The sequence below is a fragment of the Nocardia sp. NPDC057440 genome, from assembly GCF_042802915.1.
Lineage (GTDB): Bacteria > Actinomycetota > Actinomycetes > Mycobacteriales > Mycobacteriaceae > Nocardia.
This window is the reverse complement of record NZ_JBHVDF010000001.1, coordinates 127,451-182,530: the sequence shown is the minus strand read 5'-3', so window position 1 is coordinate 182,530 and position 55,080 is coordinate 127,451. Positions and strand designations below refer to the sequence as shown.

Annotated in this window: 55 protein-coding genes (2 of these 55 only partly in view); 25 read left to right on the top strand and 30 right to left on the bottom strand. The window is 67.2% G+C overall.

Annotated features, from left to right (window positions below; genetic code table 11):
- A protein-coding gene (locus ACFU4Z_RS00875) for a TetR/AcrR family transcriptional regulator (protein WP_379058435.1) crosses the window boundary here: on the bottom strand, positions 1 to 24 show its beginning. Its footprint begins 606 nt before the window's first position; only the first 24 of its 630 coding nucleotides appear in the window; its start codon is at positions 22 to 24; its stop codon lies off the left edge, out of view.
- A 143-nt stretch (positions 25 to 167) separates the two neighbouring features.
- Between ACFU4Z_RS00875 and ACFU4Z_RS00870 the strand changes: the two genes are divergently transcribed.
- From ACFU4Z_RS00870 to yhjD, 3 genes are read left to right on the top strand one after another with little or no spacing between them, the layout of a single operon-like run.
- Complete coding sequence (locus tag ACFU4Z_RS00870) at positions 168 to 1,100, top strand: oxygenase MpaB family protein (protein ID WP_379058432.1); 933 nt, start codon at positions 168 to 170, stop codon at positions 1,098 to 1,100.
- A gap of 21 nt (positions 1,101 to 1,121) precedes the next feature.
- Positions 1,122 to 2,156 carry a tryptophan--tRNA ligase gene (gene trpS / locus ACFU4Z_RS00865; protein ID WP_379058429.1) on the top strand — a complete coding sequence of 345 codons (1,035 nt, stop codon included), beginning with the start codon at positions 1,122 to 1,124 and terminating at the stop codon, positions 2,154 to 2,156.
- A 45-nt stretch (positions 2,157 to 2,201) separates the two neighbouring features.
- Positions 2,202 to 3,236 carry an inner membrane protein YhjD gene (yhjD, locus tag ACFU4Z_RS00860; protein ID WP_379058426.1) on the top strand — a complete coding sequence of 345 codons (1,035 nt, stop codon included), beginning with the start codon at positions 2,202 to 2,204 and terminating at the stop codon, positions 3,234 to 3,236.
- Between the two features lie 135 nt (positions 3,237 to 3,371).
- On the opposite strand, the gene ACFU4Z_RS00855 is transcribed toward yhjD, so the two are convergent.
- Positions 3,372 to 4,670 (bottom strand): D-alanyl-D-alanine carboxypeptidase family protein, encoded by a 1,299-nt coding sequence (locus ACFU4Z_RS00855; RefSeq protein WP_379058423.1) that lies wholly within the window; start codon positions 4,668 to 4,670, stop codon positions 3,372 to 3,374.
- 153 nt (positions 4,671 to 4,823) lie between these two features.
- Here ACFU4Z_RS00855 and ACFU4Z_RS00850 point away from each other — a divergent pair, with 153 nt between their 5' ends.
- Positions 4,824 to 6,365 carry an MFS transporter gene (locus ACFU4Z_RS00850; protein WP_379058420.1) on the top strand — a complete coding sequence of 514 codons (1,542 nt, stop codon included), beginning with the start codon at positions 4,824 to 4,826 and terminating at the stop codon, positions 6,363 to 6,365.
- Positions 6,355 to 6,978, top strand: coding sequence for a TetR family transcriptional regulator (locus tag ACFU4Z_RS00845; protein ID WP_379058417.1), 624 nt, complete (start codon positions 6,355 to 6,357; stop codon positions 6,976 to 6,978). The genes ACFU4Z_RS00850 and ACFU4Z_RS00845 overlap by 11 nt, the downstream gene beginning before the upstream one ends.
- A 1-nt stretch (position 6,979) precedes the next feature.
- Here the strand turns inward: ACFU4Z_RS00845 and ACFU4Z_RS00840 are convergent, their stop codons facing one another.
- Together ACFU4Z_RS00840 and ACFU4Z_RS00835 are read right to left on the bottom strand one after the other, a co-directional pair.
- Entirely contained in the window at positions 6,980 to 7,657 is a 678-nt protein-coding gene (locus ACFU4Z_RS00840) for an ester cyclase (RefSeq protein ID WP_379058413.1), read from the bottom strand.
- 229 nt (positions 7,658 to 7,886) lie between these two features.
- Positions 7,887 to 8,774, bottom strand: coding sequence for a phenylalanine 4-monooxygenase (locus ACFU4Z_RS00835; RefSeq protein ID WP_379058408.1), 888 nt, complete (start codon positions 8,772 to 8,774; stop codon positions 7,887 to 7,889).
- Positions 8,775 to 9,035: 261 nt separating this feature from the next.
- Between ACFU4Z_RS00835 and ACFU4Z_RS00830 the strand changes: the two genes are divergently transcribed.
- The 3 genes from ACFU4Z_RS00830 (at position 9,036) to trpB (ending at position 11,492) form a co-directional block, all read left to right on the top strand.
- Entirely contained in the window at positions 9,036 to 9,242 is a 207-nt protein-coding gene (locus ACFU4Z_RS00830; protein WP_328409574.1) for a type II toxin-antitoxin system VapB family antitoxin, read from the top strand.
- Between the two features lie 184 nt (positions 9,243 to 9,426).
- Positions 9,427 to 10,104, top strand: a complete 678-nt coding sequence (locus ACFU4Z_RS00825) for a RadC family protein (protein ID WP_379058404.1) — start codon at positions 9,427 to 9,429, stop codon at positions 10,102 to 10,104.
- Between the two features lie 143 nt (positions 10,105 to 10,247).
- Complete coding sequence (trpB, locus tag ACFU4Z_RS00820) at positions 10,248 to 11,492, top strand: tryptophan synthase subunit beta (protein ID WP_379058401.1); 1,245 nt, start codon at positions 10,248 to 10,250, stop codon at positions 11,490 to 11,492.
- Positions 11,493 to 11,808: 316 nt separating this feature from the next.
- Here trpB and ACFU4Z_RS00815 read toward each other — a convergent pair whose 3' ends face one another.
- Positions 11,809 to 12,594 (bottom strand): MFS transporter, encoded by a 786-nt coding sequence (locus ACFU4Z_RS00815; protein ID WP_379058398.1) that lies wholly within the window; start codon positions 12,592 to 12,594, stop codon positions 11,809 to 11,811.
- A 30-nt stretch (positions 12,595 to 12,624) separates the two neighbouring features.
- Here ACFU4Z_RS00815 and ACFU4Z_RS00810 point away from each other — a divergent pair, with 30 nt between their 5' ends.
- Entirely contained in the window at positions 12,625 to 13,209 is a 585-nt protein-coding gene (locus ACFU4Z_RS00810) for a TetR/AcrR family transcriptional regulator (protein WP_379058396.1), read from the top strand.
- A gap of 174 nt (positions 13,210 to 13,383) precedes the next feature.
- Here the strand turns inward: ACFU4Z_RS00810 and ACFU4Z_RS00805 are convergent, their stop codons facing one another.
- On the bottom strand, positions 13,384 to 14,385 hold the full coding sequence (locus ACFU4Z_RS00805) for a sigma-70 family RNA polymerase sigma factor (protein WP_379058393.1): 1,002 nt from the start codon (positions 14,383 to 14,385) through the stop codon (positions 13,384 to 13,386).
- 163 nt (positions 14,386 to 14,548) lie between these two features.
- On the opposite strand from ACFU4Z_RS00805, the gene ACFU4Z_RS00800 reads away from it, so the two are divergent.
- Genes ACFU4Z_RS00800 through ACFU4Z_RS00790 form a run of 3 tightly spaced genes read left to right on the top strand, consistent with a single transcriptional unit; the run spans position 14,549 to position 16,489 of the window.
- Entirely contained in the window at positions 14,549 to 15,271 is a 723-nt protein-coding gene (locus tag ACFU4Z_RS00800; protein ID WP_379058390.1) for an SDR family NAD(P)-dependent oxidoreductase, read from the top strand.
- A 35-nt stretch (positions 15,272 to 15,306) separates the two neighbouring features.
- The gene (locus ACFU4Z_RS00795) at positions 15,307 to 15,750 is read left to right on the top strand and encodes an SRPBCC domain-containing protein (protein ID WP_379058388.1); all 444 of its coding nucleotides are present in this window, start codon (positions 15,307 to 15,309) and stop codon (positions 15,748 to 15,750) included.
- Positions 15,743 to 16,489 (top strand): SDR family NAD(P)-dependent oxidoreductase, encoded by a 747-nt coding sequence (locus tag ACFU4Z_RS00790; RefSeq protein WP_379058386.1) that lies wholly within the window; start codon positions 15,743 to 15,745, stop codon positions 16,487 to 16,489. Before ACFU4Z_RS00795 ends, ACFU4Z_RS00790 begins: the two co-directional genes overlap by 8 nt.
- Positions 16,490 to 16,639: 150 nt before the next feature.
- Here the strand turns inward: ACFU4Z_RS00790 and ACFU4Z_RS00785 are convergent, their stop codons facing one another.
- From ACFU4Z_RS00785 to sdhC, 4 genes are all read right to left on the bottom strand, one after another.
- Positions 16,640 to 17,413 carry a succinate dehydrogenase iron-sulfur subunit gene (locus ACFU4Z_RS00785; RefSeq protein WP_379058383.1) on the bottom strand — a complete coding sequence of 258 codons (774 nt, stop codon included), beginning with the start codon at positions 17,411 to 17,413 and terminating at the stop codon, positions 16,640 to 16,642.
- Complete coding sequence (sdhA, locus tag ACFU4Z_RS00780) at positions 17,413 to 19,179, bottom strand: succinate dehydrogenase flavoprotein subunit (protein ID WP_379058380.1); 1,767 nt, start codon at positions 19,177 to 19,179, stop codon at positions 17,413 to 17,415. Before sdhA ends, ACFU4Z_RS00785 begins: the two co-directional genes overlap by 1 nt.
- Positions 19,180 to 19,272: 93 nt before the next feature.
- Entirely contained in the window at positions 19,273 to 19,704 is a 432-nt protein-coding gene (locus tag ACFU4Z_RS00775) for a succinate dehydrogenase hydrophobic membrane anchor subunit (protein WP_379058378.1), read from the bottom strand.
- A gap of 5 nt (positions 19,705 to 19,709) precedes the next feature.
- Complete coding sequence (sdhC, locus tag ACFU4Z_RS00770) at positions 19,710 to 20,108, bottom strand: succinate dehydrogenase, cytochrome b556 subunit (RefSeq protein ID WP_379058376.1); 399 nt, start codon at positions 20,106 to 20,108, stop codon at positions 19,710 to 19,712.
- Positions 20,109 to 20,410: 302 nt separating this feature from the next.
- Between sdhC and ACFU4Z_RS00765 the strand changes: the two genes are divergently transcribed.
- The 3 genes from ACFU4Z_RS00765 (at position 20,411) to ACFU4Z_RS00755 (ending at position 23,741) form a co-directional block, all read left to right on the top strand.
- Positions 20,411 to 20,812 carry a cytidine deaminase gene (locus tag ACFU4Z_RS00765; protein WP_379058374.1) on the top strand — a complete coding sequence of 134 codons (402 nt, stop codon included), beginning with the start codon at positions 20,411 to 20,413 and terminating at the stop codon, positions 20,810 to 20,812.
- Positions 20,813 to 20,911: 99 nt separating this feature from the next.
- On the top strand, positions 20,912 to 22,201 hold the full coding sequence (locus ACFU4Z_RS00760; protein WP_379058372.1) for a thymidine phosphorylase: 1,290 nt from the start codon (positions 20,912 to 20,914) through the stop codon (positions 22,199 to 22,201).
- A 442-nt stretch (positions 22,202 to 22,643) separates the two neighbouring features.
- Positions 22,644 to 23,741: an adenosine deaminase gene (locus ACFU4Z_RS00755; protein ID WP_379058370.1), complete on the top strand. Its 1,098-nt coding sequence runs from the start codon at positions 22,644 to 22,646 to the stop codon at positions 23,739 to 23,741.
- Between the two features lie 57 nt (positions 23,742 to 23,798).
- Here the strand turns inward: ACFU4Z_RS00755 and ACFU4Z_RS00750 are convergent, their stop codons facing one another.
- The 6 genes from ACFU4Z_RS00750 to ACFU4Z_RS00725 form a co-directional block, all read right to left on the bottom strand.
- Positions 23,799 to 24,461 (bottom strand): hypothetical protein, encoded by a 663-nt coding sequence (locus ACFU4Z_RS00750; protein ID WP_379058368.1) that lies wholly within the window; start codon positions 24,459 to 24,461, stop codon positions 23,799 to 23,801.
- The gene (locus tag ACFU4Z_RS00745) at positions 24,458 to 25,726 is read right to left on the bottom strand and encodes a primosomal protein (RefSeq protein WP_379058366.1); all 1,269 of its coding nucleotides are present in this window, start codon (positions 25,724 to 25,726) and stop codon (positions 24,458 to 24,460) included. The genes ACFU4Z_RS00750 and ACFU4Z_RS00745 overlap by 4 nt, the downstream gene beginning before the upstream one ends.
- 26 nt (positions 25,727 to 25,752) lie before the next feature.
- Positions 25,753 to 26,100: a YbaB/EbfC family DNA-binding protein gene (locus ACFU4Z_RS00740; RefSeq protein WP_379058364.1), complete on the bottom strand. Its 348-nt coding sequence runs from the start codon at positions 26,098 to 26,100 to the stop codon at positions 25,753 to 25,755.
- 67 nt (positions 26,101 to 26,167) lie between these two features.
- Entirely contained in the window at positions 26,168 to 26,518 is a 351-nt protein-coding gene (locus tag ACFU4Z_RS00735; RefSeq protein ID WP_379058362.1) for a hypothetical protein, read from the bottom strand.
- Entirely contained in the window at positions 26,515 to 27,663 is a 1,149-nt protein-coding gene (locus tag ACFU4Z_RS00730) for an NlpC/P60 family protein (protein ID WP_379058359.1), read from the bottom strand. The genes ACFU4Z_RS00735 and ACFU4Z_RS00730 overlap by 4 nt, the downstream gene beginning before the upstream one ends.
- A gap of 4 nt (positions 27,664 to 27,667) precedes the next feature.
- Positions 27,668 to 27,982, bottom strand: a complete 315-nt coding sequence (locus ACFU4Z_RS00725; RefSeq protein ID WP_379058357.1) for a hypothetical protein — start codon at positions 27,980 to 27,982, stop codon at positions 27,668 to 27,670.
- Between the two features lie 158 nt (positions 27,983 to 28,140).
- Between ACFU4Z_RS00725 and upp the strand changes: the two genes are divergently transcribed.
- A complete protein-coding gene (upp, locus tag ACFU4Z_RS00720; protein WP_379058355.1) occupies positions 28,141 to 28,764 on the top strand; it encodes a uracil phosphoribosyltransferase in 624 nt (207 codons plus the stop codon).
- A gap of 544 nt (positions 28,765 to 29,308) precedes the next feature.
- Here the strand turns inward: upp and ACFU4Z_RS00715 are convergent.
- Together ACFU4Z_RS00715 and ACFU4Z_RS00710 are read right to left on the bottom strand one after the other, a co-directional pair.
- The gene (locus ACFU4Z_RS00715) at positions 29,309 to 30,811 is read right to left on the bottom strand and encodes a phospho-sugar mutase (protein WP_379058352.1); all 1,503 of its coding nucleotides are present in this window, start codon (positions 30,809 to 30,811) and stop codon (positions 29,309 to 29,311) included.
- Positions 30,812 to 31,591, bottom strand: a complete 780-nt coding sequence (locus ACFU4Z_RS00710; protein WP_379058349.1) for a purine-nucleoside phosphorylase — start codon at positions 31,589 to 31,591, stop codon at positions 30,812 to 30,814.
- A gap of 544 nt (positions 31,592 to 32,135) precedes the next feature.
- Between ACFU4Z_RS00710 and ACFU4Z_RS00705 the strand changes: the two genes are divergently transcribed.
- The 3 genes from ACFU4Z_RS00705 to ACFU4Z_RS00695 all read left to right on the top strand — a co-directional run bounded on the left by ACFU4Z_RS00705 (position 32,136) and on the right by ACFU4Z_RS00695 (position 35,415).
- Positions 32,136 to 32,840: an enoyl-CoA hydratase-related protein gene (locus ACFU4Z_RS00705; protein ID WP_379058346.1), complete on the top strand. Its 705-nt coding sequence runs from the start codon at positions 32,136 to 32,138 to the stop codon at positions 32,838 to 32,840.
- A gap of 137 nt (positions 32,841 to 32,977) precedes the next feature.
- Positions 32,978 to 34,159: a M20 family metallopeptidase gene (locus tag ACFU4Z_RS00700; RefSeq protein ID WP_379059278.1), complete on the top strand. Its 1,182-nt coding sequence runs from the start codon at positions 32,978 to 32,980 to the stop codon at positions 34,157 to 34,159.
- A 95-nt stretch (positions 34,160 to 34,254) separates the two neighbouring features.
- On the top strand, positions 34,255 to 35,415 hold the full coding sequence (locus ACFU4Z_RS00695; RefSeq protein ID WP_379059277.1) for a M20 family metallopeptidase: 1,161 nt from the start codon (positions 34,255 to 34,257) through the stop codon (positions 35,413 to 35,415).
- 78 nt (positions 35,416 to 35,493) lie between these two features.
- Here the strand turns inward: ACFU4Z_RS00695 and ACFU4Z_RS00690 are convergent, their stop codons facing one another.
- On the bottom strand, positions 35,494 to 35,970 hold the full coding sequence (locus tag ACFU4Z_RS00690; RefSeq protein ID WP_328409628.1) for a gamma-glutamylcyclotransferase: 477 nt from the start codon (positions 35,968 to 35,970) through the stop codon (positions 35,494 to 35,496).
- A gap of 169 nt (positions 35,971 to 36,139) precedes the next feature.
- Here ACFU4Z_RS00690 and ACFU4Z_RS00685 point away from each other — a divergent pair, with 169 nt between their 5' ends.
- From ACFU4Z_RS00685 to ACFU4Z_RS00665, 5 genes are all read left to right on the top strand, one after another.
- Positions 36,140 to 37,540, top strand: coding sequence for an NAD(P)H-quinone dehydrogenase (locus tag ACFU4Z_RS00685; protein WP_378687517.1), 1,401 nt, complete (start codon positions 36,140 to 36,142; stop codon positions 37,538 to 37,540).
- A gap of 323 nt (positions 37,541 to 37,863) precedes the next feature.
- A complete protein-coding gene (locus tag ACFU4Z_RS00680) occupies positions 37,864 to 38,856 on the top strand; it encodes a hypothetical protein (RefSeq protein ID WP_379058342.1) in 993 nt (330 codons plus the stop codon).
- Positions 38,857 to 38,929: 73 nt separating this feature from the next.
- Positions 38,930 to 40,015 (top strand): hypothetical protein, encoded by a 1,086-nt coding sequence (locus ACFU4Z_RS00675; RefSeq protein WP_379058339.1) that lies wholly within the window; start codon positions 38,930 to 38,932, stop codon positions 40,013 to 40,015.
- Positions 40,016 to 40,105: 90 nt separating this feature from the next.
- Positions 40,106 to 41,287: a PLP-dependent aminotransferase family protein gene (locus ACFU4Z_RS00670; RefSeq protein WP_379059276.1), complete on the top strand. Its 1,182-nt coding sequence runs from the start codon at positions 40,106 to 40,108 to the stop codon at positions 41,285 to 41,287.
- Between the two features lie 103 nt (positions 41,288 to 41,390).
- Entirely contained in the window at positions 41,391 to 41,570 is a 180-nt protein-coding gene (locus tag ACFU4Z_RS00665) for a hypothetical protein (RefSeq protein ID WP_379058336.1), read from the top strand.
- A gap of 147 nt (positions 41,571 to 41,717) precedes the next feature.
- On the opposite strand, the gene glpK is transcribed toward ACFU4Z_RS00665, so the two are convergent.
- Positions 41,718 to 43,217 (bottom strand): glycerol kinase GlpK, encoded by a 1,500-nt coding sequence (glpK, locus tag ACFU4Z_RS00660; RefSeq protein WP_379058331.1) that lies wholly within the window; start codon positions 43,215 to 43,217, stop codon positions 41,718 to 41,720.
- 277 nt (positions 43,218 to 43,494) lie between these two features.
- Between glpK and ACFU4Z_RS00655 the strand changes: the two genes are divergently transcribed.
- Positions 43,495 to 45,222, top strand: coding sequence for a glycerol-3-phosphate dehydrogenase/oxidase (locus ACFU4Z_RS00655; RefSeq protein ID WP_379058327.1), 1,728 nt, complete (start codon positions 43,495 to 43,497; stop codon positions 45,220 to 45,222).
- Between the two features lie 4 nt (positions 45,223 to 45,226).
- Here the strand turns inward: ACFU4Z_RS00655 and ACFU4Z_RS00650 are convergent, their stop codons facing one another.
- The 10 genes from ACFU4Z_RS00650 to ACFU4Z_RS00605 all read right to left on the bottom strand — a co-directional run.
- Positions 45,227 to 46,537 carry a sensor histidine kinase gene (locus tag ACFU4Z_RS00650; protein ID WP_379058324.1) on the bottom strand — a complete coding sequence of 437 codons (1,311 nt, stop codon included), beginning with the start codon at positions 46,535 to 46,537 and terminating at the stop codon, positions 45,227 to 45,229.
- Positions 46,534 to 47,208, bottom strand: coding sequence for a winged helix-turn-helix domain-containing protein (locus tag ACFU4Z_RS00645; protein WP_379058320.1), 675 nt, complete (start codon positions 47,206 to 47,208; stop codon positions 46,534 to 46,536). Before ACFU4Z_RS00645 ends, ACFU4Z_RS00650 begins: the two co-directional genes overlap by 4 nt.
- 96 nt (positions 47,209 to 47,304) lie before the next feature.
- Complete coding sequence (locus ACFU4Z_RS00640) at positions 47,305 to 47,505, bottom strand: hypothetical protein (RefSeq protein WP_379058317.1); 201 nt, start codon at positions 47,503 to 47,505, stop codon at positions 47,305 to 47,307.
- Positions 47,506 to 47,602: 97 nt separating this feature from the next.
- The gene (locus ACFU4Z_RS00635) at positions 47,603 to 48,265 is read right to left on the bottom strand and encodes a TetR/AcrR family transcriptional regulator (protein WP_379058314.1); all 663 of its coding nucleotides are present in this window, start codon (positions 48,263 to 48,265) and stop codon (positions 47,603 to 47,605) included.
- Positions 48,262 to 49,623, bottom strand: coding sequence for a hydroxysqualene dehydroxylase HpnE (gene hpnE, locus ACFU4Z_RS00630; protein WP_379058311.1), 1,362 nt, complete (start codon positions 49,621 to 49,623; stop codon positions 48,262 to 48,264). The genes ACFU4Z_RS00635 and hpnE overlap by 4 nt, the downstream gene beginning before the upstream one ends.
- 70 nt (positions 49,624 to 49,693) lie before the next feature.
- Positions 49,694 to 50,527, bottom strand: a complete 834-nt coding sequence (locus ACFU4Z_RS00625) for an MBL fold metallo-hydrolase (RefSeq protein WP_379058309.1) — start codon at positions 50,525 to 50,527, stop codon at positions 49,694 to 49,696.
- The gene (locus ACFU4Z_RS00620; RefSeq protein WP_379058306.1) at positions 50,527 to 51,093 is read right to left on the bottom strand and encodes a TetR/AcrR family transcriptional regulator; all 567 of its coding nucleotides are present in this window, start codon (positions 51,091 to 51,093) and stop codon (positions 50,527 to 50,529) included. The genes ACFU4Z_RS00625 and ACFU4Z_RS00620 overlap by 1 nt, the downstream gene beginning before the upstream one ends.
- A gap of 41 nt (positions 51,094 to 51,134) precedes the next feature.
- Positions 51,135 to 51,329, bottom strand: a complete 195-nt coding sequence (locus tag ACFU4Z_RS00615; protein ID WP_379058303.1) for a hypothetical protein — start codon at positions 51,327 to 51,329, stop codon at positions 51,135 to 51,137.
- A 138-nt stretch (positions 51,330 to 51,467) separates the two neighbouring features.
- Positions 51,468 to 52,244: a DNA-formamidopyrimidine glycosylase family protein gene (locus ACFU4Z_RS00610; RefSeq protein WP_379058301.1), complete on the bottom strand. Its 777-nt coding sequence runs from the start codon at positions 52,242 to 52,244 to the stop codon at positions 51,468 to 51,470.
- 84 nt (positions 52,245 to 52,328) lie between these two features.
- A protein-coding gene (locus ACFU4Z_RS00605) for an ATP-dependent helicase (RefSeq protein ID WP_379058299.1) crosses the window boundary here: on the bottom strand, positions 52,329 to 55,080 show its 3' portion. Its footprint extends 2,078 nt past the window's final position; the window shows 2,752 of its 4,830 coding nt (coding positions 2,079-4,830); its start codon lies off the right edge, out of view; the stop codon is at positions 52,329 to 52,331.

Genomic DNA, 55,080 nt, shown 5'->3' with positions numbered 1-55,080 from the left:
TCCGCCGTAGGTCCGCTGTGCCACTGCTCGATTCTGACAGTGCCGGATCGGCCGCGCTGCAACGCGGCGGTATGGGATTGGTGTGGTCACAATTCTGGCATGAGCCATTGCCAGAATTGGGATTCTGATGGATGCTATTGCCAGATGTGCTCGACGAGGAGGCAGCAATGTCCGCACCCGGTTATTTCGCCGACAATTCCATGGCACGTCGGGTCATGAGCAAGCGAGCGGTCGGGCTCACCTACGGGCAGCGCGCCCTGGTGATCGGGGCTGTGCACCCGCTGCTCTATGTCGGGACCGCTGAGAACACCGAGCATCGGATGACGCCCTACACCCGGCTCGCACTCACCGGCAAGCTGTTCGAGGCGGTGTTCCTCGGTAGCAAGGACGAGGCCGACCGGGCGCTGGCGTACACCCGTAAGAAGCACGGCAAGGTGCGCGGGGCGCTGCCCGAGGACGCGGGTTCGCACCACCCGGCGGGCACCGGTTACTCCGCCGCCGATCCACACCTGATGTTCATGACCATGGCGTTCGCCTTCGATTCCGCCGAGGTCATGTATGACCTGCTGGTCCGGCCACTGACCGAGGGCGAACGCGAAGCGCTGTACCAGGACTACGTGCGCTGGGCCGAACTGTTCGGTATGCCGCGTGAGGCGGCGCCGGGCAGCTACCCGCTGTTCCGCAGGTTTTTCGACGCCTACCTCGGCTCCGACGAGCTGTTTCTCACCGACGAGGCCGGACTGGTCGGCTCCTACCTGGCCGGACAGCGGGTGCCCTATCCGCAGCGAATGCCGTTGCAGCAGGTCACCTCCGCGTTCTTCCTGCTGGTGCAGGGCAGCCTGCCGGCGCGCATCCGCGATATGTACGGCATGCGGTGGGGGATCGCCGAGCAGCTCGCCTACCGCGCGCTCGCCACGGCCGTCCGCACCGCGCACGTCGCTCCGCCGTTGGTGCCGCCGGTGTTGCGCGGCACATTGGCCGGTCCGAGCGCGCCGGTATACCGGCTGGTGTCCCGGCGGGAACACGAACTGGCGCGCACCGGACGCCCGAGTATGCCCGGCGTCGACCCGCGCAACTGGGCGGCGCGAAATTCCGCTTGAGCGCCGTGCGAAGATCGAAGCATGTCCAGTCCTGCTCAGACGACCCCGGCCGCTGAACGCAAACAGCGGGTGCTGTCCGGGATCCAGCCGACCAGCGCGTCCTTCCATCTCGGCAACTACCTTGGGGCGCTGCAGTACTGGGTGACCATGCAGGACGACTACGACGCGCTGTACTTCATCCCCGATCTGCACGCCATCACCGTGCCGCAGGATCCCAAGGAACTGCGCGCACGGATACGGGGCGCGGCGGCGCAACTGCTCGCACTCGGCATCGACCCCAAGCGCTCCACCCTGTTCGTGCAGAGCCAGGTGCCCGAGCACGTCGAGCTGGCCTGGGTGCTCAGCTGCATCACCGGCTTCGGTGAGGCCAGCCGGATGACCCAGTTCAAGGACAAGTCGGTCAAGCAGGGCGCGGAGAACGCGACCGTCGGGCTGTTCACCTACCCGGTGCTGATGGCCTCGGACATCCTGCTCTACCGCGCGCATCAGGTGCCGGTCGGCGAGGATCAGCGCCAGCATCTGGAGCTGACCCGAAACCTGGCCCAGCGCTTCAACACTCGGTTCAAGAAGACCTTCGTGGTGCCGGAGGCGCATATCACCAAGGGCACGGCCAAGATCTACGACCTGCAGGACCCGACCGCGAAGATGAGCAAGTCGGCCTCCTCCGACGCCGGCCTGATCAATCTGCTCGACGACCCGAAGATCACCGCCAAGAAGATCCGTTCCGCGGTGACCGACACCGAACGCGAGATCCGCTACGACCCGGAGCAGAAGCCGGGCGTCAGCAACCTGCTGGTGATCCTCAGCTCGCTGAGCGGCACGCCGATCGTCACGCTGGAACAGGATTACGCCGGTAAGGGTTACGGCGATCTGAAGTCCGACGTCGCCGACGCGCTTGTCGAATTTGTCACGCCGCTGCGGACGAAGGTGGAAGAGTACCTGTCGGATCAGGGCGAACTCGACCGCATCCTCGCCGCCGGCGCCGAGCGGGCGCGTGAGATCGCAGGCAACACCCTCGCACAGGTTTACGACCGGGTGGGCTTCTTGCCCCGCTGAGCCCCGGCGGCACCTGCTGCGGGGTCTCTGTGAAGGGGCTGACAGGTGCAGGTGATCGACAACATCAAGGCGTGGCTCGAGCGAAGGATCCAACGGCGCCCATGGCTGGACCATCTGGTCCGAGCCGGCGGCCGGTACCAGCGGCAGCGGGGTGACTACTACGCGGCGGGCATCACGTATTTCACGGTGCTGTCGCTGTTTCCGCTGTTGATGGTCGCCTTCGCGGTCGCGGGGTTCGTGTTGTCCAGCCACCAGGAGTTGCTCACCGAACTGCAGGACAAGATCGTGGAGAACATGCCGGGCTCGCTCGGCACCCAGCTCAACGATCTGATCGATCAGGCGGTCCGGTCCAGGGGGACCGTCGGCACGCTCGGGCTGCTCGCCGGTGTCTACACCGGGCTCGGCTGGATGGCCAATCTACGGGCGGCGCTGACCGAGCAATGGGATCAGCAGAGCCCGGAAGGCAATTGGTTCCTGACCAAGCTGTCGGACCTGGGTGCACTCGTCGGGCTCGGTCTCGCCTTCGTGGCGTCGATCGGCCTTTCCGCACTCGGCTCCAGCACGCTCGGTGCGCGATTGCTGATCAGCGTCGGTCTTTCCCACCTGCCCGGTGCTCGCATATTGCTGATTCTGGGGTCGATCCTGCTCGGATTCCTGGCGTCCTGGGCGGTTTTCGCCTGGATCATCGCGCGGCTGCCACGAGAACCGGTCACGCTGAAGAGCGCGGCCGAGGCGGCGGCGCTGGCGGCCGTGGTGTTCGAGATCTTCAAGTATGTGGCATCCATCTACCTGCACACCGTGCTGAGCAGCCCAGCGGGCGCCGCCTTCGGTTCGATCATCGGTCTGATGGTCTTCAGTTACGTCACCTATCGGATCATCCTGTTCGCCACGGCATGGGCCGCGACGGCGTCGGACAATCTGCGCGCTGTGGAGATCGTCCCGCCCGCGCCCGCGGTGATCGCGCCCCGGATGCAGGCCGCCGGCTCGTCGATGGGCGCGGTCGCCGCCTCCTTCGGCGCGGGCGCCCTCGCCGCGCTCGCCCTTTTCGCACTACGCAAGGTTCCCGGTCGCCGGCGCTGACGCGCCTCGCGAGAGCGCCGCGACATTGATGGAACCAAGATCGACGTTCGCGCGTCGAAACATTCGAACAAGAAAACCGGCGATCGATACCGCCGCTACTGGTGCCCAGAGGGGTGGCACCAGTAGCGGCGACGGTCAGTATCGCGATTTGTTCCTGCGGCGGGCGCCGAGGAGCAGGGCGAGTACGAGCACGATGCCGCCGACCACGAGCACTGTTCTGATGCCCGCACGATCGTTGTCCTCGGCACTGGCATGTGCCTGCTGATCGGTGTCCTTCGGGGGTGGGGACGCCAGTACCGCGCCGGTCTCCGACGGCTTGGCGCCGCTGTCGGGGAGTTGCCCGACGTCGGCTCCCCTGGGGAGGGCGAAGCCGTAGTCGAGGAGGTGGGCGGCCTGTAGGAAGGGACGCAGCGGCCGGACATCGGCCTTCAGCAGCGTCACCGCGAGCCTGCGGCCGTCGCGTTCGGCGGCGGCGACGAAGGTCTGCCTGGCGTCGTCGGTGAAGCCGGTCTTGCCGCCGATCGCGCCCTCGTATTCGTAGAGCAGGTGGTTGTCGTTGCCGACGGGGAAGCCTGGGTGGTCCTGATCGTCGGGGTTTTCCGGGTTCTTGGGGTAGCCGGGGAAGTCGATCTGCTCGGTGTGGATGAGCTCGGCGAACAGCGGGATCGACATGGCCTCACGGAACAGCACCGTCAGGTCGTAGGCGGAGGTGCTCATCCCCGGGCCGTCGAGGCCGGACGGGCTCGCGGCGCGGGTGTCCAAGGCGTGCAACGACTTTGCCAGCTCGTTCATGTGCGCCACCGCGCCCTCGTCCCCACCGAGCTGAGCCGCGATCGCGTGCGCGGCGTCATTGCCGGAGGCCATGACCAGCGCCTGCATCAGCTGCCGGTTGGTGTAGCGGCCGCCGGGGCCGATGCCGACCTTGGTGCCGTCGACATTGGCGTCTTCCTGAGTGCCGGTGACCACCTTGTTCAGATCGAGTTTGCGCAGCGCCACCGTCGCGAGCAGCACCTTGATGGTGCTGGCCGGGCGGTAGCGCCCGTGTGGATCCTTGGCCGCGAGCACCTCGCCGGTGTCCAGATCCGAGACCAGCCAGGCCGTCGCCGAAATATCCTGCGGCACCGGCGGCGCGCCCTTGGGGATCACCACACCGCATTCGCCCATCCGCGCGCCGCCGAGCGGAGGGGAGGGCACGGGCAGGGCCGTCGGCGTCGGCTGGCCGGGCGCGGGCACCTCGGACTCGTCGATCGGCGCGGGCGGTCTGATCTTCTGCGGGCAGCCGTCGGTGTTCGGGGTGCTGAACGGCGCGGTCGTCGTGGTGCTCGGCGGTGTCGCGGTCGCCGGAGCCGCGGTCGCGCCCGCGGTCACGGCCGCAATGGTCAGTGCGGCGCCGAGGCGCAGCGCGGCGCGGAGGCGAAAGTCCCGGATGTTCATCGGCAGAGAGCCTAATGGGCGCAGGCGGATTCGGTCCGTCTATGACGCGCCGGACCGAGCGGAGTGTGTCGGCGGGTCGCACCCGGTATTGACAGACACTAGTAAATGAGAGCTACTATCAAAAAGATGTAACTACCATTTATTGGAGCGCTTATGAATACGGACTCGACCCGCCGCTGGCTGGCGCTCGGCGCGCTGGCGGTCGCCATGCTGACCATCGGCCTCGACATCACGGTGCTGACCGTCGCGTTACCCACCCTGGCTGTGGACCTGAACGCGAATAACGGTGCGCTGCAATGGTTCAGCACCTCCTACACGCTGGCGCTCGCCGCGCTGATGCTGCCCGCAGGCGCGCTCGGTGATCGGTACGGCCGCAAGAAGATCCTGCTCGGGGCGCTGGTCCTGTTCGGTGCGGCCTCGCTGGCCTGCACGTTCGCCGCGACCGCCGGTCAGCTCATCGCGGCACGGGTGGTGCTCGGCGTCGCCGCGGCGGCCATGATGCCGCTGTCGTTGGCCGTACTGCCGGTGCTGTTCCCGAGCCCGGCCGAGCGGGCGCGGGCCATGAATATCTGGATCACTTCGACGGCATTGGGCTTGCCGCTCGGTCCGATCCTGGGCGGCTGGCTGATCGACAACTTCTGGTGGGGCTCGGTCTTCCTGATCAATGTCCCGATGGTCGTGCTCGGCGCGGTCGCGGTCGCGGGCCTGGTTCCGGAGTCGCGCAATCCCGACCGGCGTCCACTGGATCTGCCGGGCGCGGTGTTGTCCGTGGCCGGAATGCTCGGTGTGACATACGGATTCATTCGCCTCGGGGACGAGGGCTGGGGTAACGGGCTCGGCTGGGGCACGCTGATCGCCGGTGCGATTGTGCTCGCGCTGTTCATCGGATGGCAGCGCCGGACGGCCTTCCCGCTGATCGATCTCGGCCTGTTCGGCAGCCGTGGCTTCCGCTGGGGCGCGGTGTTCGCTGTGCTCATCACCTTCGGGATGTTCGGCCTGTTCTTCACCGTGCCGCAGTACTACCAGGCCGTGCTCGGCACCGACGCGCTCGGCAGCGGCCTGCGATTGCTCCCCATGATCGGCGGCCTGCTGGTCGGATCGCGGCTCAGTGACCGGCTGCTGCCGCAGCTCGGTGCGCGACTGATGGTGGCGGCGGGCCTGGTGGTGCTCGCGCTCGGCCTCGGTCTCGGCGCGCTGACCTCGGTCGGTACCGCGTACTGGTTCACCGCCGTCTGGATCGGCCTGGTCGGTGCGGGCATGGGGCTCGGTCTGCCGGTGAGCATGGCGGTCGCGATGGACGACCTCGAGGTGGCCCGCGCCGGCATGGGCTCGGCACTGTTGCAGGCGCTGCGGCAAGCGGCGGGCACGATCGCGGTGGCGCTGCTGGGCACGGTGCTGGCCACCGTCTACCGCGGCGAACTCGGCGACCTGAACGTCGACCCGATCAGCGACAGCGTGAATTCCGGTGTCGCCGTGGCAAAGTCGACAGGCCAGGCGGGCATGCTCGAACACGTGCAGTCGGCATTCGTCAGTGGAATGGGAGCGATGCTGTGGGTGTGCGCGGCCATCAGTGCCGCCGCGGTCCTGCTGGCGCTCTGGGCGCTGCCGCGTCGATCGGCGGCGGTCCAAGCCGCCGAGGCGGTGCCTGGGGCGTCCGCCGACGTCGATGCGACAGAATCGACACATGTCGGTTGAACTACCCGGTGACGGGCCCGCTGTGCCTGGCCTGCGGGAGCGGAAGAAGGAACGGACCCGCCGGACGATTCGTGTCGAAGCGTTCCGGCTGTTCCGTGCTCAGGGCTACGGCGAGACCACGATCGAGCAGATCGCCGCGGCGGCCGAGGTCTCGCCGAGCACCTTCTTCCGCTATTTCCCGACCAAGGACCAGCTGGTGCTCGCCGACGACCTCGATCCACTGATGATCGAGGCGCTGCGAGCGCAACCGCTGGACGTTGCGCCGCTGACCGCCTTCCGTAATGCGGCCGTCGAGGTCTTCGCGAATCTGCCCGCGGCCGAGGTGGCATTCGAGCAAGAACGGCAAGCACTGCTCTATCACGTGCCCGAATTGCGTTCGGCCATCGGCGCCGAGTTCGAGCGCAGTATCGAGTTGATGGCGGGCATGCTGGCCGAGCGCATGGGCAGGGACCCGATGGACTTCGAGGTGCGGGTGGCGACGGGTGCGATCGCGGGCGCCGCATTGGCGATCGGGACCACATCCCCCCTCAACGCCGAGAACCTCACTCGCGCACTGGATTTCCTCGAGGCAGGGCTGCCGCTCGGCAAGGATCAGCCGACCGAGCGGCCCTGAACTAGGAGGACTTCGTCACCGGGCAGCCGTGGGCCAGCGGGCCGAGCAGCTTGTTGTTGTCGTAGAAGTGCTCCAGCTCGAGGATGCGCAGATCGTCGGAGACCCTGGCGATGGTCACACCGAACATCTCGATCTGTTCGCCGGTCGGCTGGTGGTCTTTGTAGGCGCCGTCGTACTTGCCCCAGTGGCGCCAGCGGAAGGTGACGGCGGGCGGTCCCGCCAGTACTTCGAGGACCTCCCAGAAGAAGCCGTTCGGGAAGGCGGTGTGGAACGTGTGGTGTGAGGACTCGAAAGTCTCGGCATCCACCTCGTAGTACGGGTTGTCGCCGATGAGGATGTTGTAGCTGCCGATCCTGGCGAACTCCTCGGCGTTCTGCCATGGGCCGCCGTTCACCCGGCCACGGTAGTGCGCTGCCACCAGCGAAACCCATGTCGCCGGATCCTTCTTATGCGAGACCTCCATCTCGAACACCCGCACCAGGTCCTCGACGATGGCCTCCAGCGAGCCCGCCTCGTGGTTGGTGGTGCGCTCGCGTGGCACGATCTGGTTGGTCAGGTGGTAGTCCGGCGGCGCGCCGCGCCAGTCTTCTGCGGGCGTTGCCGCGACCACGGCATCGCGGCCTTGGAGCCACAGTGGTGTATCTGCCTGTGGTGTGGAATCTGTTGTATCAACGGACATTTCGGCTTCGCGCCCCTTTCGCGTGCGATCAACGCGTCGAAGGTAACAGCCGCTCGGTCGGTTGTCTCGGCATGTTTCGGGGCGTGCGACGGCAATGGGCCCTGGTGTGCAGCGGTGGCCAGGGGTGATGTCACAACTTGTGGAATGTCACAGTTTCATCGGTGGAAAGCGTTGGGGGTGAATGCTTTCCAGGCGTCGGCGGGTTGGGGACCGAAATGGACCCGCTGATTCAACGGGAATGAGCCGCGGCTCGCAACGGAGTGTCGTCGTCCATGGTGGCGAAGAAGCCGCCGATGACATCCTCGATCTCGGACACCGATTCGGCGCAGTACAGGACGGGCTGATAGTGGGTGATGTCGTAGGTCGCGGTGCCCATCGCGACCACGTCGAGCGGGCGCAGATCGGCATGGCGGAACTCCTCGATCTCGCCATAGGACGACAGCAGTCCGGCTCCGTAGCAACGGACTTCGCCGTGCTCGCGTACCACGCCGAACTCCATCGAGAACCAGAAGACATCGGCGAGGAACTTCAACGCGGTGTCGGTGCCGAGCCGGGCGACGGCCGCGCCGACCGTCTCGTAGATCGCGGCGAAACGGGGGCTGGCGATCTGGTTGGCGTGACCGATGACCTCATGGATGGTGTCCGGCTCCGGGGTGTACAGCGGAGCCGAGTGGTGCCGAATGTACTGGGTGGAGTGGAAGATGCGATCGGCGAAGGAACCGAAGAACTCGCGCAGCGGCACCAGCCCCGCGGCCGGGACGTAGCGGAAACCGGTCAGCGGAGTCAGCGCGGCGGAGACCTCGTCGAGTTGGGGGATGTGGTCCTGCGGGAGCCCGAGTCGAGCCGAGGCCTCCAGGACTTCCGTGCAGGCGTACTTCTGGTGCTTGCGGGCCAGTTCGGCCGAGACGATGCGCCACACTTCCTGTTCTTCTGCGGTGTACTCGACCCGCGGCACCGGCTTGCCGGGCGCGTAGTCCAGTGCCTGCGCGGCGATCGCATTCCGGCGCGCCCGGTAGTCCGGGTCGTGCACGCCGGGGTGCTCGTCGCTCAAGTGCACCGTCACATCGCCCGCGCCGCTGCGGGTCACGGGCGAGTACAGCTGAGCCTCAGTGAACATGCCTCCAGGCAAGCACTGCCGGGGCCCGTCGACAACAAAAGCCGCTCCAGGTGCGCAAATTGCCTAGCTAAAAGGGCCTTTGGACGCCCTTCCTGGCATTGATGGCGGCATCGAGGGGTCTTTCTGATCAGTTGTGATCGGAGCCGCGCTCGCTCGTGCACGCACCCGCGCTGGGGGCTGCCGCCGCGGATGACTATGTGCGATTCGCAGGACATGGTCATCCTTAATGACGCAAGATGGCGAATGTACGAAGGAGGACGCATGAGAACCGTGCGGATCGATCTCGACCAGAAGTTGTTGGCCGCGGCCGCCTCGATCATGGGCACCTCATCCAGCAATGCCACCATCAATGAGGCCCTGCGCCGAATTGTGGTGCACGAGCGACAGCTTCATCACCTGGAGCGGCTGGCCGCGGGTGTGTTGTCCGCTCTGCCGGGACCGGAAGTCATCACTGTGGCCGACGGCTAGCCAGGCCGCGCGCGGCCGTTCGGTCGCCGCCAAGGAAGTAGACGTCCGGCCGGTGTGGTGGGGCGGTACCGGATCGATGAGGGAGTGGCTGTCCTCCCCGAATCCCGGCAGGTATCGGCAGTGGGCGACATGTCGGTGCGCACTGGCATGATCCGGGGATCGCACCGCATTCGAGGGGGATCTGATGCCGGTACCCATTGCCGACCTGCCATACGGTCAACGACCACGCGAGCGGCTGCTCGCGCTCGGTCCGCAGGCGCTCAGCGACGGCGAACTGCTCGCGTTGTTGCTTCGCCAGGGTCGGCGCGGTGAGAGTGCGCTGGAAATGGCCATCGATCTGCTCGCCGAATACGGCGGGCTGACCGGCCTGGCCGGGGCGCGCCCAGAGGAACTGTCCCGCCGCACCGGAGTGGGCGTGGCAAAGGCCGCTGCGGTGATCGCCGCTTTCCATCTCGGCTCGCGCGCGCGGAACAGCCCTGAGGTCGCATGCCGTCTGGACGGCGCCGCGGATGTCGTCCGGGTCGCGGGGCCGCTGTTCGCGGGCGCCCGCGTCGAACGGCTCCTCGTGCTCGTCTGCGATGTTCAGAATCGATTGCGGCAGAAGGTATTCGTCGCGGAGGGCGCCATCGACCAGGTGGCGGTCCCGGTCCGCGAAATCCTCAATACCGTGTTGCGTCACGACGGTCGCGCTTTCGCCCTCGTGCACAATCACCCCTCCGGCGACCCGGCGCCGAGCTTCGACGACCGGCGTGCCACGACGTTGCTCACCGAAGCCGCCGCGACTGTCGGTTTGCGATTTCTGGCGCACGTGGTGATCGCGGGCGAGCGGTGGGCGAGCGTTCCGGCGCTCACTCGCAGCTGAAGGCTTCCCAGCCACGGTAAACCGGTCGGTTGCTCAGCTGGCGGATCAGGGCTAGACCGAATGTTTACCAGGCCGTTGCCGACCGCTCGTCTCAGTAGCACAGACTCGGTGCCGGATCCTCGACAGCGAAAGCGTTGGTGCTGATGACTATTGACCACTTCACGGCACGAAACGACTATCGGCACGGCGTATTTCCGGACGAGCATGGCCGGTTCGGCGAATTCGGCGGCAGGTACGTTCCGGAAGGTCTGATGGCCGCGCTGCTGGAGTTGGACGAGGCATACAGTCTTGCCCGCATCGATCCCGGCTTCGTCGACGAGCTCGCGGCCTTGCTGCGCGACCGGGTCGGCCGCCCGACGCTGTTTCACCAGGTGCCGCGATTCGCCGAATCGCTTGCGGTACCTGGGCTGCGGGTCTATCTGAAACGTGAGGATATGGCGCACACCGGCGCGCACAAGATCAACAATGCGCTGGGGCAGGTACTGCTGGCCAAACGGATGGGCAAGAGCCGGATCATCGCCGAGACCGGCGCGGGCCAGCACGGTGTCGCGGTCGCGACGGTGTGCTCGATGCTCGGCCTGACCTGCGTGATCTACATGGGCGCCGACGATATGAGACGACAGGCATCGAATGTGGTGCGGATGAACATGCTCGGCGCCGAGGTGCGCGCGGTGCACGCCGGCGGCCGCAGGCTCAAAGAGGCGATCAGCGAATCGGTCCGCGACTGGGTGTCGAACGTGCAGACCACCTACTACCTGTTCGGTACGGCGGCGGGTCCGGCACCGTACCCGAAGATCGTGCGCGATCTCCAAACGGTGATCGGCATCGAGGCCAGGGCTCAGATTCTGAAATCGGAAGGGCGGCTGCCCGACTACGTCATGGCCTGCGTCGGCGGCGGCAGCAACGCCATCGGTCTGTTCCACTCGTTCGCCGACGATCCGCAGGTCCGGTTGATCGGCGTCGAAGCCGCAGGCCGAGGCATCGAGACCGGCGACCACGCGGCCAGCCTCAGCGCGGGCAGCCCCGGCGAAATGGACGGCGCCTACAGCTATCTCCTCCAGGACGAAGACGGTCAGATCAGCCGCACCCACAGCATCGCGGCGGGCCTCGACTACCCGGGCGTCGGCCCCGAACTCAGCTACCTCAAGGACACCGGCCGCGTCACCTGCCGAGCCGCGAACGACGAAGCCGCGCTACGGGGCATGCGGGCACTCAGCCGCAGCGAAGGCATCATCGCCGCCCTCGAATCCGCCCATGCCGTCGGGTATTTGATGGAAATGGCCGAGGATGGCGAGCTGCCTGCGGATTCGGTGATCGTGCTCGGCCTGTCCGGTCGTGGTGACAAGGATCTGGCGATCGCGGCACAGCGATTGGGCGTCGGAGCCTGACGGCGGTGTGTGCCGCCTGCCGTTGTGGGCCTGGACTGTCGCGGCATTTTCGGTGCGAGCCATCCTCTGGCCGAGTGCGATCGCAGTTACCGCGAATGGCGACTCGGCGCCACAGTTCGGGGCCCGCCCCAGCACGACGAACGCGGTATCGGCTGGCGCCGGTACCGCGTTGGTCGATTCGATTTCGCCCGAAAGGGCTTGTTGGTCTGCGATTTCTCCGTGTCCGTGCGGTACGAGAACTACCATGAGAGCGGCTTCCGACACCCCCGATCCGACCCGACCTGCCATGTTTCTCGGGCCTGTGATGGCGCGGAGATCAGTCCGCCGGGCGCGGATCGCGGAAGGTCAGGGTGACAAGGAAGGTCAGCACGGCAATGCCGACTGCCGTGCCGAAGGCGGCAGTGATACCGCTGACCAAAGCGTGTTGTGCCGAGCCGCCCGCGTTGTGCGACGCAGTGCCGAAGATCGTGACCAGGATGGCAAGGCCGAGGGAGGCGCCGGTCTGCTGGAGGGTCTGCAATGTGCCGCCCGCCGCACCGGCTTCCCGGGGCGACACGCTGGACATGATGATGACGTTCAGCGGCGAAAATGCGAGACCGATACCACATCCCATCAGCAGCATCGCTACGAACAATAGTGGGAAGTAGCCGCTGTCGACCGTCAGTCGGGTCAGCAGAACCAGCCCCGCCGCCATCGATACAGTGCCGGCCATCGTCACGGGTTTCGGGCCGAAACGCGGCAGCAGGCGGGGGATCAGACGGATCATGGTGAACATCAGCAGCGCGGTCGGCAGGAAGGCGAAACCGGTTGCCAGCGCGCTCAATCCACGCACTTCCTGAAGGTACTGGGTGAGGAAGAAGAACATCGACATGCCTGCCATCGGGCCGAGGAACATATTGGCGTAAGCCGCGGCGCGATTGCGATCGGCGAACAGTCGCAACGGCAGCAGGGGCTGCGCGGTCCGAGACTCGATGGCCAGGAAGGTGGCGAGCAATACTGCACCGACCGCCAGCCAAATATCGGTCGTCGCGTTGCCCCAGCCGTTCGACGCGGCGCTGATGAAGCCGTAGACCAGGGCTGCGACACCGGTGGTCGCGGTCACCGCGCCGGGCAGGTCGAGGCGGGCGGGTTCATGGAGGCACCGTCGACCGGGCGGCCGATGCGCGCTGACGCGCGACGCAACTATGAGCGGATCGTGGCGTCCGCCCAGGAGGCGTTCGCCGAGCATGGCCCCGACGCGCCACTGGAAGAGATCGCCCGCCGCACCGGCGTCGGCATCGGCACCCTCTACCGCCACTTCCCGAGTCGTGACGTCCTGATCGAAGCCGTCTACCGCTCCAGCATCGAACGTCTCAGTCAACGTGCCCACGAGCTACTCGAAACCCATTCGCCCGCTGAGGCTTTCGAGCAGTGGCTGCGCGAACAGGTGAAATGGGTGATGGCCAACCGCAGCCTCGCGACCACACTGAAGGCCGGGATGGACCACGGCTCACCGACGTTCACCCTGTGTAAAGAGCTGGTCATCGACGCGGCATCCGCACTCTTGGTCGCGGCGCAGGACGCGGGCGACATCCGTCCCGACATCGAACCGCGTGACCTGCTCAGGTTCGGTCACGGAATCGGCGTCGCGTGCGAAACCACCCCCGAGGCCGCCGAACGCCTGCTCGCCGTGACCTTCGACGGCCTGCGCACTCCCGGGACCGGCGTCCGGAGCTGACCCGCCGGAAGTAGTCGCGGTTATGTGGGCGTTGTCGAGTGGTCCCCATCGCTGGGATCTTTTCCGTCGATCGCGGGATCGACGAGGAAACCAGATGCGGCCCAGGGGGATTCGCGCTTCAACGGCAGGCAACGAGCGGTCGGTGGCGAGCACAGCCTCGGTGACTGCCGACCATCAGTCGGGGAGCGATCGCGGCAGCCCGAACCGCGGGAGCACGCTGTTATCGAATCGGGTGATGGCGCAGATCCGGTCGCCGGTGAGGGTGAGGACGATGATGCCGGTCGCGTGGCGGATGCCGTCGGGAGCACGGAGATAGGCCCCGAACGCAGGCTGACCATTCGCCCGCGTCGGCACGAAGTCGTAGGTCCGGCCCTGGCCGATGATGCTGGCGTAGAAGCGGGCAACGACGTCGCGACCGTGGTATTCGAGGGGAATCGGCGGCATGGAGACGCGGACATCGCTGGTGAGCAGTGCGACAAGCGCTTCGATATCGCCGGCCTGGTAGGCGCTGACGAACTTTGCCGCGAGTGCTTGCTCGGCAGGTGAGTGGGGTGCGGGAGCCGGATCCACGCTCGGCGGTAGCCGCTGCTGGAGGCCGGCGCGGGCTCTTTTGAGGAGGCTGTTGACCGAACCGACGGTCACGTCGAGCATGTCGGCCACCTCGTCGGCGTGGTATCCGAGCACCTCTCGCAAAATGAGGACGGCACGCTGGCGAGCGGGCAGGATCTGTAGCGCGGTCACGAAGGCCAGGGATATCGCTTCGGTCTGTTCGTAGCGTGCCTCGGGGCCGAGCGGCACGTCGAGTCCGTCGTCGAGGAGGGCATCGGGATACGGCTCCAGCCAGACGACTTCGCCGAGCCGACTCGGCTCCGGCGGCTCAACCCCGGGAATGTCCCACTCCTTGGCCGGGCGTCGGCTGGCCGAGCGCAACGCGTTGAGGCAGCGGTTGGTGGCGATCCGGTAGAGCCAGGTGCGGATCGAGGCGCGTCCCGCAAACCCGTCGAGGCCTTGCCAGGCGGCCAGCAGCGTGTCCTGCAATGCGTCCTCGGCGTCCTGGAAGGACCCGAGCATGCGGTAGCAGTGCACCTGTAGTTCGCGACGGTGCGGTTCGGTCAGCTCGCGGAACGCGGCGCCGTCTCCGGCCCGCGCCCTGGCGATCAAGTCGGCGTTCACCACGTGCCATCACTCCACCCTCGCGTCACATCTTTCTCCAGTCTCCTAGTCGACCTCTCTATAGAGACACCGGCCGAGCCATGAACTGGGCGGTGAGTGTGCGCCCAGTTTCTCGACGGCTCGGTGTCTACCTCTTCGGCAGTGTGATTCGTTGCGAGGAGTTTGTATGACAATCGCCGACAAAGTGGTTCTGGTGACCGGTGCCAACCGCGGTATCGGAAAGGCGCTGGTCGAGGAGGCCCTGCGCAGAGGCGCCCGGCGGGTGTACGCGGGGACACGCCAGCCGATGGACCACCCGGACGCGCGCGTCACGCCGCTGACGCTCGACGTGACAGAAGCCGAGCAGATTCGGGCAGCTGTCGAGAGCGTCGAATCCCTCGACATTCTCATCAACAACGCGGGCGTGTGTTTGTACGACGAGGTAAGCGATCGTGCCGCGATCGATCAGTCCCTCGCCGTCAACTTCTACGGCATGTATGACGTGACCCTGGCCTTCCTGCCCCTGCTCACCCGTTCTGGCGGCGCCATCGTCAATGGTCTTTCGCTGGCCGCCTTGGCCCCGTTGCCGGTGATTCCGGCCTACTCGATCTCCAAGGCGGCCGCGTTGTCCCTGTCGCAATCGTTGCGTGCCCTACTGGCAGGTCAGGGCGTGCGCGTTCATGCCGTCCTGACCGGCCCCGTCGACACGGACATGAACGCGGCCTTCGACATTCCGAAGGCCGCGCCGGAGTCCGCGGCACGAGGCATCTTCGACGGACTGGAGAAGGGCGAGGAGGACATCTTTCCCGATCCGATGTCGGCGTCCGTGGCCGAGGGTTGGCTCGGCGGTGCCGCCAAAGCGCTCGAGCGCCAGAACGCGTCTTTTGTCGTAACACCCGTTGTGGCATGAAAAACACCCGGCACCACCAGGAAATGGAGCGAACCATGAATGCAGAGAGCTACACAACCACCTTCACGGTCGATCGAACACCGGAAGAAGTATTCAGTGCCATCAACGACGTTCGTGGATGGTGGTCGGGGGAGATCGAAGGCGGTACCAACGAACTCGGCGATGAGTTCACGTACCGCTACGAAGATTTACATCATTCCAAGCAGCGGATAACGGAATCCATCCCCGGCGAACGGGTCGTGTGGCTTGTTGTCGAAGGCGGCCCAAATTTTGTCGAGGACAGAACCGAGTGGAAGGGTACAAGGATTTCTTTCGAGCTGTCCGCGAAAGATGAAGGGACACAGGTCCGCTTCACGCACGTCGGTTTGGTCCCGGAGTACGAGTGTTTCGATGCCTGCTCGGATGCGTGGGGCTCCTACATCAACGGCAGTTTGCGGAACCTGATCGCGGCGGGGACTGGGCGGTCGGGCCATGAGTGACCTGTCGAGCCGGACCACACTCGTAGTCGGCGCCGGGCGCGGCCTGGGTCGAGGGATCGCTGCCGCATTCGCCGAGGCGGGTGCTCCCGTGGTCGCCGTCGCCAGGACCGGCTCTGAACTCGGCGAGCTGGCCGCGACCAATGCCGGCGTTCGGACCGAGACCGCGGATGCGGCAGACGCGACGGCGGCGTGGAGCTTGCTGGACCGATACGAGCCGGAAGTCCTCATCCTGGTCGCCGGCGCCAACCCGGTCATGCGTCCGATCCAGTACCAGACGTGGGAAACCTTCTCCGTGAATTGGCATTCCGACGTCAAGATCGCGTTCACCTGGCTTCGGGAGGCACTGCTGAAGCCACTGCCGCCTGGCAGCAGGGTGGTGGTGGTGAGCAGTGGGGCCGCCATCAACGGATCACCTGCCAGCGGTGGTTACGCCGGGTCCAAGGCCACTCAGCGTTTCATCGCGGCGTACACACAAGATGAATCGCGCCGTGCCGGCCTGGACATCACCGTGACGACGATCATGCCCAGGATGACTCCACACGGAGACGTGGGCAGACGAGGCTTTCGGGCCTACGCGGCCCGCAGCGGTCGCACCGAAGAGGAATTCCTGCAGGCATCAGGCGACCTGTTGACCCCCGAGATAGCGGGATCCGCCCTGGTGGAACTGGTTCGGGCCGACCCCGAGACCAGCGCCCCCGAGTACCTGCTCACCGCCGCCGGGCTACAGCAGTTGCCGTGACCAGCGGCGCGGGACCGATACCCGTCGGTTCCGCGTCGCCCGAATCCCTTGTGCCTGCTGTCGAGAGCGGCCCGCTTGCCGGAACTACGAAGGCCGCCTTCCTCTTTCGATGGAGGCGGCCTTCGTCTTACTGAACCGGGTCGGAAAGGACTAGCGGGCGAACAGCAGTGCGCGCTTGACTTCCTGGATGGCCTTGGTGACCTCGATGCCGCGGGGGCAGGCGTCGGTGCAGTTGAAGGTGGTGCGGCAGCGCCAGACGCCTTCGACGTCGTTGAGGATGTCGAGGCGCTCGCGGGCGGCTTCGTCGCGGCTGTCGAAGATGAAGCGGTGGGCGTTCACGATCGCGGCCGGGCCGAAGTAGCTGCCGTCGCTCCAGTACACGGGGCAGGAGGTCGTGCAGCAGGCGCAGAGGATGCACTTGGTGGTGTCGTCGAACCTGGCGCGGTCTGCCTGGCTCTGGATACGCTCGCGGGTCGGCTCGTTACCCGAGGTGATCAGGTAGGGCTTCACCGCGCGGAACGCGTCGAAGAACGGCTCCATGTTCACCACGAGGTCCTTCTCCACGGGCAGGCCGCGGATGGGCTCGACGGTGAGGGTGATGGACTTGCCGTCCTTGGGCAACATGTCCTTCATCAGCACCTTGCAGGCCAGCCGGTTCACACCGTTGATCCGCATAGCGTCGGAGCCGCACACGCCGTGCGCACACGAGCGCCGGAAGGTGAGCGTGCCGTCCAGGTAGGACTTGATGTAGATCAGCACGTTCAGGAAGCGGTCGGTCGACAGGACCGGCACCTGGAACGACTCCCAGTGCGCGCCCTTGTCGTCCTCCGGGTTGAACCGGGCGACCTTGACGGTGACCATGACCGACCCCTCGGGGATCGGCGCGGGCTTCTGTGATGAGGGTGCTTCGGCTACAGCAGTCATCAGTACTTACGCTCCATCGGCTCGTAGCGGGTCTGCACTACCGGCTTGAAGTCGAGGCGGATATCGGAGATGAGCTCCGCGCCCTCCTTGTAGGCCATCGTGTGCCGCATGAAGTTCACGTCGTCGCGGTCCGGGTAGTCCTCGCGGGCATGACCGCCGCGCGATTCCTTGCGGTTGAGCGCACCGACCACGGTGACCTCGGCCAGTTCGAGCAGGAAGCCCAGCTCGACGGCTTCGAGCAGGTCGCTGTTGTAGCGCTTGCCCTTGTCCTGCACCGTGATCCGCTTGTAGCGGTCCTTGAGCGCATGGATATCGGTGAGGGCCTGCTTGAGGGTGTCCTCCGTGCGGAACACGGCGGCATTCATGTCCATCGTGTACTGCAGCTCGGTGCGGATGTCGGCGACCCGCTCGTTGCCGTGGTCGGACAGGATCAGCGCGAGCCAGTCCTGCACCATCTGCGCCGGGTTCTCCGGCATCTCAACGAACTCGGAGCGCTGCGCGTACTCCGCGGCGGCGATGCCCGCGCGGCGGCCGAACACGTTGATGTCCAGCAGCGAATTGGTGCCGAGACGGTTGGAGCCGTGCACCGAGACGCACGCGCACTCGCCCGCCGCGTACAGGCCCGGCACCACGTCGGTGTTGTTGCGCAGCACCTCGCCGCGGATCTTGGTCGGGATGCCACCCATCACGTAGTGACAGGTCGGCATGACCGGCACCAGCTCGGTCACCGGGTCCACACCCAGGTAGGTGCGGGAGAACTCGGTGATGTCGGGCAGCTTCTCTTCGAGCACGTCCTCGCCGAGGTGGGTCACGTCGATGTAGACGTAATCCTTGTTCGGTCCCGCGCCACGGCCCTCGAGCACCTCGAGCACCATCGAGCGGGCGACGATGTCACGCGGCGCGAGGTCCTTGATGGTGGGGGCGTAGCGCTCCATGAAGCGCTCACCGCTGGCGTTGCGCAGGATGCCGCCCTCGCCGCGGACGGCTTCGGAGATGAGGATGCCGAGTCCGGCCAGACCTGTCGGGTGGAACTGGTGGAACTCCATGTCCTCCAGCGGCAGACCCTTGCGGAACACGATCGCCATGCCGTCACCGGTCAGCGTGTGCGCGTTCGAGGTGGTCTTGTACATCCGGCCCGAACCGCCGGTGGCGAACACGATCGACTTCGCGTGGAAGACGTGGATGTCGCCGGTGGCCAGCTCGTAGGCGACGACGCCGGTCGCGATGGGGCCGCGGTCGGACTCGGTCAGCACCAGGTCGAGCACGTAGAACTCGTTGTAGAACTCGACATCGTGCTTGACGCAGTTCTGGTAGAGGGTCTGCAGGATCATGTGACCGGTGCGGTCGGCGGCGTAGCACGCGCGGCGGACCGGGGCCTTGCCGTGATCGCGGGTGTGCCCGCCGAAGCGGCGCTGGTCGATCTTGCCCTCGGGCGTGCGGTTGAACGGCAGACCCATCTTTTCCAGGTCCATCACCGCGTCGATGGCCTCCTTGGCCATGATCTCCGCGGCGTCCTGGTCGACCAGGTAGTCACCACCTTTGACGGTGTCGAAGGTGTGCCATTCCCAGTTGTCTTCTTCGACGTTGGCCAGTGCGGCGCACATGCCACCCTGCGCCGCGCCGGTGTGGCTGCGGGTCGGGTACAGCTTGGTCAGCACGGCGGTGCGCGCCCGGGGCCCGGCCTCGATCGCCGCGCGCATGCCGGCGCCGCCGGCGCCGACGATCACGACGTCGTAGCGATGCTCCTGAATCCGCGATTCACTCATGCCCGCACCTCGCTGCGCTCAGTTCCGGCATGTGTGAAACACGCCGTGTCGATGATTCGTTCGCTGCGCTCACTCATCGGAGGTGGCCTGTTCCTAACTGATGTTGGGGTCGAAGGTGAAGATGACGTAGGTGCCGACGCCAACCACGAGGACCATCGAGATGGCCAGCGCGGTGTTCAGCCAGAACCGGGTCGAGTCCTTGCGGGAGTAGTCCGCGATCACCGTGCGCAGGCCGTTGCCGCCGTGCAGCTGAGCCAGCCACAGCATGGTGAGGTCCCAGAACTGCCAGAACGGGCTGGACCAGCGACCGGCCACGAAGGCGAAGTTCAGTCGTTTCACGCCGCCGTCGAGCAGCAGCATGATCGTCATGTGGCCGAGCACGAGCACGATCAGCAGCAGGCCGGAGAACCGCATGAACAGCCACGCGTACTTCTCGAAGTTGCCGTTGGACCGCGACCGCGGGGACCGTGGCAGGTCCAGGCTCGCAGGCCGGTCATAAGACTTACCGATAACGGGTGCGCTCATAGTGATCAGTGCTCCGTGAACAGGTAGAAGATCTGACGCCCGATCGCGGGTACCGCCAGCAGGAACCAGACCGCGAGGATGATCCAGAGCATCAGGCGCTGGTACTTAGGTCCCTTGGACCAGAAGTCGACCAGGATCACGCGGACGCCGTTGAGCGCGTGGAACAGCACGCAGACGACAAGACCCATCTCCATCAGCGCGACGAGGGGGTTCTTGTAGGTTTCGATCGCCTCGTTATAGGTGTCGGGGCTGACCCGAACCAGTGCGGTGTCCAAGACGTGCACGAAGAGGAAGAAGAAGATGGTGACACCGGTGATCCGGTGCAGTGCCCAGGACCACATTCCGGGGTCGCCTCGGTACAGCGTCTTCCGCTTCGGCTGTGCCGGAGCTTCTATCGTGGTCATAGAGTGCGGTCGCCTCCAACGTCGTTGATGGACCCGGTTACAGATCCGACGCCGGCATGCAAAAAGGGGCGAATGCCCAGGTGGCTGCGTTTTGCTGTGCCAAAGAGCTAACGCGGGGCCCGCCGCCGGGAACCTGAACCGATCTGTTGTGGACTCTAATCCCCTCGCAATGCCGGAACTAATTCGGCGTGCCGTGCGTTGCGCGACATTCCGGAGAGTTAGGTTTACCTTTCTTGATGCGTGAAGGGTTGCGCGGCAGCCCTGGCGCGGCCTGATTCGGGCTGGTTCACGGGAGGTTGCCGATGCCGGAAGTCGACTGGAATATATTGCGCGACAATGCAATTCGAGTCATGCGCAACGCCTATGCACCGTACTCGCGGTTCCCGGTCGGCGCGGCGGCACTCAGTGCCGACGGTCGAATTGTAAGCGGATGCAATGTGGAAAATGTCTCATATGGGTTGGGCCTGTGTGCCGAATGCGTACTCATCGGTAACTTGTTTTCGGACGGTGGCGGCCGCTTGATAGCGGTGTCCGTGGCCGATTCTCGCGGCGAAATCCTGATGCCCTGCGGGCGGTGCCGACAGTTGCTCTACGAGCACGGCGGAGCCGACCTCCTGATCGACCACAAGTCCGGACCCGTTGCGCTGCGTACTCTGCTGCCCGACGCCTTCGGTCCCGACGACCTGGACGCCGGGCAGCGGTAGCTGTCGGCCCCTCCCCCCGAACGAATGATGCGGCGAGGCTATCGGAGCCCGCCGATCAGGAACCGGGGCTCGAACGTGTCCCGTGCCAGACTGGCGGCTGTGGCGGCATGGGACGCGGTTTCGATCATCACCACCAAGCGGGACGGCGGGGAGCTGTCGGACGGGCAGATCGACTGGGTGGTCGACGGATTCACCAAGGGGGTGGTGGCCGACGAGCAGATGGCGGCCTTGGCGATGGCCATTGTGTGGCGCGGAATGACGCGGCGCGAGACCATGCGCTGGACCGCCGCGATGATTTCTTCGGGCCGTCGGATGGACTTCACCGATCTGCCGCGGCCGACGGTGGACAAGCATTCGACGGGCGGCGTCGGGGACAAGATCACGCTGCCGTTGGCGCCTTTGGTCGCGGCCTGTGGTGCGGCGGTGCCGCAGCTGTCGGGGCGCGGACTCGGGCACACCGGCGGAACGCTGGACAAGCTCGAGGCCATCGCGGGCTGGCGGGCCGATGTGACAGTGCCGCGGATGCGCGAGATATTGGCCGACCCCGGCATCGGCGCCGTGGTGTGCGCGGCGGGCGCCGATCTGGCTCCCGCGGACAAGCGGCTCTACGCGCTGCGCGATGTCACCGGGACCGTCGAATCCATTCCGTTGATCGCTAGCTCGATCATGAGCAAGAAGATCGCCGAGGGCACCGCCGCGCTGGTGCTGGATGTGAAGGTCGGCGCGGGCGCGTTCCTGAAGACCATCGAGGGCGCACGCGAATTGGCGACGGCGATGGTCGAACTGGGCACCGACGCGGGCGTACGGACGGTCGCGCTGCTGACCGCGATGGACACGCCACTCGGGCGCACCGCGGGCAATGCGCTCGAGGTCGCCGAGTCGGTCGAGGTGCTCGCCGGCGGCGGTCCTGCCGATGTCGTCGAGCTGACCCTCACCCTGGCTCGGGAAATGGTCGCGCAGGCCGGGCTCGACGTCGATCCCGCCGACGCACTGGCCGACGGCCGCGCCATGGACCACTGGCGCGCCATGATCCAGGCGCAAGGCGGGGACCCGGACGCGCCGCTACCCCGCGCGAAGCACACCGAAATCGTGCGTGCCGAGCGCGACGGCGTGCTCACCGGCCTCGATGCCATGGGTGTCGGTATCGCCGCATGGCGGCTCGGCGCGGGCCGCGCCAGGCAGGGCGACCCGGTGCAAGCCGGTGCGGGCATCGAGATGCACGCCAAACCCGGTGATTCCGTCACCGCGGGCCAGCCTGTGCTCACCATGCACACCGATACACCGGAGGCGTTCTCCGGCGCTGTCGCCGCGCTGGCGGGAGCGATCACGATCGGTGGGGCGGGACCGACGCCGGACGCGCCATTGATCCTCGGACGAATCGGTCACTGACCCGGTCGGGATCGTCGGGACCGGCCGGGATCCGTGCGGAGTATCGTTGCCGCGCCTGCGCCGACCCGGGCTCCGCGGAGCCGATATCGACCACACCCGCACGGTCTCCGTGCTGACGTGCTGACGTGCTGACGTGCTGACGTGCTGACGTGCTGACGTGCTGACGTGCTGACGTGCTGACGTGCTGACGTGCTGACGTGCTGACGTGCCTGGCGGCCGCTGCACCGATCGCGATCGAAATATATTGTCCGGCAACGGGATCTGTGGCAGTCGGCGGTATCGGTGGCTCGGCCCCGGATAACGCATCCGGCGGCGAACGGCCACTCGGGCAGTGGGGGATGCGGCCGACGTCTCAACAGCGGCACGCCCGAGAGAGCAATCACAAGTGATGACGCGCACCAAGTGGGCTGCCGCGGCGGCGGCATGCGGCTAACGTGTGGTCATGACAGGACCGATGCCTTTGACCCTTGCCTCGATCCGCCAAGCTCCCAAAGCGCTGCTGCACGACCACCTCGACGGTGGCCTGCGACCCGCGACGGTTCTGGAGCTCGCCGCCGATTGCGGTTACGACGACCTACCCGCCTCCGACGAGACGGCGCTGGCCGCGTGGTTCCGCGATGCGGCCGACAGCGGTTCGTTGGAGCTCTATCTGGAAACCTTCGCCCACACCGTCGCGGTGATGCAGACCCCCGAAGGTCTGCGCCGGGTCGCTCGCGAATGCGCGGAAGACCTGGCCGCGGACGGCGTGGTGTACGCCGAGGTGCGCTTCGCGCCCGAACAGCACCTGGAGCGCGGCCTGACCCTGGACGAGGTGGTCGAGCACACCCTGGCCGGCTTCCGCGAGGGCGAGGCGGCGGCCGCGGCGGAGGGCCGCCCGATCGTGGTGGTCTGCCTGCTCACCGCCATGCGGCACGCGGCGCGCTCGCGGGAGATCGCCGAGCTCACCGTGCGTTTCCGTGATCGTGGCGTCGGCGGTTTCGATATCGCGGGCGCGGAGGCGGGGTTCCCGCCGAGCCGGCATCTCGACGCTTTCGAATACATGCGCGCCAACAGCGCGCACTTCACCATTCACGCGGGCGAGGCCTTCGGCCTGCCCTCGATCCACGAGGCGCTCGCCTTCTGCGGTTGCGACCGGCTCGGCCACGGTGTGCGGATCACCGACGACATCGCTGTGCCTGGCGCGATCGAGGACGCCAGCCTCGGCTTGGTCGCGAACTATGTGCGCGACATGCGGATTCCGCTCGAGTTGTGTCCGTCGTCGAACGTGCAGACCGGCGCGGTCCCCTCGCTGGACAAGCATCCTTTCGACCTGCTTGCCCGACTGCGTTTCCGCGTCACCGTCAACACCGACAACCGGCTGATGAGCGACACCAGCATGAGCAAAGAAATGGCGAAGCTGGTCGACACCTTCGGCTACGGCTGGAGCGACCTGGAGCGGTTCACCATCAATGCCATGAAGTCGGCCTTCATCCCGTTCCCGGAACGTCTGCGCATCATCGACGACATCATCAAGCCCGGTTACGCGGTCTTGCTCGGATAGCCACGGCGGCAAGGGCTTTCGCGCGTATTCGGCTTGCCAGGTGCGCGCGGTCCTGCCTCAGTCGATGCGGATCCAGACCTGCTCGGCCCGGCCGAGCAGTCGATCGTCCGCGCCGTATACAGCTGTCGAGGCGAAGGCCTTGCGGCCCTGTTCTCCGTGATTCTCACCGACGGCAACACACCGCTCGCCGACTTCGGGCAGCGCGTGCACGGTGGCGGTCATCGAGCCGAGCACCGCGGGCCGCTCGAACATCCCCGACAGCGACCAGCCGCCGGGGCAGTCCATCGCGGCCCACAACACCGCGGTCTCCAGCGGCAGGGAATCGTCGGGAACCCATGGTGCGGCGACCAATCCGTCGCCGACAACGCCCGCCTCGATCCGCAGGCCATCGGCGCGAGCACTGCCGCAGACGAAGCAGTGCGCGAACAACTCGTTGCTCTGATAGGAGCTGGCGGCGGCCTCGGCGTCGACGAACGACACGCGCTGCGGGGCGTCCCGTTCGAACTCACCCGCTCGCGATTCGGCGAGCAGGGTGTCGCCGTCGTACAACCGGCCCGCCCGCATCTGCAGTGCCTTCTCCAGCGGCGGCGGGCTACGCAGGATTACCGTCACCGCGGCATCGTCGCGCTGCGCGGCAAGCAGCCCACCCACGTAGCCGCCGTTGCCGGAGCCGGGCGGGCCGTTGAATCGAGCGGGAATCCGGAGCGTCCGAACGGTCACTGCGGTGCGAGCCGACTCTCGAAGTTGCGCTCCAGCTCCCGCCAGCTCTGTGCTTCGGCGGCGAACGGTGGGTTGGGGGCCATCCGGTTCGGATCCGGGTTCAGCAGGTAGGAGACGTACCAGCCGAGCGGGTTGGACTGGGCGAGCGCCTGCTCCACGGTGTCGTCGTCGGCATAGTCGGCGGCGTCGGTGAACAGTTCGACCGCGAGATCGAGCTGTTCGACGTCGATCGCCTCCGGGCCCTCGGCCAGATCGTCGGCCAAGCCGGGCAGCACGTAGACATTCTCGTCGGTGACCTCGACCTCGAGCGAGCCGTCGACGGCGGCGGTCTGCACATCGGTGTAGGTGCTCACTCGCGACAGATCATGCTCGTGGTCATCGGCCAGGTAGCGAGCCAGCGCCCGCTCGGAGCCGAAGACGCTGATCGAGCCGTCCTTGCCGAGGAAGATCGGCTCGTCGTCGAGGTAACAGCGCAGCGTGAAGTAGTTGCCGTCGGCAGTGACGATCTTGACCGGGTCGATGCCGACCTCGTGCCAGAACGAATCGTCCTCTTCCTCGTCGTCCTCGTCCTCGTCCTCTTCGTCGTCCGCGTCGAGATCGACGGTTTCGAACTCTTCCTCTTCCTCGCTGTCGGCCGCGTCGTCGGCGTCGACGACGTTCTCCTCGGCGGCGAGCAGCTCCGCCTCCGCGACGGCGACGGCCTCGGGGTCGACATCCGGGGTCTGCACCACGGAGTCGATGGCATCGAGGACGTCGTCCCAGCCCTTGGCGATGGCGGCGCCGATCTGATCCCAAAGGTCTTCGCCGTCGCGCCCGACGAAGGCGCTCACCCCGCCCGGCAGCGCGCCGAGGACGGGGTGCGAACCGAAGAACTTGGTCACCGTCTCCAGTTCGCACACCTCGCCGATGTTGCGCACCATGGCGAGGGTGTCCTCCAGCTCCGCGATGGCATCGACATCGGGATCACCCGCGGCCAGCTCCGGCACCGCGACCAGATCGAAGGTGAAGTTCTCCTCCGGCTCCAGCTCCACCGCGGAAAGACCGGCGACGACCTTCCACGACGGGTGGTCGATGAGGTCGTTGTCGGAGTTGGTCCGGATAAAAGCGGCCAGCTCGGCGACGGTTTCGAAACCGTAGAGGGAGTCCTCGTGTCCGAGGAACGCCTCCCACTCGTCGTCACCGTCGCGCCAGCGCGGTGCCCACAGGGTGACGAGATCGCCGTCGGTCAGGCCGAGCTCGATCGGGACGATGTCTCCAGAAGCCATGAGCGGAAGCCTATCGACCTTCCGCGTCAGGCACTATCCGGCCCGCCTCCAATGGTTCCCGGAGCCCCCTCTGCGGCCGGGACGAACGACTCGTTCAGTGTCGCAACGACCTTCGAGCGCTGGGTGCCCGCGTCCTCCGCGGCCTGCTTGCAGGCCCAGACAATGAGCTGGCCGACCTCGGTGGGAGGCAGCGTGGTGACCGATTCCGAGAGGGTCAGAGCGACCAGCGCGCCATCGCTGTCGACCTCGGCCCCGACCGCGCCATCCTCGGTGCGGAATCGGCCGCGCACCTGCTTGAGGCCGTAGAGCGCGGCCTCCAGCGCCTCCAGCTTCTGCGTCGCGTTGGCGACGAGAGCATCCATCTCCGCGCTCATGACCGCGCCTCGCCAGCGCTCGGCTCCGTCGTGATCGCGGGCGCGACTGTGGCGATGCTTCGCTCACTCATACCGGCCTCATCCAGCTAGTGGGTCCCGTGTCTGCGTCATCGATCCGGTCCAGTTCGTCCACCGCGGCCTGGCGGGTCGGCAGGTTGAGCCGGTCCAGAATGTCGGCGGGCAGGCCGGCCTCGGCGAGCACTTCGCGCCTGCGGGCGCGGGCGGCGATGGTGGAGCGCTTTGTCAGCCGCAGGATTTCGTCCGCCAGAGTCTGTGCGCCGTAACGGTATTCGCTGCGCTCGAACTTGATCTCCACCGGCATACCCTGATCGGTGGCGCGCACCGAGATGGTGCCGGACCGGTTGGTGCTCGCCGCCACCGTGACATTGGGGACGGCCGGGGGCTTCGGTTCGGTCATGTGGTCGGCCTGTAGAAGCCGTAGAAGTCCATGCCTATGTTCTCCGTTCGAATCGAGCTGATCTGGACCGGGTCACCGGCCTCGACGAACTGCCCGTTGCCGATCACCATGGCGACATGGCCGTCCCACACGGCCAGGTCGCCGGGCATGAGGTCACCGGGGGAGACCCCCATGTGCCCGTTGCCCTGTTCTTGGGCAAGCCTGGGCAGTTCGACGCCTGCCTCGCCGTACGCGTACTGGGTGAGACCGCTGCAGTCCAGCCCGGCGCCAGGGCTGGTGCCGCCCCACACGTACGGCGTGCCGACGGTGCCGAGCGCGGAGCGAACCGCCTGCGCTGCCTGCTCGTTCGGCGCCTCGACGATGCTGCCGTCCGGCAGTGTGACCTTCACGCCCTTGCCGTCCGGCGTCTCGCCCGCAGACCCGCTGTTGGGCTTCTGCTGGCCGGGTGTGCTGGGTGACGAGCCGGATTTGGACGGTGTGGAGCCGGACATCGACGGGGTCGCCATGCTGGTGAGCATGCTGCCCGCGGAACCGCCGACGCTGGTCAGCGTCGACAGCAGTTGCTGCGCTCCCGAACCCGCACCGCTGGCCAGCGCACTCGCACCGCCAGCCAGACCAGCGGGCAGCGTCGCGGGCGCGGTCGACGGCGGCGGGGTCAATTCGGTCATGCTCGCGGTCTGCGTGTCGAGTTCGCTGCGCACCCGCCCGACCACGTTCAAGCCTTGGCCGAGATGGTCGATCGCGGAGCCGACGAGCACCGCGAGACCTTCCGGCGTCGCGATGGTCGGACCGAGAGCGGACGCCGTGTTCACGAACGACTCGACGAGTGCGCTCAGTTCCTTCTGCCCGGTCTCGACCTGGGCGGCAGCCTGATCGACCACCGTGGCCATGTCGTTGCCGCGATCGGAGATGGTCGCCGCGGAGGTCTGCACACGCAACGCCTTCGCGGTGGCGGAATCGGCAGCCCGGCCGTCCCACGCCTCGTTCATGCTGTTGATGCTGTTGCGGCCGAACGCGTGGATCTGGTCGATGATGCTCGAGGTGGACTGCAACTGGCCGGAGGGGCCGTCGGTGGGCAGGACTCCCGAGCCGAAGCTGGAGAGCAGGTCGAGCAGTGGCTTGGCCAGCACGCTGATATCGATCATCGGGTCACGCGCCCAGTCCGGAATCCGCGCTGTCGATCGCGGCGGCATTGGTCTGGTCGGTTTCGTCGAGCACGACAGCGGCACCGGTCGCGGCCCCACCCACGCTCGTCAGCACGGCCGACAGTTGGCCGATCGCCGCGACGTGCCCGGCATGGGCAGCGGCGTAGGCGGCCATGAAATCACCACCGACCAAGCCCATGATGGGACCTAGTAAGGCGGGATCGGCGCCCGCCGCGCCCGCACTGGCCGCCGCCATCTCCGCAGCCATGGTGTGGGCGGACGCACCATAGGCTGCGATGCCCTCGGTGTCGGCCGACATCTTTCGCATAGTGCTTCCCCCATCTGTTTTCTTCCCAGGCAGAGTACGTCATCCACCTAGTTCGACGCGCTGCCTTCCGGATCGGTTCCAGCCCCATCGAAAAAATTTCCTGGTCGGAGGTTCGGCGTCGAACTCGTTGCCAACCTTATCGTTCACTCATGCACACGCACACCGTGGACCACCCACTCGCCGCCGCCCTGCTGACCACGATGCGCGATGCCAGGACGGCAAACCCGGCCTTCCGCGCCGCACTGCGCGATCTCACCGGAATCCTGATCTACGAGGCGCTGCGCGACGCCCCCGTCGCCCGATTCGAGGTGGCCACCCCGGTGGCGCCGGTCGAGGGTGTGCGCTTGGCGAAACCACCACTGCTGGTGCCGGTTCTGCGCGCGGGCCTCGGCATGATCGACGCGGCCGCCGAACTGATTCCGGATGCCAGGGTCGGCTTCGTCGGCATCGCACGCGACGAACAGACCCACCAGCCCGTCCCCTACATGGAGTCGCTACCGGAGGACCTCTCCGAGCTGCCGGTCTACGTGCTCGACCCGATGCTGGCCACCGGCGGCTCGATGTGCCACACCCTGGGGTTGCTCGCCGCTCGCGGCGCCACGGACATCACCGCGGTCTGCGTCGTAGCCGCACCTGAAGGTGTTGCCGCGCTGGAAGATTCAGGGTTCCCGGTCCGCCTGGTCACTGCCGCCGTAGACGCGGGACTGAACGCCGACGCCTACATCGTGCCCGGTCTCGGTGACGCAGGCGACCGTCAATTCGGCCCGCGCTGACCTTTGCCATCGAGCGCGCAGAACAGTTCGCCGAGTTCACCTCCCAGCGCAGTGCCGTGAATCGGTCGGCCGAAGCCGGGTGGCGTGCCCTGGTTCGACATGCGAGCTCACGTCCCAGCGGTGTTCCGGGCAGTGCTGGGCACGTCGTGTGCCGTACCCGGCTTTCTCTTCCGCACCTTGGGTAGGCAGGCAACGGCTTCCGGCGTGAGGACCGGTTGGGGTTGCGTTGCAGGGCTTTTCTGGTGGTCGGAGCGGTAATCGCTGTGGGTTTGTCCCAGCTGCTCTTCCACAGCCCGGTCAGAGACGGGCGTGCGGGGTCCAGCGCAAGGACCAGCCGTGGTTGCGTTGTTGGGCTTCTGGTGGTCGGAGCGGTAATCGCTGTGGGTTTGTCCCAGCTTCTCCTCCACAGCCCGGTTAGACAGGCGTGCAGCCTCCAGCGCAAGGACCAGCTGTGGTTGCGTTCCAGGCATTTCCGCTGATGAGGGTAGTCAAATGGTGGTTGGTCCGTGGGGTGGAGCCACCATTTCACTGCGCTCGCTGGAAGCTACTGGGCGAGGTGCTCGCAGAAGGTGCGGAGGATGGAGAGATGTTGGGCTGCGGTGGTTTTGGCGGCCGACAAGGTGGGGCGGGTGGGGGCGGGGCGGATTACTTCGAGGTAGCACTTGAGTTTGGGCTCGGTGCCGGAGGGGCGGACGACGATGCGTGTGGTGGCGCCCTCGAAGATCAGTGCGTCGGTGCGCAATCGGCCGCGGGCCTGTAGCAGGTCGGTGTATTCCATCGGTTCGCCCGCGATCTCGCGGGGCGGGGCGGCGCGCAAGCGGTCGACGACGGCGGCCGCCGCGGCCGCGTCGGGAAGGCGCAGCGAGACCTGATCGACGGCATGTACGCCGAATTCGAGTGCGTAGTCGTCGAGTTCGTCGGCCAGGGTGCGGCCGACGGCCTTCAAGCGGGCGGCCAAGTCGACGGCGAGGACGGCCGCGGAGATGCCGTCCTTGTCCCGCACCGTGGCCGGGTCGACGCAATGGCCGATGGCTTCTTCGTAGGCGTAGACCAGGCCGTCTCCCGCTCGGGCCAGCCATTTGAAGCCGGTCAGGGTTTCGGCGTAGCGCGCGCCGCGGGCGGCGGCGAGTTTCGAAAGCAGTCGAGAGGAGACGATGGTGGTGGCCACCAGCGAGTCCGTCGGTGCCGTGCGCAGCACGTAATCTCCGAGCAGCACACCGGTTTCGTCGCCGCGCAGCATGCGCCAGCCGCCGCTGCCATCGGGGATGCCGACGGCGCAGCGGTCGGCGTCCGGGTCCAGGGCAATGGCGATGTCCGCGCCGATCCGCTCCGCGGTGGCGAGCAAAAGGTCGGTGGCGCCCGGCTCTTCGGGGTTCGGGAACGCGACTGTCGGGAAGTCGGCGTCGGGCGCGAATTGCTCACCGACGACGTGCACGTGGGCAAATCCGGCGTCCGCAAGGGCTTTCACCGCGGTATCGCCGCCGACACCGTGCAACGGGGTCAGCACGATCCGGATATCGGAGCGTTCACCGGGACCGCCGATGAGTTTCGGCAACTGGGCCACCCGGTCGAGGTATCGGCGCACAAGATCGTCATCGGCGGGGGTGACCGGGATCCTGGCAATCGGTTCGGTGACTGCCTCGATGCAGCGTTCGATCTCGGTGTCGGCCGGGGCGATCAGTTGCGAGCCACCGTCCAGATACACCTTGTAGCCGTTGTCGGTCGCCGGGTTGTGCGATGCGGTGATCTGCACTCCGGCAACGGCTCCCAGCTCCCGAACCGCGAACGCGACGACCGGCGTCGGCAGTGGGCGCGGTAGTAGCGTCACCGGAAAGCCCGCGGCGGCAAAGATTTCCGCCGTCGCGATCGCGAATTCGGCCGAGCCGTGACGGGCGTCGCGACCGACCACCACCGCACCGCCACCGAGACAACGGTCGCGCAACCATGCGGTGAGACCGGCCGTCGCCCTGCTCACGGTCGTCGGATTCATGCCGTCGGGCCCATCCTGCAATGGCCCGCGCAGCCCGGCAGTGCCGAAGCGCAGCATCTACAGCCGTTCCAGCACGCCACGCAGCAGCTTGCCGAGGCGCGGCGCGGCCGCATGCCCTTCGGCGAGCACCTCGGCATGCGACAGGTGCGCACCCGTGACACCGGCGGCCAGATTGGTGACCAGCGAGATGCCGAGCACCCGCGCACCGAGCGCGCGGCACGCGATGGCCTCGAGCACCGTCGACATGCCGACCAGATCGGCGCCGATCGTGCGCAGCATCCGAATCTCGGCGGGCGTCTCGTACTGCGGCCCGGTCAGTCCCGCATACACACCCTCGGTCAAGCTCGGGTCGATTTCCCTTGCCAGCGAACGCAGTTCGGGATCCCAAGCGTCCACGAGGTCGACGAAGGTCGCACCGGTCAGCGGCGTGCGACCGGTCAGATTCAGATGGTCGCTGATCAGCACGGGCTCACCGACACGCAATCCCTCACGGATGCCGCCGGCCGCATTCGTCAACACCACCGTCTCGGCGCCGGCGGCAATGGCCGCGGTCACCGGATGCACGACCTCGGCAGGTTGATAGCCCTCGTACAGATGCTGGCGGCCCATCAACAGCAGCACCGGCGTCTCGCCGACCGCAACGGAGTGCACCATGCCGACATGCCCCTGCGCACTCGGCGTACCGAACCCGGGCAGCTCCGGCATCGGCACCGACGCGGTCGCCGCCCCGATCTCCGCGGCCGCCTCCTGCCACCCCGACCCCAGCACCACCGCAACCCGGTGACGCTTGACTCCCGTACGTTCGGCGATCGCCTCGGCGGCCTGTTCGGCAAGCATGAAGGTCAATGTATCTGATTTGCAGCGCCTGCGGCGCTGCGTGTTCGCGGCTGTGTTTGATTTTGCAGCGCCTGCGGCGCTGCGTGTTCGCGGCCCCGAAGGCTCGCGTCCGAGTGGCCGAGACTCGCGACTTCGTCGCATGCGCTTCGGCCACTCGGACGCGAGCCGGCCGCGAACGGTCGCTCGTAAGACTCGCTCCGTGGTGGGTGCTTTTGGTGGGGTGGCTCGGACTTTGGTGCGCTGTGGGGTTGGGTGGGTCGTGAATGGCCGGTTGTCGGATTCGCTCCGCCGTCGGTGCTTCGGTGGGGAGGTTCGTGACCTTGGTGCGTTGCTCGGGTCACGTGGGTGCGGGCGGCGAGGGACGTTCGCGGCATCGGTGCACGGCTGTTAGCCGGGCGCGGGTCGCGGGCTTCGCTTGTACGGCTGCTCTGCCGGGGCACTCGTGTGATGCTCACGACTCGGTGCTGTGCGGTGCCTGCGCGCGCTGCCTGGCGCAAGCTACCCGCGAGTAGGGGTGGTGCTCCGCACCCGATACGCTGCACGCATGGCGTATCTGTCACGTGAAGGAGATGTGTTCGTGGTCTACCTCGGGAACGAGGGGCAGACCGATAACGAGAACCGCTTCCATCCTGATTGGATCGACGAATTCCACAGCCTGCTCGACGAGGTCGAAGCGTCCGAGGGGCCTGCCGCGCTGGTGACCACCGCGACCGGGAAGTTCTACAGCAACGGTCTCGACACCGACTGGTTGTTCGGCAATCTGGACAAGACGCACGGCTACCTCGACCGTGTGCACTCGCTCTACACCCGGCTGCTCACTTTCCCGATGCCGACGGTGGCCGCGATCAACGGTCACGCCTTCGGTGCCGGCGCCATGCTCGCGACCTCGCACGACTTCCGCGTGATGCGCGCCGACCGCGGTTTCTACTGCCTGCCCGAGGTGCACCTCGGGATGCCGTTCACTGTTGGCATGAACGCACTGCTCACCGAGCGGCTCGCCAACCAGGTCGCCCTGCAGGCCATGACCACCGGCCACCGCTACTCGGCGGATCAGGCGATCGCCGCGGGCATTGTCGACGACAAGGCCGACGCCGAGGCAGTGCTGGGGGCCGCCGTTGCGCGGGCCGCGGCACTGGCGGGCAACCGCAAACCGAACCTGCCGGTGATCAAGCGCGCGCTGCACGCCAGGGCGCTTGCCGGCCTCGCCACCCCGACCACCCCGGAGAACCTGGCATTCGCCGCCGGATAACCCGTGATCAGGCCCTGATGTGAGCAGTCAGACTGATGTGGCCCGCGCCCTATCACCGGCGCAGTGCAACACTGTGTTCCATGCCACCACCGCGCAGCGGGCTCCCTGAATCGCGCAGCGACCACCACGCTGGGCGGATGGGGGCGGCCGAGGCGGCGGATGCCGCGATCCACGCCGCGGCCGCCGAGCTGATCGGCCTGTCGCACGCGATCCATGCCGAGCCCGAGCTGGCGTTCGAGGAGGCACGAAGCGCCGCCAAGACCATCGTGCCGCTTGCCGAGCGCGGCTTCGAGATCGAGACCGGCGTGGCCGGCCTGCCGACCGCCTTCCGCGCGACCTACGGCAGCGGCGAGCTGACGGTCGGCATCTGCGCTGAATACGACGCGCTACCGGAGATCGGCCACGCCTGCGGGCACAACATCATCGCGGCGTCGGCGGTCGGCGCTGCGATCGGTCTTGCCGAGGTCGCCGATGCGCTCGGGATCACGGTCGTGGTGTTCGGGACGCCCGCCGAGGAAAGCGGCGGCGGCAAGGTGCTGATGCTGGAACGCGGCGTCTTCGACGACATCGCGATGGCGATGATGGTGCACCCCGGCCCGTTCGACATCGTCGGCGCGCGCTCGCTGGCCCTCGCGGATCTGTCGGTCACCTTCCACGGGCGCGAGGCGCACGCGAGCGCCGCGCCGGAACTGGGTCGCAACGCCGGTGACGCGGTGACGGTCGCGCAGGTAGCTCTCGGATTGCTGAGACAGCATCTTCTGCCTGGTCAGCAACTGCACGGTATAGTCAGCGACGGTGGCGTAGCCCCCAACATTGTGCCCGGACGTGCGGAGTTGCTGTATTACCTACGTGCAGCCGACTCCGCATCTCTCGACAATTTGATGCAACGAGCAGCGGATTGTTTCGAGGCGGGCGCTCTGGCGACCGGCTGCACGCACGAAATCCGGACGGTTGCGCCGACATATACCGAGCTAACTCCCGATCCGGGATTACTGTTTGCCTATCGCGAGCAGATCGTCGAATTGGGCCGGGTGCCGATCGCACCGGAGCTCGAGGCGCAGCGACCGCTCGGGAGTACGGACATGGGCAACGTCACCAACGTCATTCCGGGCATCCATCCGGTCATCGGCATAGACGCCGGTGGGGCGGTGACACATCAGCCCGGCTTCGCCGCGGCGAGTATCAACGCCTCGGCGGATCGTGCGGTCACCGACGGCGCACTAGCGCTCGCGCGTACCGCTATTGCCGTCGCTCGCGATGATGTAGATAGAGACAGGTTGTTGCAACGGCTCGTTCAACGACAGGAGGACATCCGGTGAGCAATACCAGCCGTTTGGCGGCCCCGGCATCGGGCCCGCAAGCGGTGGCCCCGGCAACCACGGAGAGCTCGGCGAGCGCTGCATCGTCGGACACCGTGCGAACCGGGCAGGAAGCGGTCGAGGCATGGTTGGCCGAGCATACGGTCGACCTCGTCCAATGGCGCAGGCATATCCATGCCAACCCGGAGCTTTCTCGTACCGAGTTCGCCACCACCGAGTTCGTCTCGGCGTGGCTGACGAAGGCTGGGCTTTCGCCCCGAGTGCTTCCGGGTGGGACCGGGCTCATCTGTGACATCGGACCGGATGGACCGCGGATCGGATTGCGTGCTGACATAGACGCACTCCCGCTACAAGAGTTCACCGGGCTCAGCTTCGCCTCCACCGCGCCGGGCGTGTCGCATGCCTGTGGGCACGACGCGCACACCACGATTCTGCTCGGCACCGCGCTCGCGCTCGCCGACGCGAATCTGCCGCGTGGCGTGCGGCTGGTGTTCCAGCCCGCCGAGGAGGTCATGCCAGGCGGTGCGATCGACGTGGTGGCCACCGGCGCGATGGAGGGTGTGGAGCGGATCTTCGCGCTGCACTGTGATCCGCGGCTGGAAGTCGGGCGCGTCGGAATTCGCGTCGGGGCGATCACCTCGGCTGCCGACACGATCGAGCTGGTGCTCGATTCACCGGGCGGCCACACGTCGCGTCCGCACCTGACCAGCGATCTGGTCTATGCGATCGGCACGGTGATCACCGGGTTGCCCGGGCTGCTGAGTCGTCGCATCGATCCGCGTACCAGCACCGTCATGGTGTGGGGCGCGGTCAGCGCTGGCAAGGCGCCCAACGCGATTCCACAGACCGGCATGCTCACCGGCACCGTTCGCACCGGCGATCACGCGACCTGGTCGCTGTTGGAGCCGATGGTGCGCGAGATCGTGGACGGCCTGCTCGCCCCGACCGGGGTGCGGTACCAGCTGAACTACAAGCGTGGCGTGCCACCGGTGGTCAACGACGAGCAGTCGACGCGGATGTTCGAGGACGCGATCCGCGAGATCGGTCCGGACGCGCTCGCCGACACCATGCAGTCCGGCGGCGGCGAGGACTTCTCCTGGTACCTGGAGGAAGTGCCCGGCGCGATGGCGCGGCTCGGCGTCTGGTCGGGTCACGGCGAACAGCTCGACCTGCACCAGCCGACGTTCGACATCGACGAGCGGGCGCTTGCGGTCGGCGTCCGCGTGCTGAGCAATATCGTGCTGCAAGCGGACTGAGCGACCAGACATTACGCACACAGCTGCGGCCGGACCCTTGGGTCCGGCCGCAGCTGTGTGCGTCGGAGAGAGCGTCGGTCAGCCGAAGTTGCCGGGACCGACGTTGCGGCTATTGCGGGTGCGCAAAGAATGCACGTAGTCCTCGGGCGCGCCTGCCTTCTCGGCCGCGTCCGCGATCACGCCGATGTAGCGCGCGGAGGGCAGGCCGCCCTCGTAGGCGTCCAGTACGTACAGCCAGGCGAGGATCGGCTGGGCGCCGCTGCCCGGATTCGGCGAGACGCGTAGCCGGACCTTGCGATGGATTCCGAAGTCGGAGCCCTCCCAGCGGTCCAGCCGCTGCTCGTCCTCCGGCGAGACGTCGTAGAGCACGACGAAGACCCGGGACCCCGGCTCTTCGACGACGGTGGCCAGCGGCCCCTCCCAGCCGATGTCGTCGCCACTGAAGGTCAGACGCCAGCCCTCCAACCAGCCCGTACCGGACATGGGGGAGTGCGGACAGCGCTCGAGCATCTGAGACGAGTCCATGTTCGACCCGTAGGCGGCGTAGATCGGCACCAGCAAAGGGTATCCAATAACCGCCGCACATCGACTCCATCCCGGCAGATGTCCGTGTTGTGCGCGCCGCCACTATGGCCGCAACCACGCGCAGCAGCGGTAAACCGCCCCAGCTAACGTTGTCCGAGGTACCGGAGATCCCGGTCGAACTGCTCGAGCGGAGGTATCCATGACCCGCATAGCGATCATCGGTGGCGGGCCGGCCGGCTACGAAGCGGCGCTGGTCGCGGCACAGCACGGCGCCTCGGTGACCCTGATCGATTCCGATGGCATCGGCGGTGCGTGCGTGCTGTGGGACTGTGTGCCCTCGAAGACCTTCATCGCATCGACCGGCGTGCGGACCGACCTGCGACGTGCCCGTGACCTGGGCATCACCCTGGATCCGAGCCAGGCGACCATCCAGCTGCCCGAGGTGAACGCCCGTGTGAAAGCGCTTGCGCTCGCACAGTCTTCGGATATTCGGTCGAAGCTGCAGACCGTCGGGGTGACGGTGCTGGCAGGACGCGGGCAGCTGATCGATGCCGCGACCGGTCTCGCCGCGCATCAGGTGCGCGCGATGCTCGACAGCGGTGAGGAGCGGATCGTCGAGGCCGAAGTGGTATTGATCGCCACCGGCGCGAGCCCGCGCGTGTTGCCCGGCGCCGAGCCGGACGGTGAACGCATCCTGAACTGGCGTCAGCTCTACGACCTGCAGGAGCTGCCGGAGACCCTGGTCGTGGTCGGTTCCGGTGTCACCGGCGCCGAATTCGTCTCCGCGTACACCGAAATGGGTGTGCATGTGAAGCTGGTGTCCAGCCGCGACCGGGTGCTGCCCGGCGAGGACGCGGACGCCGCGCTCGTGCTGGAGGATGCGCTCGCCGAACGCGGCGTCGAACTGGTCAAGCACGCGCGCGCCGACGCGGTGGAGCGCACCGCCGACGGCATCGTGGTCAAGCTGTCCGACGGCAGGACCGTCACCGGCACCCATGCGCTGATGACCGTTGGCTCGACGCCCAATACCGATGACCTCGGTCTGGAGCGGGTCGGCATCGAGCTCGACCGCGGCTATCTGAGGGTGGATCGGGTGTCGCGCACCTCGGTGCCCGGCATCTACGCCGCGGGTGACTGCACCGGCCTGCTGCCGCTGGCCTCGGTGGCCGCGATGCAGGGCCGCATCGCGATGTACCACGCGCTGGGTGAGGGCGTGAGCCCGATTCGGTTGAAGACGGTGGCTTCCGCGGTGTTCACGCGCCCGGAAATCGCGACGGTCGGCGTGAGCCAGACCGCCATCGACAATGGTGAGACTCCCGCCCGCACCGTGATGCTGCCCCTGAACACCAACCCGCGCGCCAAGATGTCGGGCTTGCGACGAGGTTTCGTCAAGATCTTCTGCAGGCCCGCGACCGGCGTGGTCATCGGCGGTGTGGTGGTGGCCCCCATCGCTTCGGAGCTCATTCTGCCGATTGCCCTTGCGGTGCAGAACAATTTGACCGTCAACGATCTCGCCCAGACCTTCTCGGTGTACCCGTCCCTGACCGGCTCTGTTACCGAAGCCGCCCGCCTGCTGATGCGCCACGACGACTTGGACTGACGACCGGTGATCGGCTTCGGGCCGGTCGGGTGGGGAGCGCTGATCATGGCCGCGTGAGTGTTCCTGGCATTGGGCATATTTCAATGCGTTGCCAGTGCGGCTTACATGTGGTTCACTTCCCGCAGAGATGCGATCGGCGGGCGGTCGCGAGGTTCTGTGTGGGGGGCTAGTTCCTTTCCAACCGGGATACGGCGAACGGCCCTGAAGCCGTTCGGCGGCCGTGCGTCTCACCAGAGACAACTGAGTGCGGCCGGTTCGGTCGCACCCGGGAAAGGGACGTGCGAAAAGTGAAACATCGTAAGCCGAGTCGGGCGCAGCGAGCGATGGCGAGTACATCGTTGCCGCTGGCCACTGCGGCCGCTGTGGCGACTCTCTTCGCGGCGCCGGCGGGGGCAGTTCCCAACGATCAGCCGACCACGCCGACCACTCCTGCACCTGCGCAGCCGGGTATCGACGCGCCTTCGGACCAGGGCCAGCCGGAAACCACCAAGCCGGAGCCGAACAAGCCGGAACCCGGTAAGCCGGAGTCCAAGCCGACCCCGAGCCAGCCGGGTGTCACGACGCCGGACCCCAACCAGGTGATGCCGAATCCGAAGGATCCGAAACTCGCCGCGCCGACTCAGCCGGGTGTGACCACCCCGCGGATTGCGCCGCTGCCGGTTCCCGGTCAGCAGCCACCCGCCCAGCCCGCTGTCGTGCCGGATCCAGCAGGCACCGACGCGAAGCCGGTCCAGCCGGGCACGACCAAGCCGGGCACCCCCGGCGCCGCGCCGGGCAGCGAGGCGAATGTCGAGGCGGCACAGCCCGAATCGCAGACCCTGGTGCAGCCCCCGCCGCGCTGGCAGGCGCCGCGTCTGCAGGCCGCGCCCGCAGCTCCGGTCGTCGAGATGACCGGTCCGCACGCGGAGCTCGGCGCGAACATCGACGGTGGTGGCGCACTGCCCGGCTTCGCGGCCAACACCCACCACTTCAACAACGCGGCGGGTTATGTCGGCACAGTCGGCTACCACACCCCGACCGGTGCGGGCGAGGCCGGTGTTTCGGTCGAGTACGTCGATGCCAACACCATCAAGCTCACCAGCTACACCGGTGGCGAGGGCCTGGCCGACAACAAGAACACCGTCGTTCTCGACACCACCGAGCTGAACAAGGCGAAGGCGGCCGTCGAGCACTGGATCGCGGCACAGCCCGGTGGCGCGGCTGCCCTCGAGGCGGCAGCACAAGTTAAACTTCCGGTGCAGCCGGGTGAACTGCTTCCGCAGACGGTCAACATTGCTGGTGTCACGACTCAGTGGGGTGGCTCGCTCCAGTACTGACACGAGCTGATTCGACGGGTGGGGCGGTCGTTCGCGACCGCCCCACACGTGTGTCCTGGGGAAAGGATTTGGTGTGGGTTCCGAGGACGATGCGAAGGGCAGAGAATCCGGCCAGCCCAGGTCGGAATTCGGTCCACCGATGGGCGACTTCGGCCCGCCGGTATCGGAATTCGGGCCGCCGGTCGGCGACTTCGGCCCTCCCATGGGCGACTTCGGTCCGCCCGTGGACGATTTCGGTCCGCCGACGAGTGGTCAACCGCCGCAGTGGCCGGAGCCCGCGGCCGATCATCCCGAGCTGATCTGGCGTCCCGCGGACGAACCGCCGTCGATGCCGCCCCCGCCCGCGCAGTATCGAGCGCCCGACACCACCGTCTTCCCCGATGCGCCGCCGCCCGTGCCGCCGGTCCAGCAGGCGCCGCAGCCGCCGGTCGATGCGGAGGAAGATCTCACCACCCCGCGTCCCCAGGCGGCGCCGCCCGGTGTCGAACGCGATACCTGGTGGAATCGGCCCGCCGACGGCGGCGGTGTCCCGACGCCACCGCCGGCTTCCGCGCCCGGCCTGTCGTGGTCGGACGATCCCATTGCCAAGCGCTTGGCTCCCAGCGCCATCCCGACCCCGGTGTTCACCACGAATCGGCCGAAAAAGGGTTCGCGCGGCCGCTGGATCGCGCTCGGATCGGTCGCCGCGGCGGCGGTCGTCGGCGCGCTGGTGGCGACCATCATCGCGGTGAACCGCGATAACGGCGGCGGGTCCGCTGCGCCGCCGCCCGTGACGCCGACAGCCGCGTTGAGCTGCCCGGCAAGCAAGGACGGCAAGGTCACCGTCGGCAACGGCGCCGGTGATACCACTAGTGGAGCGGGCGCGATCCTCGGCTTCCAGTACGCGTACTTCGTCGAGCGCAGTGGGGAGCGGGCCCGCAGCTACCTCGCGCCCGATGCGGAGTACTTGTCGCCCGCGGAAGTCCTGCAGAAGGCCATCAACGAGGAGATCCCGGTAGGCACCACGCATTGTGTGCGGATCACCGAGACCGCCCCGGACACCTACGATGTGGACTTGACCGCGCACCGTACCGACGGCACAACCATCGTGTACCCGCAAACGGTCATCACGGTCGACCGGGACGGCAGGAAGCTGATATTCGCGGTCCGGGAACGTTGATCGTTTCCCATAGTATGGGAATCTGTTTCATATTCTGGTATGGATCTGGGACAGTTGGGTCACGTGTCCATGGTGTTCCCGGAGGTGCGCATGCCGCCGACTATCCCACCGCTCGCAGGCAAGCTCGGCAGTCTGCAGAGCTCAGCGATCCGTGATCTGCTGAAGCTCACCACCCGGGCCGACGTGATCGGCCTGGCGGGCGGCCTGCCCGATGCCGCGCTGATGCCGCGCGAGGGGATCGCCGCCGCCGCGGAGATCGCGCTGAGCGGTTCGAGCTGCCTGCAGTACACCGAATCGTCCGGCTGGGCGCCGCTGCGCGCCGTACTCGCCGAGCGTGAGTCGGCCCGGCTCGGCCGCGTCGTCCCGGTCGGCGAGGTGTTCGTCACCCACGGCTCGCAACAGGCGCTGTCGCTGCTTGCCGAGGTACTGCTGGATCCCGGCGCACTGGTAATCGTCGAGGATCCGGCGTATGTCGGTGCGCTGCAAGTGTTCCGGGCAGCTGGGGCGCGGATCATCGCGGTGCCGCTGGATGCCGAGGGCATGCGGGTCGACGTGCTCGCGGAGCTGCTCATGCGCGGCGAACGTCCCGCGTTCGTGCACACCGTCAGCAACTTCCACAATCCCGGCGGGGTGACGATGAGCCGGCAGCGTCGTCGCGAACTGGCGGAACTGGCCGACGCGCACGGCTTCTGGGTGATCGAGGACGACCCGTATGGCGAGCTGTGGTTCGACAGCCCCGCCCCCGAACCGGTTGCCACCTACTCGAGCAACGTGATTCGGCTCTCCAGCGCCTCGAAGATCCTCTCGCCCAGCTTGCGCGTCGGCTGGATGGTCGCACCGGATCAGGTCTGTCGCGGGGTGGAACTGCTGAAACAGGGTGCGGACCTCTGTGGTTCGGCCCTCACCCAGCAGATCGCCGCCGAGCTGCTCGCCGACGAGACCTGGCTCACCGCCCACATCGACACTGTCCGCGCCGCCTACGGCACCCGGGCCAAGGCCCTGGTGCACGCCGTGCGCAACCGGTTCGGCGATCGGATAACCTGCACCGACGCGACCGGTGGCATGTTCGTCTGGGCCGACTTCACCGACGACACCGATACTCAGGCGCTTCTCCCGCGCGCACTGAACGAAGGCGTCGCCTACGTTCCTGGCTCCGCCTTCGCTGTCGACGGCGGCTACCGCAACTCGATGCGCATGTGCTTCACCACCTCGGATGCCGCGACGCTGACCGAGGCTATCGACCGCTTGGCGCGTGCTGTCGTGAATCACTGACTGCCACATCATCTTTCGGACTGCCACCTTGATCGATCCGATCGCTGTGGAGTGACCCGCTGCGGTAGCGTCGGTATTCGATCCAGAGGGAGGGAATCTATTCATGATCGCGAAATTCATTACGGGTGCGCTGATTGCCGGCGGCATGGTTCTTCTTGCGCCGGGTATTGCCGAGGCGGGTCCTTGTCAGCCGGTGACAACCGACTGCCCGCCTCCGCCGCCGCCCTGCCAGCCGGTGACGACGTGGTGCCAGCCCGCCGCTCTGCCGCTGTCCGAGTTCTAGTCCACGATCAGCGCGAATCATCGCGGCGTAGCCGTGGGACGCATCGCAGAGTGCGGTATAACCCACGGCTTCCGTATCCGGAAATGTGATGGCCGGGTGTAGCGTGCCGGATGGCGAATAGGTTGTGCTACTGGCGGTTCGGGATGATCAAGAGACCCAGCCGTAGGTTCGTTCCACGGCCTTGTTCCACTCCGCCAGGTGATGGTCGCGGTCTGCGGCGGACATGGTCGGTTCCCAGGTCGTGTCGGCCGCCCAATTGGCGCGGATGTCATCGGTATTCGGCCAGTAGCCGACCGCGAGTCCGGCAGCGTAAGCCGCACCGAGAGCGGTGGTTTCGTTGACCACCGGGCGCACGACCGGGACGTCGAGAATATCGGATTGGAACTGCATCAGCAGGTCGTTGCCGACCATGCCGCCGTCCACCTTCAGCGTCGTCAATTGCAGGCCGAGCTGTTCGGATTCGGCATCCGCGCGCATGGCGTCCACCACCTCGCGGGTCTGAAATGCGGTGGACTCCAGCACCGCTCGCGCCAGGTGACCTTTGTTGACGAAGCGGGTGAGGCCGGCGATCACGCCGCGGGCATCCGGCCGCCAGCGCGGCGCGAACAACCCGGAAAACGCGGGCACGATGTAGGCGCCGCCGTTATCGTCGACGCTACGGGCCAGCGGTTCGATCTCCTCGGCCGCGGAAATGATGCCGAGGTTGTCCCGGAACCATTGCACGAGTGAGCCGGTGACCGCGATCGAGCCTTCCAGCGCGTACACCGCGGGCTCGTTGCCGAGCCGGTAGCACACGGTGGTGAGTAGTCCGTGCTTGCTGACCACCGGCGTCGTCCCGGTGTTCAACAGCATGAAATTGCCGGTGCCGTAGGTGTTCTTGGCCTCGCCGGGGGCCAGACAGGCCTGGCCGAAAGTCGCCGCCTGCTGGTCGCCGAGGATGCCTGCGACCGGAATGCCGGTCAGCGGGCCCGCCGCGATCTCCGCGTACACCTCCGAGGAACTGCGAATCTGCGGCAGCATCGCCTGTGGCACGCCGAATTCCGCGCAGATCTGTGGATCCCAGCGCAGCGTGCGAAGATCCATCAACATGGTGCGCGACGCATTGGTCACGTCGGTGATGTGCTCGCCGGTGAGGTTCCACAGCACCCAGCTGTCGATGGTGCCGAAACACAACTCGCCCGCCTCGGCGCGCGCTGCCGCGCCCTCGACATTATCGAGGATCCAGCGCAGTTTCGGTCCGGCGAAGTAGGTGGACAGCGGCAGGCCGGTGCGGTCCTGATAGCGGGTCGCGCCGTACTCGCCGCCCAGTTCGGTCACCAGCCGGTCGGTGCGGGTGTCCTGCCAGACGATGGCGTTGTATATCGGTTTGCCGGTGGCGCGTTCCCACACCACCGTTGTCTCGCGCTGGTTGGTGACGCCGACCGCCGCGATGTCGTCCGCGCCGAGACCGGTGGTCTGCAAAACCTCGCCGAGGACGAATTCGGTATTGCGCCAGATGGTTTCCGGATCGTGCTCGACCCAGCCCGGTCGCGGGAAGATCTGCTCGTGCTCCCGTTGGGCGACGCCGACCACGCGGCCCTGCCTGTCGAACACGATGCACCGACTCGACGTCGTGCCTTGATCAATGGCGGCCACATAGCGACGCATTCGTGCAGGCTACTAAATACGGCGCGCGCTGCGTGTCGAACGACGCGACGCGGCGGGTGTCGAGCGCGCTGCGCATCACCTCGCGTGGCGGGTGTCGCCGGACTACTGTGGACCTCGGTTACCGGCGGGTAGCTCCCCGGCGACACGGTAGGCGCCGCGGCCGGGGATTGCTCCCCGACTCGCATAGCCTGTATCCAGAACAGCTCGATCGTGTGCCCGTGAAGACTCACAACGTCGTCTACACCCGACGCCGTCGTCGGGCTGGAGGAGTCGAGCAATGACCAAGAAATCGCAGTTCCTCGGCCCCCCGCAGCGCGCGGTGGCATGGGAGCGGTTCGGCACGGATCACTTCGACGTCGTCGTGGTGGGCGGTGGAGTGGTCGGGGCCGGAATCGCGCTGGACGCGGCGACTCGTGGCCTCGGTGTCGCCCTGGTCGAGGCGCGTGACCTCGCCTCCGGCACCTCCAGCCGGTCCTCGAAGATGTTTCACGGCGGCCTGCGGTATCTGGAGCAGCTGGAGTTCGGGCTGGTGCGTGAGGCGCTGCGCGAGCGCGAACTCGCGCTGTCCACGCTGGCGCCGCACTTGGTGAAACCGCTGTGCTTTCTCTACCCGCTGACCCGCCGTGCCTGGGAGCGCCCGTATGTCGCGGCCGGTCTGGTGCTCTACGACACCATGGGAGGCGCCAAATCCGTTCCGGGACAACGCCATCTCTCTCGTCACGGCGCACTGCGATTGGCTCCCGGCCTACGGCCCGATTCGCTGATCGGCGGCGTCAGCTACTACGACACGGTCGTCGACGACGCCAGGCACACGATGACCGTCGCCCGCACCGCCGCGCATTATGGTGCCGTGATCCGCACCTCCACCCAGGTCGTCGGCTTCCTGCGCGAGGCCGACCGCGTCGTCGGAGTGAAGGTCCGCGACAGCGAGGACGGCCGCACCGCCGAAGTCCGCGGCCATGTGGTGATCAACGCGACCGGTGTGTGGACCGACGAGGTGCAGGCGCTCTCGCGCAATCGCGGCCGATTCCACGTGCGCGCCTCCAAAGGCGTGCATATCGTGGTGCCGCGCGACCGCATTGTCAGCGATACCGCCATCATCCTGCGTACCGCGACCTCGGTGCTGTTCGTGATTCCGTGGGGCGCGCATTGGATCATCGGAACCACCGACACCGACTGGAATCTGGACCTCGCGCATCCCGCGGCGACCAAGGCGGATATCGACTACCTGCTCGACCGGGTGAACCAGGTGCTGGTCACGCCGCTCACACCCGCCGACATCGATGGCGTGTACGCGGGTCTGCGGCCTTTGCTTGCGGGAGAGAGTGATTCGACTTCGAAGCTGTCGCGTGAGCACGCCGTCGCACGGGTCGCGCCGGGACTTGTCGGCATCGCGGGCGGCAAGTACACCACCTATCGGGTGATGGCCTACGACGCGGTCGACGAAGCGGCGCACGATATTCCGGCCCGGGTGTCGCCATCGATCACCGAGAAGGTCCCGCTGCTGGGCGCCGACGGCTACTTCGCGCTGATCAACCAAACGGTGCAGCTGGCCGAGGCCTACGGCGTGCACCCGTATCGGATCGAGCACCTGCTGGACCGCTACGGCTCGCTCATCGACGAGGTGATGGCTATGGCCGACGGTAAACCTGAACTGCTGCAACCGATCACGGACGCGCCGTCGTATCTGCAAGTGGAAGCCGTCTACGCCGTGGCGGCGGAGGGCGCGCTGCACCTGGAGGACATTCTGGCCAGGCGGACCAGGATCTCCATCGAGTATTCGCACCGCGGCGCGAACTGCGCCGAACAGGTGGCCGGGCTCGTCGCGCCGATACTCGGCTGGGACGACGACGATATCGACCGCGAGGTGAAGACCTACCAGGCCAGGGTCGAGGCCGAGATTCGGTCGCAGACCCAGCCCGACGACGCCGCCGCCGACGCACTGCGCGTCGCCGCACCCGAGCCGCGCCCGGAGATTCTGGAACCGGTACCGCTGGACAGCTGAGCCGTCAGGTATGGCCGAGCGACGGCGGCGGCAGAGCGATCGAGACGATGGTGCCGCCGCCCCCGGCCGGTTCCATCGATGCGCTGCCGCCGTGCAGGTCCGCGATCCAGGCCACCAGCGCCAGGCCGATGCCGCTGCCGCGTCCCGCGGTCACGCCGCGCTGGAACGGATTGCTCGACAGCTGCGGATTGATGCCCGCACCGTGATCGCGGACGCTGACGCGACCGTCTGCCACGTGCACCTCGATCGGCGCGGTGCGGTTCACCGCGCCGTGCACGATCGCATTCTCGATCAGATTGCGCACCGCGAGGCTCAGTAGTCCCGGGTCGCCGATCACCACCGTCGGATGGGCCTGGACAACGATATTCGCCTTCGGGAACTCCTCGACGACCGATTCGGTGAGCTGATCGAGCAGCAGTTGTACCTTCTCCATCGTGGTGACGCCTGCCTGCATGCGCGCCCTGGCGAGCAGACCGGCGACGATCCGCTCCATCCTGTCCCCCAGTGCCCGTGCGTCGGTCAGCGCCCGCTGATTCTCCTGCGGCGCGCGGTCGCGTGGCTCGGTGACCAACCGCAGCGTGGTCAGCGGGGTGCGCAGTTCGTGGGCCGCATCGCCGAGGAACCGCTCTTGCTCCTCGACCATCACCAGGGCCTGGCGCATGCTGCGCCCCGAAAGCAGGTGTCCCGCAATGGCCGAGAGCGCGACGAGCGTTGCGCCGCCGACGACGAGTCCCCACATCAGCAGCGCTCGATCACGGTCCCACAGGCCAGGATTGGTGCCCGCGATGACGACCGCCTGGATTCGGGAGTCCTCCCAGGAGATCGGCGTCGCCGCGATGCGGACGGGTCGGCCCATATTGTCGACTCCGTTGCGGAACACCGTTTCCCCCGCGAAGACGGCGTCGTCGGCGAGGGCGGCGGCACCGTGGTCCTGGGGCAACCAGGTGCGCAGGTGCGCATAGCTCTCTGTCCACTTGCCGTCGCCGTCGGAACTGACGATCATGACCGCGGTTTCGCCGTTGGCGAGTGCGTCGTTCTCGATCTGGCTCAGGTCGATGGCGTCCTCGCCGGGCGGGAGGTTGACGGCTCGGTACAGCCCGGTCACCACTCGGTCGAGGGAATTGTCGATGGCGTGATCGCGTGACCGCGAGTCGATCGTGGCCGCGACCAGCCCGAGGATGATCAGCGCGGTCGCCGTGATCGCGGTGATCAGCGCTGTCAGCTGCCAGCGGGTCCGGCGCAGCCGTGCCACCGCGGGGCGGTCGGCGGCGGAGCCGATGGAGCTGCCGCCGAGGGGTGCGGGCAGTGAACTCACGGTGCGAATGGTTCACTTCCGATCAGGAAGCCGGTACCGCGAACGGTCTCGATCACCGGCGGCGCACCGAGCTTGCGGCGCAATTGCGCGACCACCGCGTCGACCACGTTCGACGCGGGTTCGGCCATTTCGTCCCAGCAGCATTCGATGAGCTCGGAGCGGGACACGACGCTGCCCGCGCGGGTGGCGAGCAGTTCGAGCACGGCGAATTCCTTGGGGGTCAGTGAGCGCAGGATGCCCGCGCGCTGAACGCGGCGGCGCGGCAGATCGATGTCGATGTCGCCGAGCACGATCCGGGCGGGCGCGGGCTGCTCGCGCCGACGGCACAGGGCACGCACGCGGGCGGCGAGTTCGGCCAGCGCGAAGGGCTTGACCAGGTAGTCGTCGGCGCCGTTGTCGAAGCCCGCGATCCGATCCGCGAGCCCGTCGCGGGCGGTCAGTATCAGCACCGGCACGCGCCTGCCCACGGCGCGCTGGGCGGCGACGAGGTGCAGGCCGTCACCGTCGGGCAGTCCGCGGTCGACGACGAGGCAATCGTAGGTGTTGATGGTGATCTTGAGATCGGCGTCGGCGAGGTGGTGTGCGAGGTCCACCGCAAAGCCCGCCGACCGTAACCCCGCTGCCACCGCATTGCCGAGACCCTCGTCGTCCTCGACCACCAAAACCCGCACGAGGTCTGAGAATAAGGCACTTCAGACACCGCGTGCGGGCCGGAGTCCGACCGGCCCGACCCCCTCCGGGCCAGTCGGTATTCGGAACTCGATCGATCAGAAGGTGTGCAGGTCCCATCCGTTGGCGACTTCGACGCACTGCCACTGGGTGCCGCCGGTCCTGGGGGAGTCGCCGTCGGCCGCGCAGGCCTCATAGGTCGCGTAGTTTCCGATGAACTCGGCGTTGGCGACGCCGGTGCCCGCGGCGACGACGCCGAGGGCGAAAATTCCTGCGGCAATGGCGGTCTTGGTCTTCATGGTCTGGATGTCCTCTCGTTTCCCGCGCGGTTCTCCGCGCTGGAACAAGAAAACCAATCGCACTGTGAGGATTTCGTGATGACGACGAAACTGCTGGTCAGCGGGTCTTATTCGACATTTCGACGCCCGCGGCCCATGCCACGAGCGAACGCAGGTACCGCAGCACCATGGCGTCGGGGTACCGATCCCGGTCGGTCAGATGCAGCCGAGCCAGTTCTTCCAAGGCCGCCAACATGATCCGCTCGGTCGCGCCGTCCGGATCGATGGTGACTCCGGTGAAGTGCGACAGGTGACGAGCACCGATCGCGCGCGCGTAGGCGCGGCCGAGCTCGAGCCGTTCGCGCAGATCGGGCGGACCGCCGTCGGGCGGGCTCAGGATGATCTGCCAGCTGGTCGGTGCGGCGTGCAGATAGGCGAGCACGCCGCGGCCGACCTCGTCGACGTCGTAGTCGGTGCCCGACCAGTCGACGCTGCTGACACCGGCCAGCGCGATGGCCGTCTCACGTTCCAGCAGCGCGTTCATCAGGCCCGACAGGTCGGTGAACTGCTGATACACCAGAGCTCGGGCGACCTGGCCCGCTCGTGCCACGCGATCGATGCTCACCGCGCCGAACCCGTCGGCGGCCACGATGTCGCGCGCCACATCCAGCAACTGCGTGCGCCGGTCGGCTGCGGACATGCGGCGCTTCGGCGCGGTGTCGGGCTCTGCGATGCTTGCCCGGGCCGCGCGGTGCTCAGATGTGGAGCGTTGCGTGGTCACAATACAGACGGTAGCGCAAGCAGCTGGTCCACGGCCCGCGCGGCGCTCTGGACGGCGCTTTCCATGGTGGCCGACCAATCGGTGGCCGTCCAGTCGCCTGCCAGCACCAGTGTCGGCACCGATGTCCGCTGGTCCGGCCGCAGCCCATGGGTGCCGATCACCTGGGAAAAGGTGGCCTTGGGCATCCGAACCACATGGCCCTGAATCACTTTCGCGTCCGCGGCAGCAGGGTAGTAGCGGCGCAGCAGCTCCATCTGCTCGGCGACGATCGCTTCGTTGGTCTTGTGGATCTGTTGGTAGGCGCCGCTGGTGGTCAGGCAGTACAGCCAGGCTTTGTCGGTGTTGCGGCCGGTCATCCGCTGCCGGTCGAAGACCTCGTCGATGACGCCGGTGCCGCCGATCAGCGCCTCGAACTGCGATGTGGTGCCCAGCGGGCGGTCCAGGTAGAGATTGGTGCTCACGATCGGGGTGTAGCCGAGTTTGTCTGCGGCCGCGTAGATCTCGGCGTGCTCCGGTAATTCGTCCAGCAGGCCGCCCACGCTGGAGTTGGGGACCGCGCACACCACCGCGTCGGCGGGCACGACGGTGCCGTCGGCCAGCGCCACGCCGGTCACCGCGCCGTCGACGATGTGGATTCGCCGGGCCACCGCACGCCTGCGGACTTCGACTCCGTGCCGCTGGAAGAGCTTTTCGGCGCCGGTGACGAAGAGGGTGTCCAGGTCGGTGGTCGGATAGCCGATGGTGGCAGGTTGCCGATTTTTGATGCCGAGCCGGATTCCGGTGGCCATGACGTCGGCGAGTACTTTCGCCGATTCCTGCCCGACCGGCTCGGCCGCGACGCCGAGTGCGAGCCAGTCCCACAGCGCCTCGCGCGCGGTGGCGGGCATGCCGATCCGCTGGAACCACTGCTCGGTGGTGAGATCGGCGAGATCGGCGGGCTGATGCAGACATTGCCAGCCGAGGCGCAGGGTGGCCCGCGCCGCGCGCAGCCGGTCGAGCAGGCTCGCGTCGGGGTGGGCGCCGAACAGGGTGCGCAGTGCGCCGATGCCCTTCGTCGCCATGGTCGCGTTGCGGCCATCGGGCCAGCGCAGCGTGGCGTGGTGCGGGAAGGCGACGAACTCGCGGGTTCCGATGCTGGTCAGGTACCGGAAGAGGTGGTCATAGCCGCTGGCGATCACATGCTGGCCATTGTCGGGGAGATCCTCGACCGCATCGACCTTCATGGCGTGGGTCCGGCCGCCGAGCCTGCCTCGACGCTCCAGCAGGGTGACCTGTTTGCCTGCCTCGGCCAGCCAGACGGCGGAGGCGAGCCCGGCGAGCCCGCCTCCGATGACCACATACCGTCGCGGATCGTTCACAGCGCACTCCCTCGATTAACTTACAAATTGTAAGTTAATCGGAAGGGTGTGCGGCGTCAAGGGTTTCGATTCACGTAGGCACGTTCTGGAGCGCGCGTAGTTCGGCGGCGTTGTGCGCGGAGAAGGTGGTCACCTCGTCGCCGTGGTCGCGCACCAGTTCGCGCAGGCGGTGCTGGTTTTCGATGCGGGGACTGGGCAGTGTCTGCACGCTGCGTTCGAAGATCGAGACGCCGATCGGCTGCTGCGGACGAACGGGGTCCAGCGTGCCGGGATGGAAATACGAGTCGCCCGCCGAGAGCAGCCAGCCGTCGCCGGTGTCGACCGCGACGCCCGCATGTCCTCTGGTGTGCCCGGACAGCGGGATCAGCAGGATCTCCGGCGGCAGGCCGGTCAACTGTCGGACCGCGTCGAATCCGAACCAGCTTTCCCCGAGGTCCGAATACGCTTCCCAGTGCGGGCCGTGCCTGAACTGGGGGGCCTTGTAGCGGAAGCGCTCCTTGGGTCCATAAATGCCTTCGAGGGAGCGCAGTTCCTCGGCGTACACGTGCACCCGCGCGTTCGGGAAGTCGGCAAGGCCGCCCGCATGATCGAGATCGAGGTGGGTGAGCACGATGTCGCGGACGTCCTCGCGGCGAAAGCCGAGCGCCTCCACCTGGTATGCCGTCGTCTGCTCGAGTTCGAGGACCGGGTTGGTGAGGAGCAGGAACTTGCTGCCGAGCCATTCCTTGGGGTGGCGCACCGCCTGTTCGCCGATTCCCGTCTCGACCAGGACGAGCCCGGAATCGAGCTCGATCAGCAGGCAGTGGCAGACCATTTCGGCGCGGCGCAGCAGGCCGCCGGTGCCGTCGATGAGTCGGCCGCCCAGTGGGCGCATGGTGCCGCCGTTGAGGTGATGGATTCGCATCAGGAGAGCTCTCGTTCGAAGGTGGTGCGGAGATGGTCGGCGACCGCGTGCAATGGCGCGGGGTCGCGTTGGGTCTTGGCGAGCAGCAGGGCGCCCTCGATCATGGCGAGCGCGACGGTGGCGAGCCCGGCTGCGCGGCCCGCTTCGATGCCCTTGTCCCGCAGGAACTTTTCGATTGTCGTGCGCCAGGACTCGAAACCGGCGACACAGGCTTGCCGGATGGGTTCGCTGTCGGCCGAGGCGTCCAGCGCGATGGTCGCGATGGGGCAGCCGCGCTCGAAGTCGGAGTCGACGAGGATCGCGGTCAGCGCGTCGAAGACCGTGGTCAGGTCGCCGCCGCCGCCGAGGATGGCGTCGACGGCGTCGCGCAGGCGCTCGCCGGACTGGGTGAGCGCCTCGGCTGCGAGTTGTTCCTTGCCGCCGGGGAAGTGGAAGTAGAACGAGCCCTTCGGGGCGCCGCCCGCGGCGACGAGCTGGTTCAAGCCGGTGGCGTGATAGCTCTGCGTGTGGAAGAGATCGGCGGCGGCATCGAGGAAGCGCTGTCGCGAGCTGGTGCGTGGTGCCATGATCCGACGGTAGCAGCAACTATGACGACCGGTCTAATTAATCAGGGAAGGCGCTCGCCGAGATCCTCGGTGGAGATCGAGGGCGGCCGCGGAGCAGGTGTGGTCGAATCATCCTTCGCCGCAGTCGAATGCAGTAGGCAGTAGGTGAACACCACGGTGGCGGCGATGGCCACGGCGGCAACGAGCAGACGAATGGCAATCGCGAATAGCTGCGACCTTCTGGTCGGCCCACTCATTATTTGCCTGCTCTCATGGTGCTCGCTGACGATTTCCGATGATGTTGTCGCGCGGCAGTGGAGAAGTATTAGCAATGAAATGGCAAATCACACCGGCAGCAGGGCTGTCTGCGTGTCGGTGCGTACCCGGCGGGCCCGTCAGGCAGGTGGCGGCTGGCAGCGGGGGCAGAAATAGATACCGCGCTCGCGTTGGGTGATGCGGTCACCCGGCCCGGCTTCGCCGAGCAGCTGGACCACGATCGGTGTGCCGCAGCGTTGGCAGGGGCGGCGGGTGCGGCCATAGGCCAGCGGACGCCACGGCGGTTCGGTGGCGGCCTTGGTGAGCACCCGATGCGCCTCGTTGACCAATGCCGGCAGGTCGGGGACAGCGGCGACGGCGGTGGCCGGGTGCACCCGGCGCAGGAAGCAGATCTCGCTGCGGTAGATATTGCCGATGCCCGCCAGGTTCCGCTGGTCGAGTAGCGCGAGTCCGATCGGTTGCGCGGGGTGCTGGGTCAGCCGCCGCATCGCCTCGGCGGCGTCCCAGTTCGCGCCGAGCAGATCGGGACCGAGGTGATCGATGGCGGTGTGCTCGTCCGCGCGGCGCAGCACTTCGACAGTGCCGAGGGCGAAGCCGACCGCCTCGGTGTCCTCGGTGCCCAGTACCAGGCGCGCGGTCACCCGCGGCCGGGTCCAGCGCTCCCCGGTGCAGTAGGTGCGCCATTCGCCCTCCATTTTCAGGTGGGTGTGGACGCTGACCTCCGGTGTCCTGATGAACAGGTGCTTGCCGTAGCTGCCGATGCTCTCGATCTGCTGTCCGCGCAGGTCGACGGTGGCGTAGCGGGGCACTCGGAAATCACTGCGGGTCAGTGTCTTTCCGTCGAGCGCGAGGCGCAGCCTGCTCGCGGTCAGGAAAACTGTGTCGCCTTCAGGCATGGCCGGACGGTAGGTCGGTCGACACGCGGTCGGTCGCGGAGCGGACGGGTGCAGAGTGGCCGTAGCCGGTAGCGGCGTAGTGGGTCACGGTTGCCTCCGCAGTCGGAGGCCGCGTGGCGTCTGTGCGAAGCCCGCCTCGCTGAGGAAACCGGCGAAGGTGTTGCCGTGCACGGATTCTCCGTCGACCTTGTCGATCACCAGCGAGTCGACGCGGCGGTCACGGACCAGGCCGGCCAGCGCGGTGGCGGCGGCCTGGCGCGCGTTCGGATCCTCGGTGAAGGTGAGAAGCGTCTTGCCGCCGCGTTCCAGGTAGAGCGTCAGCTCGCCGTCGATCAGCACGACGATCGCGCCCGCCTTCCGGCCGGGCCGGTGGCCCGCGCCGTCGCTCGATCCCTTGGGCCATGGCAAAGCCGCGCCATAGGGATTCGCGGGATCGCTCGCCGCCAGCGCGAGCGCGGAACCGGTGTGCCCGCGGTTCTCGGAGGTGCGCGAACGGTCGGTGTCGAACGAGCGCAGCCGGTCGACGACATCGGTGGTGGAGAACTGTGCGCCGCCCAGCGAATCGATGAAATAGCCGCGGCGACAACGTCCACGGTCTTCGAACTCGGTGAGCACCCGGTACATGAGCGCGAATCCGCCCGGCACACCCTCGTTCTGGACCGAACCACGGGTCAGCACGCCGTAACGCTCCAACAACATGTCCGCCGTCGCATGCGCGCGAACGGTGTTGTCCGACACCCGGTCCGGCAGCAGCGACCACCGGCCCGCGACCGCGGGCGGTCCGGACCGCGTCGGCGTGCTCGGCCGTGGCAGGTAGGCGCGGCCCCGGGGTGCCCGGCGGGGCATGCGGTGCGCGGTAGTCGTGCGTGCGGTGCCGGACAACAGCGCGCGGACCGGTGCGAAGGTGTCACCCGCGACGACACCGGCCCACACCAGCTCCCACAGTGCGGCAGCCACTTTCGTGTCATCCAGTAGTCCGGTCGAGTCGGAGAGGTGCCGGAAGAAATACGCGCCGCCGCCCTGCGTCATCGGCGGCAGTCGCAGCGACGGCGAGCTGCCGTCGTCCACTGAACGATGTCCGGCGGCCGTGACATCGACCGCTACCGTCGGTTCGGCCGAGGCCGTAGCCTCGATCGGCGTCCACGGTTCGATGGATGCGCCGAGTGCGGTGAGCAGGCGCAGGTGTACCTCGGACAGTTCGATGTCGTCGGTGGGTGGCAGTGTGAAGGGTGCTTGGTCGGCCAGGTGCAGGGCGATCCAGCCGTCTTTGGCGGTGATGGCTCCGTGACCGGACCAGATCACTTCGCCGGTGGCCATCAATTCGTCGAGCATGGCGGGGGAGTAGTCGCGGACACGGGCGGGCAGGATCAGCGATTCCCAGGCCGAGGCGGGGATCGGCACCCCCGCCAGCTGTTCCACCACACTGGCGACGCCGTCCACGCCGCGCAGTTCGCCGGTGCCGATGTGCTGCCAAGCCGGTAGGAAACGCCCGAAGGCCGCGGTGGCGACCGGCTCGACCTCATGCCGTGCTGCCGCCAGTGAGCGGCGACGCAAGCGGCGAAGGACCTGGGTGTCGCACCACTCCGAGCCGCTGGCCGCCGGCGTGAATTCACCTTCCACCACGCGCTTTTCGGCAACGAGGCGATGCAGGGCGGTGGCGGCGACGGCGGTGCCGATGCCGAATCGGGCGGCCACCGCCTCGGTGCCGAACGGCCCGTGGGTGCGTGCGTAGCGCCCGACCAGGTCGCCGAGCGGGTCGGGGACCGGTTCGATGAAGGCCGCGGGCGTGCCGATCGGTAGTGGCACCCCGAGCGCGTCGCGCAGCCGGGCGGCGTCCTCCACTGCCACCCACCAGCTGCGGCCCGCGAAGGTAACCTCCAGCGCCCGACGCGCTTTCACCAGTTCGGCGAACCATTCGGCCGGGTCGGCATCCGATCGGGCGTCCTCGGCGCGAGCGCCGCTCGCTCGGTCCTGGTCGGTGTCGTCCGCGCGGACGCATCGCGCGATCGCCTCGTCGGCGGTGAGCGGCCCGAGCAGGCGCAACAGGTCGGCCAAACCTTCGGCATCGCGGGCTCGGCGTTCCGGGGTCAGCCGTTGCAGTTCCCGCTCGGTCTGCTCGATGATCGCCGCGTCCAATAGTTCGCGCAGCTCCACCCGGCCGAGCAGTTCCGCGAGCAGGCTGGAGTCCAAGGACAGTGCCGCGGCGCGGCGCTCGGCGAGTGGGCTGTCGCCGTCGTACATGAACTGCCCGATGTAGTTGAACAAGAGGGCGTTGGCGAACGGCGACGGCGTCGCGGTCTCCACCTCCACCAGCCGCAGTTGGCGGCGCGCCACCCGCCCGAGCAGATCGCGCAGTGACGGCAGATCGTAGACGTCACGCAGGCATTCACGCACCGTCTCCAGCAGGATCGGGAAGTCGGGGAACTTGCGCGCCACATCCAGCAGCTGCGCCGAGCGCTGACGCTGCTGCCACAGCGGCGCCCGCTTGCCTGGATCGCGCCGTGGCAGCAGCAGCGCCCGCGCGGCGCACTCCCGGAAACGGGAGGCGAACAGCGCGGACCCGCCGACCTGCTCGGTGACGATCTCATCGATCTCGTCGGGCTCGAACACGAAAAGCTCTGCGCCGGGTGGATCGTCGGTGGTGTCGGGCAGCCGCACCACGATGCCGTCGTCGGAGGAAGTCGGGCTGGCGTCGACACCGAATCGCTCGCGCAGCCTGGCGCCGATGGCCAATGCCCATGGCGCGTGCACCGGCTGCCCATAGGGCGAGTGCAGCACCAGCCGCCAGTCGCCGAGCTCGTCGCGGAACCGTTCCACGATCAACGTTCGATCGGTG

Excerpts from the sequence above, each read along its gene's own strand:
- ACFU4Z_RS00740 (WP_379058364.1), bottom strand. The coding sequence starts at position 26,100 with ATGAGCGCGGAGATGGATGCTCTCGTCGCCAACGCGACGCAGAAGCTG.
- ACFU4Z_RS00790 (WP_379058386.1), top strand. The coding sequence starts at position 15,743 with ATGAGTGACCTGTCGAGCCGGACCACACTCGTAGTCGGCGCCGGGCGC.
- ACFU4Z_RS00715 (WP_379058352.1), bottom strand. The coding sequence starts at position 30,811 with ATGCTGCGCTTCGGCACTGCCGGGCTGCGCGGGCCATTGCAGGATGGG.
- ACFU4Z_RS00705 (WP_379058346.1), top strand. The coding sequence starts at position 32,136 with ATGGCGTATCTGTCACGTGAAGGAGATGTGTTCGTGGTCTACCTCGGG.
- ACFU4Z_RS00745 (WP_379058366.1), bottom strand. The coding sequence starts at position 25,726 with ATGGCTTCTGGAGACATCGTCCCGATCGAGCTCGGCCTGACCGACGGC.
- ACFU4Z_RS00615 (WP_379058303.1), bottom strand. The coding sequence starts at position 51,329 with ATGAGTGGGCCGACCAGAAGGTCGCAGCTATTCGCGATTGCCATTCGT.
- ACFU4Z_RS00735 (WP_379058362.1), bottom strand. The coding sequence starts at position 26,518 with ATGACCGAACCGAAGCCCCCGGCCGTCCCCAATGTCACGGTGGCGGCG.
- ACFU4Z_RS00655 (WP_379058327.1), top strand. The coding sequence starts at position 43,495 with ATGACCAAGAAATCGCAGTTCCTCGGCCCCCCGCAGCGCGCGGTGGCA.
- ACFU4Z_RS00700 (WP_379059278.1), top strand. The coding sequence starts at position 32,978 with ATGGGGGCGGCCGAGGCGGCGGATGCCGCGATCCACGCCGCGGCCGCC.
- ACFU4Z_RS00795 (WP_379058388.1), top strand. The coding sequence starts at position 15,307 with ATGAATGCAGAGAGCTACACAACCACCTTCACGGTCGATCGAACACCG.
- ACFU4Z_RS00620 (WP_379058306.1), bottom strand. The coding sequence starts at position 51,093 with ATGGCACCACGCACCAGCTCGCGACAGCGCTTCCTCGATGCCGCCGCC.
- sdhA (WP_379058380.1), bottom strand. The coding sequence starts at position 19,179 with ATGAGTGAATCGCGGATTCAGGAGCATCGCTACGACGTCGTGATCGTC.
- ACFU4Z_RS00840 (WP_379058413.1), bottom strand. The coding sequence starts at position 7,657 with ATGTCCGTTGATACAACAGATTCCACACCACAGGCAGATACACCACTG.
- ACFU4Z_RS00810 (WP_379058396.1), top strand. The coding sequence starts at position 12,625 with ATGGAGGCACCGTCGACCGGGCGGCCGATGCGCGCTGACGCGCGACGC.
- ACFU4Z_RS00725 (WP_379058357.1), bottom strand. The coding sequence starts at position 27,982 with ATGTCGGCCGACACCGAGGGCATCGCAGCCTATGGTGCGTCCGCCCAC.
- ACFU4Z_RS00765 (WP_379058374.1), top strand. The coding sequence starts at position 20,411 with ATGCCGGAAGTCGACTGGAATATATTGCGCGACAATGCAATTCGAGTC.
- ACFU4Z_RS00850 (WP_379058420.1), top strand. The coding sequence starts at position 4,824 with ATGAATACGGACTCGACCCGCCGCTGGCTGGCGCTCGGCGCGCTGGCG.
- ACFU4Z_RS00775 (WP_379058378.1), bottom strand. The coding sequence starts at position 19,704 with ATGAGCGCACCCGTTATCGGTAAGTCTTATGACCGGCCTGCGAGCCTG.
- trpS (WP_379058429.1), top strand. The coding sequence starts at position 1,122 with ATGTCCAGTCCTGCTCAGACGACCCCGGCCGCTGAACGCAAACAGCGG.
- ACFU4Z_RS00640 (WP_379058317.1), bottom strand. The coding sequence starts at position 47,505 with ATGAAGACCAAGACCGCCATTGCCGCAGGAATTTTCGCCCTCGGCGTC.
- ACFU4Z_RS00710 (WP_379058349.1), bottom strand. The coding sequence starts at position 31,591 with ATGCTTGCCGAACAGGCCGCCGAGGCGATCGCCGAACGTACGGGAGTC.
- ACFU4Z_RS00825 (WP_379058404.1), top strand. The coding sequence starts at position 9,427 with ATGCCGGTACCCATTGCCGACCTGCCATACGGTCAACGACCACGCGAG.
- ACFU4Z_RS00785 (WP_379058383.1), bottom strand. The coding sequence starts at position 17,413 with ATGACTGCTGTAGCCGAAGCACCCTCATCACAGAAGCCCGCGCCGATC.
- ACFU4Z_RS00755 (WP_379058370.1), top strand. The coding sequence starts at position 22,644 with ATGACAGGACCGATGCCTTTGACCCTTGCCTCGATCCGCCAAGCTCCC.
- ACFU4Z_RS00625 (WP_379058309.1), bottom strand. The coding sequence starts at position 50,527 with ATGCGAATCCATCACCTCAACGGCGGCACCATGCGCCCACTGGGCGGC.
- ACFU4Z_RS00845 (WP_379058417.1), top strand. The coding sequence starts at position 6,355 with ATGTCGGTTGAACTACCCGGTGACGGGCCCGCTGTGCCTGGCCTGCGG.
- ACFU4Z_RS00800 (WP_379058390.1), top strand. The coding sequence starts at position 14,549 with ATGACAATCGCCGACAAAGTGGTTCTGGTGACCGGTGCCAACCGCGGT.
- trpB (WP_379058401.1), top strand. The coding sequence starts at position 10,248 with ATGACTATTGACCACTTCACGGCACGAAACGACTATCGGCACGGCGTA.
- upp (WP_379058355.1), top strand. The coding sequence starts at position 28,141 with ATGCACACGCACACCGTGGACCACCCACTCGCCGCCGCCCTGCTGACC.
- ACFU4Z_RS00835 (WP_379058408.1), bottom strand. The coding sequence starts at position 8,774 with ATGTTCACTGAGGCTCAGCTGTACTCGCCCGTGACCCGCAGCGGCGCG.
- ACFU4Z_RS00730 (WP_379058359.1), bottom strand. The coding sequence starts at position 27,663 with ATGATCGATATCAGCGTGCTGGCCAAGCCACTGCTCGACCTGCTCTCC.
- glpK (WP_379058331.1), bottom strand. The coding sequence starts at position 43,217 with ATGCGTCGCTATGTGGCCGCCATTGATCAAGGCACGACGTCGAGTCGG.
- ACFU4Z_RS00870 (WP_379058432.1), top strand. The coding sequence starts at position 168 with ATGTCCGCACCCGGTTATTTCGCCGACAATTCCATGGCACGTCGGGTC.
- ACFU4Z_RS00610 (WP_379058301.1), bottom strand. The coding sequence starts at position 52,244 with ATGCCTGAAGGCGACACAGTTTTCCTGACCGCGAGCAGGCTGCGCCTC.
- sdhC (WP_379058376.1), bottom strand. The coding sequence starts at position 20,108 with ATGACCACGATAGAAGCTCCGGCACAGCCGAAGCGGAAGACGCTGTAC.
- ACFU4Z_RS00830 (WP_328409574.1), top strand. The coding sequence starts at position 9,036 with ATGAGAACCGTGCGGATCGATCTCGACCAGAAGTTGTTGGCCGCGGCC.
- ACFU4Z_RS00685 (WP_378687517.1), top strand. The coding sequence starts at position 36,140 with ATGACCCGCATAGCGATCATCGGTGGCGGGCCGGCCGGCTACGAAGCG.
- ACFU4Z_RS00670 (WP_379059276.1), top strand. The coding sequence starts at position 40,106 with ATGCCGCCGACTATCCCACCGCTCGCAGGCAAGCTCGGCAGTCTGCAG.
- ACFU4Z_RS00680 (WP_379058342.1), top strand. The coding sequence starts at position 37,864 with ATGGCGAGTACATCGTTGCCGCTGGCCACTGCGGCCGCTGTGGCGACT.
- ACFU4Z_RS00855 (WP_379058423.1), bottom strand. The coding sequence starts at position 4,670 with ATGAACATCCGGGACTTTCGCCTCCGCGCCGCGCTGCGCCTCGGCGCC.
- ACFU4Z_RS00665 (WP_379058336.1), top strand. The coding sequence starts at position 41,391 with ATGATCGCGAAATTCATTACGGGTGCGCTGATTGCCGGCGGCATGGTT.